Here is a 43,267-nt window from a genome sequence, read left to right as displayed (position 1 = left end):
ACAGTGGCTCCACACCTACAATCACCACCGCGGACACACCGCGCTCAAGGGCCAACCACCCGCCAGCCGTGTCCCCAACCTCACGGGTCAGTACAACTAGGTACCGCTCGCCAGCCCGCCCGCGTCCTGATCACCCGCATCCAGCACACCAGCCGAAACCCCGCACTCAACCGCCGAGCCGAAGCCGCACGCCTCCGCTCGACGCTCGTTTCCACGCACAGCACACACCAGCCCCAAGCGCCAAGGCCCACCAGGGCATTTGCGCCCCTCACCGATCAACACCGCCAGCAGCGCTGACAGCTGGAAGGGAAAGGTCTGGCCCTGCCTCGGCTGCTACTGCTCGTAGGCCCACGCCTGGCCGGTCTGGCGGTACTCCTCCACAGGGATGGGAGCGACGCCCGTCCGCATCTGTGCGGTGTAGAGCAGGCCGTCGAGGTGGTCGATCTCGTGGTGGACCAACCGGGCGAGCCCTCGTTCGTAAGTGGTGGTCACCAGACGGCCCTCCAGCGTGGTGGTCTCCACGGTGATCCACAGCGGCCGAGGGACCATGCCGCGGACGTCGAAGAACGACAGGCAGCCCTCGTACTGCTCGTCTTCCTCGCTGGAACGGTCGGTGATTCGAGGATTCAGCAGGACGATCGCCGGAGCTTCGGGTGCGTGGGGCTGGACAACGGCGGCGGCGCGGCCGATGCCGATCTGGGGTGCCGCGATGCCCATGCCCTTGGCGAAGGGGTGAACTTGCCCGATCCGCTCCATCGAAGCGAACAGCCGCTCGATGGCCTGCTCGGCCGCCTCGCGCTCAGTCGGCAAGTCGAAGACGCGCGCCCGCTCAGCAAGAACGGGGGCCCCGCGCTGCACGACGCCGAGGTCCCGCATCTGGTCACTGGGTCGCATCTGGATCACCTGAACTCCCCGTTATCCGCTTCATGTTCGGGACTGGCCCGGAACCGCCACTCCAAACGGTATCGGGCGTGGAGCGCGGGTGCGGAAGTGCTCCAAGCGAAGACGCGCACTCCTCCCTCCTCGCGCTGGACCGGCGCCGTTCGCAGCGGCGCCGCTTCGGCGGTCATGGAGGTCTCGGTGCCCCACACAGCAGGGTCGAGTTCAGCAGGAAAGGCGAGTTCAACCACCAGATGCTCGGTAGGCAGGCGGACGGCGCGCTGGAACCAACGGCCCCACTTCTCCTCGCCCACCGAGTAGGCGTACTCGATCCACACCGATTCACCCGGGTAGAGAGGGAAGCGACCCCGCTTGTTCTCGAACAGCAGCCACACCTCTTTGAAGGCGTCACGATCGTGCTTGGCCTGCCAGCGCATCGCCTCCCCTCGACAGGTCGCGGTCAGCGAGAGCTCGTCCCAGGTCAGCGGATGCTCGCGATAGTGGGCGTTGGACTGTTCAGGCTCGCCGGGGTAGCGGTCGACGCTGATGCGGATCAGGTAACGGGTGATCGGCTCGCTTCCGGTGTTCCGCAGCAGCCGGCGCATCGTGAGCCTGTAGAGGCGCCCGTCGTAGTCGAGGCGGGCCGCGTCGTGCTCGACGACGATCGCCGAGCCGGTCGCGTATGGCTGCTCGGTCCGGCGGGGGACGGGTACGACCGTCGCCGGTGCCACGGGAGCCTTGGCCGTCTCGTAGTCCAGCCAGCGCTTCCAGATGGCCTTGCCGGCGTTCAGGGCCTCCTCCGCACGGCGGGCGAAGTCCCCCGTCGGCTTGTGCCGGCCCGACTCGACGTGGCTTACGTAAGACGGGTCGAAACCCATCCTTCTGGCCAACTCCCGCTTGGCCAGGCCCCGCACCTCACGCCAGTAGGCGACCTCCGCCGCGAACGCCTCGGCGGTTTGCTCAACCGTCAAGGCATCGTTCCGCGCATCCATCAAAGCCCCCGCCCCGGCCATCGGATGAGATGAATGAACCGTGAGTGATCTCGATTCACCATTCTGTCACGGCCCCGTCCGCCAGTTTGCTTCCTCTACCGGCCCAGGTCGACCCCCGGGCCCCAACGAGGAGGGTCTCAGCGATGCGCGTGCTGTATCTGCTCAACGTCTCCAACGCCAGTCAGCTGTCCGCTGATTCCGGCTACACCTTCGCCGACATGCTCGCCCCGGCCCTGACCGACGCCGGGGCAGAGGTGACCGTGGCCTCGCCCGTCCCGGTCGGCGACGCCCGCGTGCACTTCGCGCTCACCGCCTCGCCGTCCACCAAGTACCGGGCCCGCTTCGATCCCGGCATGGACGCCTTGGTCGCCCTGATCCGCGACCGGCGACCCGAGGTCGTGGTGGCCAATCAGATCGAGGCCGCTCCCGCGATCCGGGCCGCGCTCCTGGAAGCAGGGGTGGACGCACTGATCGCGGGCTACTGCCACTACCTGCCCTTCTCCTTCACCGACACCGGCGTCCTGGAGCTGGACCCCGCGATGAACGACCGGGGCCTGGGCCGCAGCGTGCTGCTGGCCTTCGCCGCTGGCCTCGGGGCCTGCGACCGCGTCCTCGTCCACTCCTCCACCGCAGCCTCCTGGACCGCCGCAGCCGCCGCCTGTACCGGCGTCGAACTCGGCGACAAGCTGTACATCGTCCCCGCCCCCAGGGACGTACGGCTGGTGCGCGACCCGGCCGACATCACCCCGCCCGCAGGCAGGGCCACCGGCATCTACAACCACCGCCTGTACAGGCACTACGGCATCGCCCGCTTCACCCAGCTCGCCCGCCGTCTCGTCGCCGACGCCCCGGTGCGGCTCACCGTGATGGACCTGTTCGGCACCCGCAGCCCTGAGCGCATCCGCCTCGACCCCAGCCCCGAACGGCACCTGGAGGAGTTGGCGACCACGGACGGCGTCACCATCGCCTCCGACCGCGGCGACCGCATCCGTTACCGCGACCTGCTGGCCGGCGCCCACTTCGGCATCGCCCCCTTCCGCCCGGGCTGCCCCTGGTCCATGTCCGTGATCGACTGCCAGGCGATGGGCCTGCCGGTGATCGGCCCACGCACCGGCTGGCTGGCCGAGCACATCGACAACGAGCTGCTGTTCGAAACCGACGAGCAGGCAGTCCGGATCGCCGAGCGGCTCGCCACGGATGCCGAGTTCTACCTGGTGCACGCCAAGCGCGCGCATGCCTCCACCGCCGACCTCACGCCCGCCGTGGTGGCAGCCCGTTACCTGGAGGCGATCAAGTGACCGGATTCGAGGCAGTGCAGCTCTCGTACGACGAGCCACTGGCCGGCTCTCTGCACACCCGCCTCACCCGGGTGCTGGGCGGCACCGTCAAGCGCCTGCACGGAGTGCGCGGGATGCGACGCGCCTACCGACTCACCGCTGAGCTGGTAGACACCGAACAGTTCTTCCTCGCGGATGGTGACTTCGCCATCGACCCCGAGTTCCCCACCGCAGCGGTCCAGCCTCTGGCCGACGGTGTGGCGATGCGGGTCTGGCAGGCGGTCAACCCGGTCAACGGCCTGACCTACGGCTACGGCGGCCTCAAGCTGATCCGTCGCTCGGCGCTCAGGGAGATGGGCCAAGCCGTCGACGTGCTGGCCGCACTGCCCGGCCGCATCGAGTTCTGCCGCCGGACCGCCGGGGTCACGCGGTTCAATCAGAGCCCCTTCCACGCGTGGAAGGCAGGCTTCCGAGAGTGCGCGATGCTGGCGCGCGGCAGCGAGTACGGCATGACTGACGCCTCCGCCCAGGAACGCGTTGCTGCCTGGACGGCCAGCCGCGACGGCGAATTCGCCGTCTATGCGGCGGCCGGCGCCCGTGACGGAATCGGCTTCGCCAAGGCCGCTGCCCGAGATACTGAGCGCTTCGAGGCTCTCAACGACCCGCCCTGGCTGCACCAGCACTTCACCACGCTGTACGGCGAACAGGCGGTCACCGGATGAGCACCGCTCCCGGGCCGCTGGTGCTGATCGAGCCGTACGCCCACCGGGGCGGCGGACATCACCAGCGCACGCTGGCGGCGCTCGCCCCCGAACGGCCGGGCAGCCTCGTCATCGCCCCCGGCGGCCTGAGCGAGGACCTGGCCCCGCTGGTTCGGTCGGGCGTCCGAGTCGCTGCCGGTCCGGCCGGGCCGGCAGCGAGGATCCTTATGGCCGTCGCACGGGCGGCAGCCCGCGTCGCTGCAGCCGGTCAGCGGGTATTCGCCACCCGGAGCTGGCCGCAGACGATCCGCAGGTCCCCGCACCAGGTCACCCTTCTCGCCAGGTGCCTGACCGAGGCCGCCTGTCTTCGTACCGCACGCCGTCTCGCCCCGCGAGCCTCGTCCGTGGTGATCCTCAGCGCGAGCGAGGCCCTGCACGGTGCCACCGCACTGCTCGGCGGGGCCCCGCACCTGCGGTTCGTCCACGAGGCGGTCACCACCGAAGATCGTCCCGTCCGGTGGCTGGGCCGGCTCGCCCGCAAAGGCGAGAAGCAGGTGATCGCGCTGTACCCGACCGCCGCCGTCCGTGAACAGGTCGGACCGCGCTTCCCTCACCTTCCCGGCGTGGTGAGGGCATTCGCGGTTGATGACGGATGCCCGCTGACCGACGCCGAACGCAACGGGGCTCGTAGCGCCTTCACGATCCCCGCCGACGCAACGGCGGTATGTGTGATCGGCGGCTGGTGGCCCTACAAGGACATCCCCACCATCGATGCCGCCCTCGCCCGCCTCACCGCCCCGCTTCACGTCCTGGTGTGCGGCACGCCACTGGACGACGCCGTCCTCACCCGCTGGCACCAACTACCCAACGTCCACCTGCACACCGTGCCCGGCCCGGTCGGTGATCAGGTGCTGCGGCTCGTGTACGCGGCAGCTGACGCGGCTCTCGTCGCCCGGAAGTCCGGCGTTGGCAAGGAATCCGGGCTGGTCATGGACGCCGTCCGCCTCGGCGTACCGCTGATCGTCTCCGCGCACGACCCCGAGCTGACCGCCCGCCTCGCCGGGGAGCCGTGGACCAGGCTCTTTCCCTCCCGTGATGCGGACACCCTCGCCAAGGCGCTGGACCAGCTCGCGGCAGACGTTCCCGCCCGCCCGGGTCCGTCAGCGTGCGGGGCTCTGGACATGAACTCGGCGGCCGACCAGGCCGCCTTCCTCACCGACACCTACACCCGCCTGATCAAGGAATGCCGATGAAAACACCCGTCTCTCCCGCCCTGGTCGCGGTGGTCGGCCCGGTCGAACCGGCCCTGCTGGCCGCCTGGACCGCCCACTACCGCCGGCTCGGCGTCGAGCGGTTCCACCTCGCTTTCCACTTCCCCGACCACATCCACGACGCCTGGCGGCACCAGCTCGTCGCAGCCAGCCACGACCTCGGCATTGTCCCTGCCCGGATCAGCACCGGCCCCTGGCACGAGCACACCAACACCCGGCTCCGCGACTTCCTGCGCGAGCAGGCAGGCCCCGACTGGCACCTGATCGCCGACTCCGACGAGTTCCAGACCTACCCCGCCCCGCTCACCGAGATGATCGCCTGGGCCGAGGCCGCCAAGCACAAGGTGATCGGTGGGCTGATGCTCGACCGCGCCACGAACGACGGCCGCTTGGCGCTGTGGCGCCCGGAAATCGGACTGGACCGGTCCTTCCCGCTCGGCGGGCACCTCACCCACCGGCTGCTCAAGGGCGATCCCCGCAAGATCGTCCTCGCCCACTCCTCGGTGGTTCTTGCGTCCGGCAACCACCGGGCACCGGGCCACAAGCCCGACCCGGACACGCTCGCATGCGTGCACCACTTCAAGTGGCGCTCGGGCGTCCTGGACGACCTGCGCCGAAGGGTCGACCGGTTCACGTCCGGCGAGTGGGCCGAGCACACCCCGGCCGTCCGCAGCGAGGCGTCCCGCCTGTTGCAGCACATCGACCGCCACAATGGCCGAATCGATGTCGCCGACCCGCGTCTGGTCTTCCGGCACGTCACGCTTGATCGGCTGCCGAGCGGCTGGGCCACCGAAGCCGCCAAGATCACAGCCATCTGGCGCCCGCACACGGCTCAGAGCCAGCCCGGCTCCACGATCTCCTCGCCCTCGTCCTGAGGCTCCTCGAAGCGGGCAAAGAAGTCGTCCAGCGCCTCCGGAGTCACGACCAGCGCGTTGGCGTCTTCCCGCTCATTGCGCTCCGCCAGCCTGCGCAGCAGCTCCTCGCGCTCCACCGGGAAGTACAGCAGCCGCCACCGGCCGCCGGCCGCCTCCACCAGCTCCTTCATCGCATCGCGGTCCTTACGCGGCCACAGCCCGTGGTCCCACACCACGTCCCGGCCCTCGGCGACCAACTCGGCGAGCCGCTCGTGCAGCTCGGCGACGACCGGAGCCTCCTTCTCGAAGTAGGTGTTCTCCGGGTAGTCGACGCCGTACCGACCGTGCCGTTCATGGACGACCTCGTCCACCGACAGCCGCACAGCGCCCTCCGGTTCCAACCTCCGCTGGGCATAGGTGGTCTTCCCCGAGCCGGTGAGCCCCACCAGCAGGAACACCACCGGAGTGCGCTCGGCCACCGCCACTCCCTTCAACACCACCAACGTCCCCTGGCCAGTCTGTCACCGTCGGCCGGCCCAGAGCCCCGTTCCACCTGACCACCACCCGAAGGAACCGCCCGTGTCCGCCTCCGCACTCGCCCGCGTGCTGCGGGCCTACGTCCGCTACGCCCCCGGAACTTTGGGCAAGGCCCGGCTCGTCGGTCGCTTCCTCGACGAGCACCTGCGAACCCACCCCGTCCACGCCACCGTAGGGCTGCGGTCCGGCGACAAGATCGGCGTGACCACCAGCGACGTCATCCAGCGCTACCAGTACCTGTTCGGCGAGTGGGAGCCCAACTTGAGCGCCTTCCTTCGTGACCGGCTTCGCCCTGGAGACACCTTCATCGACGTCGGAGCCCACCGAGGCGCTTTCAGCCTCCTCGCCTCCCACGTAGTCGGCCCCCACGGCCACGTCATCGCCGTAGAGCCCTCCCCGCGGTTCCACGACGACCTGACCGCCGCGATCTCTGCCAACCGCCGCACCAACATCCAGTCGATCCGATCGGCAGTCTCCGACACTCACGGCAGGCAGACCCTGTACCTGGAGGACCCCACCAACCTCGGCCACACCACCGCCGTGCGGCCCCGCCACGCCCACATGACCTTCGACGTACAGACCGCGCCCCTGGCCGGCCTCATCAGCAGCGCCCAGTTCGCTACCACTCGGGTCATCAAGATCGACGTCGAAGGCGCCGAAGCAGCAGCCGTCCGCGGACTCCTACCGGCGCTCACGCACTTGCCGGACGACGCGGAACTTGTCATGGAGATCACCCCTCGGCTCTTGGCCAAGCAGGGCGAGAGCGCCGCTGGGATCATCGACATCCTGAGCGAGAACGGCTTCCACGCGTACAACCTCGCCAACGACTATGACCCGGCCACCTATCCCAGGACCATGCGCCACCCGCAGCCGCCCGTTCGATGCACCACGGTCCCCGAGGAGATGACCGACCTGGTGTTCTCGCGCACCGATGCGGACCACCTCGCATGAGGGAGCCGGCACCCCCTGATGCCGGCATGACCCCGAAGAATCCGAAGTACATCGACAAGGAGCGGACCCGGTGAGCAGCAACAGTGTGATGAACAGTCGCAATGCGGTCTGCGTGATCGTCCACGACAAGAACACTGACACGGTCGCATCCCTGCTCTACGGGGCCCGTAGCTGGTCCCCGAAACCGGTCTGGACCCTTCCCGGCGGCAAGGCCGAACCCGGCGAACCCCTCGACGAGGCCGCCGCCCGCGAACTCAAGGAGGAGACGGGCCTTCTCGTCGACCCGGCCAACCTCTCACTCGTCCACGTCGTTCACGTCGAGCAGGGCTGGGACCGGGCTGGGCAGTTCGTGCTCTTCGCCTTCGCCACCGACACGTGGACCGGTGAACTGACCAACGCCGAACCGGACAAGCACCTGGCGGTTCAGTGGCTCGCGTCCGAATGCCTTCCCGAGCCCGCGTTCCCGACCGCCGCGCAAGCCCTCGCTGCGTACAGGGACGGCGGCCCGTCCTTCTCCCGCTACGGATGGCCGGCCACCGTCACGAGGTGAATCTTCTCGCTGTTCTGGGCTGCCCGGCGGCCACACGGCACCCCGGGGCCTGAACAGTGGGGACTCGCCTACGTCGAGCCGAGACCAGGACGCGCTCGACGTAGGCTCACCGGCATGAGCCTGCGCCTGAGCACCGTGATCCTTCCTGTCGACCGCTGGCACGAGGGTGGCCGCGCCAAGTGGCAGCGCGCCGAGGAACTCGGCTTCCACGCCGCGTACACCTACGACCACCTCTCCTGGCGCAGCTTCCGCGACGGCCCGTGGTTCGGCGCGCTGCCCACCCTCACCGCAGCCGCCACGGCTACGGACCGCTTGCGCCTGGGCACCTTGGTTACGTCGCCAAACTTCAGGCACCCAGTGACGCTCGCCAAGGAACTGATCTCGCTCGACGACATCTCCGGCGGACGCGTCACCCTCGGCATCGGCGCTGGCGGCAACGGCTTCGACGCCACCGCACTCGGCCAGGATCCGTGGACGCCCAAGGAGCGGGCGGACCGGTTCGGCGAGTTCGTGCCACTGCTCGACCGCCTGCTCACCGAGGGCGCCGTCTCACAGAAGGGCGATTTCTACACGGCCGAGGAGGCCCGCAACCTCCCCGGCTGCGTACAGCGGCCCCGCCTGCCGTTCGCGGTGGCTGCGACCGGCCCACGCGGCCTGAAGCTCGCAGCGAAGTACGGGCAGGCGTGGGTGACGACCGGTGACCCGAAGCTGTACGAGGAGGGGACCCCGGATCAGTCGGTGGAGGCCCTGCGCGGACAGATCGCGAGGCTCGGCAAGGCGTGCGTCGAGGCCGACCGTGACGTGGCCGACCTCGACAAGATCCTGCTCCACGGCTTCACCCCCGACCGGAACAGGCCGCTGGAGTCCGTAGACGCCTTCGTCGACTTCGCTGGCCGCCACCAAAAGCTCGGCTTCAACGAGCTGGTAATCCACTGGCCGATCCCCGACTCTGACTTCGCTGCAGACGAGGCCGTGTTCAAGCGAATCGCCACGGAGGCTGTCGGGCAGCTCGGGTGACCGGGAAGGACCACTAGTGGCGGGAAACGATCAGAGCAATTAGAGCAAGACAGATAAGGCCGACACGCAGCGCCCGTATGGCACGGTTAGCCCATACGTACTTTCTATTCGCAACGAGCGAATTCGCGTGCACTTGTAGCGCAATGTGGTTTGTGATCTCTTCAGCGTTTCCAGTAAGCGCAGATAGCACCTGAGCATATGTCGGTGCATCGTGCTCGTATTGACGCTTTACATCGCCGTAGAAAAGAAGGTTAGTTGGGCTGCGCTCGGCGTCAGCCTGCGCCGGCGCGCTTTCACCTTCGTCATCAGGATCACTGCGCCCAGCCCACATGGCACGCACCTTTGCGCGTAGTTCACCAGGCAAAGGAGGTTTCAGCTGAGGCGCAAGGGCCGCCATGGCAAACAGACCAGCTATAAAGATCATGAGACAGCCGACGACTGCAACGACGTCAAGGACTACACCTGGGTTACTCCGGCCCTTCAGCAAGTTGTAGGCGACCCCGCCAGCCACACCAGCAGCGGCCAGGGTTGCGACGCTCTTCGTCTCGGCATGCTTCACCCAATCGTTTACAAGATTCAGCGCCTTCCACGCATGCTCCGGCTGAAGATTGTTTTCGCTCGGGATCCCTTCTCCGCCTTCCCTATCGGCCGAGGGGTCATGCTGCGGCATCATGAGAACAGCCCAGTACGTCGCGCACGCAACGATTGGCGTTCCTGCTGCGCCTTCACCCAGATCGCCTCACGCATTTGGGCCGACGCTGCCGCCCGTTTAAGATGCTCGACGTCGTGACGCTTCCTTTCGCCGCGTAGAACGGCCGCACAGTATTCCTCCCCGTGGGTGGAACACCAAGTGGAGGACAATACTCGCCCTTGCGCCTCTGGGTCTCCGTCAGGGAGCCGATCGATGGCGTGGTCTTCCCATAGGGTGTCAGACGGCCCCTCGCCGCATGGACAGGTGTAAGCCAGGTAGTCATTCTTCTCGACCCGGTCCCATACGCTGCCAGTCACAGCCATGCGGTGTCGATCGACGGACTGTGCTGCCTTAGCCGCGTAGTTGACAGCCTTGCCCGCCCAAACTGGCTCCTGCTGGTTGAGGTTGCGGGGCGTACCGACCCGCTTGACGAGAAGGCGACTGGAGGCGACACCGACCTTGTACCCGGTGCTGGGAAGTTGGGGGTCGTTCGGCCACCGGGCCTCAAGACGCTCCACCAAGTCGACGCTGAACGTCTTGACGGTGATCCCGGCGGCCAGCGCACGCTCGTATCGGAGGCCCCCCCAGAACAGCGCAAACGCGCCGTCCCCCTGAATCGCCAGGAAGTTGGCCTCGAACTCGTCGAAGATGCTCACGACTCCGCCGGTGCTGGCCTCGTAGATGCTGGCCGTACTCGCAGCCCACTTCGCAGTGCCCAACTTGGTCGAGCCCTTCAAGTCCGCCACCACAGCGACCGCCTCGGTAACCTTGTGCCACTTCCTCGCCGTGATCGGCAGCGCCGACACATCAAGGTTGTGGCCTCTATCAACCACATCTGGGGTGGACGCGAACTCGTCCTTCGCCTTCTGGTCGAGGGCCTTTAGCAAGTCCTCAAGTCTTACCTCAGTCACGGACACCCCTCCCACTCGCCGGTGCTGTTCACACGGTACGGGAGGGGTATGACAGCACTGGGCGAGCGCAGGACGGCAGCCGACAGTTGCCGGCGGAGGCGGCAGCGGACTTGGCGATGCTCGACATGGCATCCGGCCCTCACACGAGCGAACCACATAGCTGCTCCGAAGCAAGGTCTCCGCAACCTGGCCGGGGATATAACAGACGCACTAGACCCGCACGTTCGCAAGTCGGACCGCCCTCTGGGAACATCGACCCAACCGGACCCAGAACACGGAGGTGCCCGTGTGAGTGCCGATTCACAAGCGGCTGGTGACCCTGTCCGGCCACCTGCGTACAGGCACGACCCGATGCACGACGACTGGCCCACCAGCACTTACCTGGGCCTCCTGCCCAAGCGCGCACGACAGGCTCTCCTGCGGGCTGGCAGAGGGATGGACTTCCAGCCCGGCTCGCCGATCATCAGGCAGGGAGAGCATGCGTCCCACCTATTCCTGATCGAGGAGGGGCTTGTCAAAGTCTCGTCTGCGACTGCGGAAGGACATGTCAGTCTGCTCGCTATCCGCGCCGCAGGCGACGTGGTCGGAGAACTGGCCGCGATCGACGGGGCGCCCCGTTCTGCCACGGTGACCGCCGTTGGGACGGTGCGGGCCCGTGCCATCCACCATGACGAGTTCGTACGGTTGTTCCGCGAGCAGCCGGAGGTTGCTCTTGGCCTGGTGACGGCCGTAGCTGGCAAGTTGAGAGCAGCCAACAGAGCGCGGGAAGACACCAGCGGGTACCCACTCCATGTTCGGCTGGCCAGAACCCTCGTGGAGCTTGCGGAGACCTACGGAGAGCCCACAGAGCATGGCACCACCATTGCCGTCCCGCTGAGCCAGGAAGACCTGGCTGCGCTCAACTCCGCTTCCATGGCGGGATTGACGCGCTCGCTCCGCCACCTCAGGGAGCTCGGCCTCATTGGCACCAGCTACAGGCGCCTGACAGTGCTCGACCTGGACGGCCTGAGTGATCTTGCTGCGCTGCCCCACTCGGACGACCACTGACCACCGGTCCCCCGATGGTGTCGTAGCCGTTCTACGCAGGATTAGCGACAAGCGGATGGACATACGTAGGCGAGAGCTGCGGGCTACCACCCCCGCGACTCTCCCTACGTCCTCACTGCGGCAGGCTCGGCAAGAGCATCCGGCTACAGCCTGACCAGGGTAAACACTGACTCCGTATCAAGACCTGCTCAAATGAGAGAGTCTCGTGATCCCTCCACCCCTCTCACCTCCCTCCGAGAGAACCCTAGAGATCAAAGCCTTGGGCTCGTAGCGTGGTTCTCGCCGACGGTTCGCATGGGCGGGCGTCCCCTACCAGGGCGCTCAGGACTCGCCGGCGATGGGCTCGGCAATCAACCTCTCCCAGGGAGACAGCATTGAACACTGACATTTGGATCGCAGCGGTCAGCGCGGCCGTCGCGCTGACCGCTCTTGGGCTTGCGGCCTTCGCCATCGCCAGGATGAGCAGGGCCGCTCCTGTCAAGGTGGCGGTGGTGATCGCTGCTCTGACCGGATTCATCACCGCAGTTCCGTTGCTCATCACGGCGTTCGACTCGTTCCGAGTCTAGAAGTGTCCGGTCAGGGGAGCCCTTCACTCAGAAGCGGCGACGATTGGAGCCGTCGAGAGCGGACGGCCCCATTCCGGAATGCCGGCAACGATCTGAAGAGGGCTTCCCTGATGCCGGAACGGTTGTGCACCAAGCAGTTCCGCCTCCTGCGAGAGTTGGGCCTGCCATCCGACGATCTGCTGATCGCTGGCAGCGCGCCCTTGTACGTCAGAGGGCTGCGGGACCAGATGAGCGACCTTGATGTCGTTGCGCGGGGGGAGGCACTTCGACGGGCGCTTCTGCTCGGCGAAGCCCAACCGGCCCCATTCGACGGTGCCCTCTCCATCCGTTTGATGGGAGGACAACTGGAGATCACCAATGCCTGGTTCGTAAGCATCTTCGGTGGCGTGGAGGAACTGTTCGCCCGGATGGAAAGAATCGGAGATCTTCAGTTCCTGACCCTCTCCGACACGGAAACGTGGAAGCGACGGCTCAGTCGACCGAAGGACCGGATTGACCTCCTGAGGATTGCCGATTCGGCCAGGGAAGATAGGGCAGCTCGGGGTGGGATTGCAGGCGGTATGCAACCCGCACCCCATACGTCAGGTTGGGAGTCTCGACGCCAGACACGGATTGCCCCCACACCCGCCGCTCGCCAAAAGCCTCAGCCGTGATTAGCGTACGAGGCTTGACCATTCGCTGGTCGGTGCCTGATGGGTAAACGAGGCTTGACTGACGTGACGAGGGTGCCCAGGCGGATACGTTCCGTCACGCTTGCGGCAGCCGTCAGGGTCGGGACCGCACCGAACCAAGGCCCGTCGCGGAACGGTACGCGCCAGGACAGGTGGTCGTACGTGTACGCCGTGTGGAAGCCGAGTTCCTCGGCGCGTACCCAGGCGTCCCGGGAGCCCTCGTGCCAACGGCGGTAGGGCAGGATCACGGTGCTCAGGCGCAGACTCATGCCTCCGAGCCTACGGTGACGTTCAGCGGGTTCGGACGGTGCCGGTGTTCAGAGGCGGTTTCACCCTCATGGCCGGAGGCGGGCACGAACCTGGCTGGACGCCTCGTCACGGTCATGGCCCGTGACGAGGCGCGGTCACATCTCCAAGCGGCACGACCGCCCGCACATCAGCATCGGCGGTTCGTGGCCTGAGGACGACTTCGCGCTCCAGCTCAGTGGCGAAGGCGACGCGTTACTACTCCGCTGTGACCACGGAAGCGGCGAGGGACGCCCGGCTTCCGCCGGCCTCGACCTGGTCGAGGTACTGCGTGCACTCGCCGTCCACATAGAGCCCGACGGGCGAGGTGCTGTTGTTGACTATCGAGCGTGCCGCGATCGTGGAGCGGCACCCTGGCGTCGCGACGAAGTCCAGGATCTGCGCGGTTCCCTGGTAGTTGGCTTGCGGATAGAAGCAGACGGCGCCCTTCGGGCAGGTGTCCGCCGCCGGGGCCGCGCCTGCCTGCGCGGCCGTGAGGGGGAACAACACGGCGATCAGCGGAATGACAAAGCCGACGGGAACTACCACGCGTCTACGAACTCCGGACATGTATGGCTCCTTGGGGCATGGTGGGTGGAAGGGCGGCAGGCGGTGGGCGCTGCCGGCCGGGTCACGGGCTCGCTTCGGGCCCTGCCCAGTGACCGATGCCGATGCTCGTGTCGAACTGCCGCATGCGGCGCGGTACGAGATCGGGTGTGGGGGCGGCCAGTCCGTCGACGACCCGGCCGTCGACGACCCGGCCGTCGGAGAGGAAGACCACGCGGTCGCAGTGGCCGGCCGCGAGCGGATCGTGGGTGACCACGACGATGGTCCTGCCCGGTTCGTGCATGCACCGGCGCAGGAGGCCGAGGATGAACGCGGCCGCGCGCGAGTCCGGACTTCCGGTGGGCTCGTCGGCGAAGAGGATCTCCGGGCCACCTGCCAGGGCGCGCGCGCAGGCGACCCGCTGTTGCCCTCCGGACCTCCGGACAGCTGAGCAGGGCGGTGTCCGAGCCGGTTTCCGAGGCCGAGCGTGTCGATGGCCCGACGCAGCCACCGCTGGTCCGGCCGACGTCCGGCGACGGTCAGCGGCAGAACGATGTTCCCCAGCACGGTCAGCGCCCGGATCAGATGGAACGCCTGGAAAGACGAAGCCGATCCGGTCCCTGCGCAACCGAGTCAGGGCGCGGTGGCCCAAGCGGGACAGTTCCACGTTACCGAGCCACGCCTCCCCCGAAGTACCGGAGTCGAATCCGGCCAGGCAGTGCATGAGCGTGGACTCGCCCGAGCCCGACGGCCCCATGATTGCAGCGAATTCGCCGCGGCGGAAGGAGACGTTGACCCGGTCGAGGGCGGCGACCCGATCATTCGGGCACCCGTACACCTTCGGCAGGGACACCGCGGTGGCCACCGCTTCGGGATCGACGAGTGGCGTGTGGTGGCCCTTATGGGGCGATTGCTTCGACGTCAGTCATGTCCGGCCTCCACGGCGCTCCATGCTGGTTCGGCTGCGTCCCCGGCGGGGGCGCGGTGTATGGCGAAGGCTCGTGTCACGGCCAGGGCGAAGATCGTTGCGGCGGCGGGCGCCTCGTGGCGAGGACGAAGGCGTGAGCCGCGAACCCGGCACGAGCGGGACCGAAGGGTACGACGGCCTGGGCGAGGAACCCGATCCCGCTGTGTGCCCGGCCCTGAAGTAAGGGCGGGGCCGGCTTCGCCGGGGCGACGGTGGCGTCAGCCGGCCAGCCGTAGGAATTGCGGGGGTACGGCGGCAGCGAGCCAGACCCCGTTGGCGCTCACGTAGAAGACGTGTCCTGCCCGGTGCATGGAGCCCGCGTCCACGGACAGGACGACGGGTCGGCCCCGCCGGGCCCCGACGCGGGTCGCCGTCTCGCGGTCGGGTGAGAGGTGGACATGCGTACGGTCCATCGGGCGCAGTCCTTCGTCCCGGATCGCGTCCAGGGACCTGGCGACCGTGCCGTGATAGAGGTACGCGGGCGGGTCGGCGGGGGGCAGGGCCAGATCCACGTCGACGGTGTGCCCCTGGCTTGCGCGGATGCGGTCGCCCTCGATGGCGAAGCGCTGCTTGTCGTTGGACGCGACGACATGGTCGAGCTCGGCGCGGGTGAGCGGAAAGCGGTGGTGGTCGAGAGCCCGCAGCAGCTCGTCGATCGTCACCCAGCCGTTGGCGTCCAGCGTGAGACCGATCCGACCGGGCTGATGCCGGAGGTGTTTCGAGAGATATTTGGACACCTTTACGGTGCGTCTTTCGTCCATCACGACAGCGTGCCCGCGACCTCCTCTCCGGCGCATCCGGATATGGCTGCCGATTTCCAGCGGCAAATTCTGTGCCCACAGGTTTGATCCACAGCCAACTCGCGTTATCCACAGGTTATTTGAGGATTCTGTGGACAAGTGACCTGCATTTTAAGGCCTTTGATCAAGTATGGGTGCTTTGAGGCGAGATGGGGCAAGTGCTTCCAATGTTCGGCCATGTACCTCTCGTTCGGTCGCCGCTGTGATGAACAATGCGATGTTCTCTCGTCCAACCAGACGCTCCACAGCCCCGATTGTCGTCGCTGGAAGCGCGACGGATGTCGGTGGCGGTAGTGCTGAATGTCCGGTGAAGGGACCATCTGCGGCAAGGTGATGTTCCAGATGCCGTGTGGCGAACGTCCGCATGGCCCGGGCCAGTTCGGCGTCCACTGTCTGCTGGGCCAGTGGGCGCAGTCGGCGGACCATCGAAGCCGCTTCGGCCGCGTCGGCATCCGTCGGCGGGCGGTGGCCGAGATACCGGGCGAAGACGTGCTCCGTCGTGAACTCCAGGAAACGGGAAGCTATCTGCTCCACCTGGCCCCGAAGCTCCCGCAGATGACCGGAGATTGCGCTCAGAGGTACGCCAGCTGCGTGCAACTCCACGGCAACCGCGAGCTCTTGCGGGCTGGGGACAAGGAACTCGTCGTCGCAGCCCGGGATTGGTTCGAGCACCCCCAGTTCCACCGCTTCCGAGACCGCCCCGTCGTCCGGCGGTCCGCCGAACTTCGCTTCCAGTTCCGCACGGGTGACGCGGTCGGCCCGCTCGTCCGTCCACGGCCCGTGCACCTCGGCAACGAGCCCGAGCACGCCGCCGAGTCCGCGTCCTGTGTCCCAGGCCTCCAGCAACTCCTTGATGCTGGCCAGGGTGTAGCCGCGGTCCAACAGGTCGGCGATCTGTCGGAGCCGGGCGAGATGGGTGTCCCGGTAGACATTGGCCCGGCCCCGCCGCTCCGGTGTCGGCAGCAGTCCGCGGTCCTGATAGGCGCGGATGGTGCGGACCGTGGCGCCACTGGCGTGGGCGAGGTCCTCGATCCGGTATTCGGCAGCTGTGCGGCCGGCCGCCTGCGGCCCGGTCGTGCTCACAGCGGCGGCTTGAGCCGGGCGATCCCGCGCAGCACTCCCGGACTGAGCCGGGACACGAACCGGGCGGCATGGGACTCCGGCGTCACCGGGACGACGGCCTGATTGCGCGCGACCGCTCTGAGGACCGCTTCGGCGACCTTCTCCGGTGGATAGTTGCGCTTCCCGTACAACTTGCTCGTCCGTGTGCGCAGCCGCTTCTCCTCCGCCGCGTCCGTCCCGGCGAAGCGCGTGGTCGCGGTGATGTTCGTGTTGACGATGCCGGGACAGATCGCGCTGACACCGATCGACTTCTCGGCCAACTCGGCGCGCAGGCATTCGCTGAGCATGAGCACGGCGGCCTTCGACGTGCTGTACGCGGGCAGCGCCCGGGAGGGCTGATACGCGGCGGCGGAAGCGGTGTTGACGATATGGCCGCCCTGTCCCCGATCGGCCATCTGCTTGCCGAAGAGCCGACAGCCGTGGATGACACCCCACAGATTCACGTCGAGGACGCTCTTCCACTCCGCGGAGGTCGTGTCCAGGAACGAACCGGAGAGCCCGATGCCGGCGTTGTTGACCAGGATGTCGACGATGCCGTACTCCTCCGCGACCTTGTCGGCCAGCTTCTCCATGGCTTGCTCGTCACTGACATCGACGGTCTCGGCCCAGGCGGCCGGAGCGCCGATCAGTTGGGCCAGCTCCGCCGTCCGGCTCGCTCCCTCCGCATCTCGGTCCACGGCCACCACACGGGCGCCGGCCTCGGCGAACGCGAAGGCCGTAGCCCGCCCGATCCCGCCTGCCGCGCCCGTCACCAGGACGAGCTGCCCGCCGAACCGCTCCGCGTACGCCCCCTTGGGCGCGACGTCCCGCACCGGCACACCGCCTTGAGCGGTCGTCTCGTTGGCGGTGGCGAAATCACCGATCCAGGAAGCCAGCTGGTCCGGCCTGGTGCGTGGTACCCAGTGCTTGGCCGGCAGCGACCTGCGCGTCAGCTTCGGCACCCAGGTGTCGAGGTCGGCATAGAGCTGTTCCGAAAGGAATATGTCCCCGGTCGGGGTGATCAGCTGGACCGGTACATGCGCGAACGCGTCGGCTCGCGGTCTGCGGAGCCGGGATCGGACGTTGTCGCGGTAGAGCCAGGCCCCGTGTGCCGCGTCATCGGGCAGGGAGGGGGTCGGATAGTCGCCCTGCGGAACCTTCTCCAGCCGCTCCAGGATGCGCGGCCACCGCTTGCCGAGCGGGCCGCGCCAGGCGAGTTCCGGAAGGACGGGCGTATGCAGCATGTACACGTACCAGGACTTGGCGCCCTGGCCCAGCAACTGGCCGATCCGGCGCGGGGTGGGCCGGGACATCCGCTGCTTGATCCAGTGCCCGAAGTGGTCCAGTGACGGGCCGGACATCGAGGTGAAGGAGGCGATCCGGCCCTCGGTACGGCCGACCGTGGCGAACTCCCACGCCTGCACCGAACCCCAGTCGTGCCCGACCAGGTGGACCGGCCGGTCCGGGCTCACCGCGTCGACGACCGCCAGGAAGTCATCGGTCAGTTTCTCCAGCGTGAAGCCGCCGCGAAGCGGCACCGGCGCCGTGGATCTGCCGTGACCGCGCACGTCGTACAGCACGACATGCCACTGCTCGGCGAGCTGCCGGGCAACCTGGGCCCAGACCTCCTTGCTGTCCGGATAGCCGTGTACCAGCACGATCGTCGGGTGTGCCGCGTCGCCCAGCTCCACCACGCACAGTTCGATGCCGCCCGTGGACACCCGGCGCTCGCGCGCCTCCGGCAGACTCACGCCGCCATCCTTTCCTCGGCCCAGCGCCGCACATGCGGCAGATCGTCGTCCAGCCAGAAGGCACTCTGTTCGGGATCCCGTGAGTCGGTGACGACCAGGATCTCCTCGAACTTCGCTCCGGTGCCCCGGAATCCGAGATGGGGCTCGACCGCCCACAGGCCCGGCTGCGGAGGATGGTCCGAGAAGCGGTACGGACTCCAGAGCGGCGACCAGCCCTCGCGGTGACCGTGCACCGCATCGCTCAAGAGCCCCTTGAGCGACTGCGTTCCGAAGCCGAACACCTGGGGCGACCAACGCCGTTCGGTAACCCGGTCGACCTTGTGGGCGATGACTCCGAAGGGGTACGCGCGATGCCGGTTGGCATAACCCTGCTGGATCATCAGGCGCTCGACGTCCTCGTAGATCTCGCGCAGCGGACGCCGTTCGCGTACTTCGCGCAGGATCAGCTCGCGGTGCCCTTGGAGATCGTCGAGCAGCCGGTCGTGCAGGGGGTTCAGCCCGAGGCAGCCTGCGTATCCGATATCAGCGGTGAATCCCTTGTACACCGGGGCCATATCGAGGATGAACGGCATCCCGGGCTCCAGGCGGCGGTTGGTCGGGAAGAACTGCAATGGCACCTTGAAGCCGGTGAACGCCGTGCGGTCCCCGAACCAGGCGAACGGGAGGTGGAACCAGTCGCGCACCCCGCGCTCGCTCAGCCAACTCCGCTGCATCCGCGCAGCTTCGCGCTCCGTCACCCCCGGCTTCAGACGGGCGGCGACCGCTTCCGCGCAGGCGTACGCGAGACGTTGCACTTCCCTGAACCCCTGAAGATCCGGGCTCCGTTCGTCCTTGACGCGCGAGACCATGCCACCGTCCGTTTCCTGCCGTGTGCGGTACGTGCCCGTAACGTGACACTGATGAATGTGACAATGTTCGGCGGCTGCGTCAAGGGGCGTGCGTAGCCTGTGGACAACCGCAGGGTCCGCGGGGTCGAACGCCTTCGTGCCGCCGGGTCGAACGCCAAGGCTCCGCCCGCCCGGACGCCCTGTTCCCGCCCGTGGGAGGCCAAGGCTCCGCCCGGTTGGACGCCGTGCTCCCGGCCGGGTCCGGGGTGTCGGCACCGCGCGTCGGAAGTACCGGTTCCGCCCGTCGGAAGTGCCGGCCCCGCGCGTCGGAAGTACCGGCTCCGCCCGTAGGGCACACCGGCTCGCCCCGTCCGGCGCGCCCGGACCACCCCGCGGTCCTTCTTCATGGGGTCCCCCTACGGGTCCGTACATCTGGAGTCTGACGGGAATCCAGCCGCCAGGTCTGACGACCGGTGTGGCCCGCGCCACTACCGTCGATGACGTGACTGTGATTGCGACCGAAAGCCTGAGCATGCGGTTCCCCCGGGTGACCGCGCTTGACCGGCTCTCGTTGGACATCGGCCCCGGTGTGACCGGGCTGGTGGGTGCCAACGGAGCCGGCAAGTCCACGTTGATCAAGATCCTGCTGGGTCTGTCCCCCGCGACCGAGGGCCGGGCCGCAGTGCTCGGGCTCGATGTCGCGACCGACGGCGCCGCGATCCGGGAACGGGTCGGCTACATGCCGGAGCACGACTGTCTGCCGCCCGACGTGTCGGCCACCGAGTTCGTCGTCCACATGGCGCGGATGTCCGGTCTCCCGCCGACGGCGGCCCGGGAGCGCACCGCGGACACGCTGCGGCACGTCGGCCTGTACGAGGAGCGCTACCGGCCCATCGGCGGCTACTCGACCGGCATGAAGCAGCGGGTGAAGCTGGCCCAGGCGCTGGTCCACGACCCGCAGCTGGTCCTCCTCGACGAACCGACCAACGGACTTGACCCGGTCGGCCGGGACGAGATGCTGGGCCTGATCCGGCGTATCCACACCGACTTCGGCATCTCCGTCCTCGTCACCTCGCACCTTCTGGGTGAGCTGGAACGGACCTGCGACCACGTCGTCGTCATCGACGGCGGAACGCTCCTGCGGTCGAGCTCCACCAGCGACTTCACCCAGACCACCACCACGCTCGCGGTCGAGGTCACCGACAGCGACACCCACCCCGACGGGACCGACGCCCTGCGCCAGGTCCTCACCGGTGCCGGGATCAAGCTGATGGGCCTGGACGGACTGGACGCGGAGGGGCTGCCCGGGGCGGGCCACATCCTGCTGATCGAAGCGACAGGCGAGGAGACGTACGACCTCGTCCGCGACAGTGTCGCCGGGCTCGGGCTCGGCCTCGTCCGGATGGAACAGCGCCGTCACCACATCGCCGAGGTCTTCCGTACCGAAGAGGCGCCGGCAGCACGACCCGAGGCGCGGACCGCGTCCGTGGCCACCGGGGCCGTACAGCAGAAGGGGAGCGGTCGTGATGAGCACTGAGACCGGCGCCGTGACCGGGAGCGAGACCTCCCGGATCCACAACATCGGCTACCGCGCGTATGACGGCCCACGCCTCGGCCGCGCCTACGCGCGCCGCTCGCTCTACTCGCAGTCCCTGCGCGGTTCCTTCGGACTCGGCCGCTCGGCCAAGTCCAAGGTGCTCCCCATGCTGCTGTTCGGCGTGATGTGCCTGGTCGCCGCGATCATCGTGGCGGTCGCCGTCGCGACACCGGACTCGACGAAGCTGCCCGTCAAGTACACCTCGTTCGCGATCTACCTGCAGGCCGTCATCGGCCTCTTCCTCGCCGCGCAGGCACCGCAGTCGGTCTCCAGAGATCTCCGGTTCAAGAGCGTTCCGCTGTACTTCTCGCGGCCGATCGAGAGGTCCGACTACGTCCTCGCGAAGTTCGCGGCCATGGTCTCGGCCCTCTTCGTCCTCACCGGTGTGCCGCTCGTGATCCTTTACGCGGGCGCGCTGCTGGGCAAGTTCGACTTCGCCGACCAGACCAAGTGGTTCGCGCAGGGAATGGTGTCGGTGGCGCTGCTGTCCGTCCTCTTCGCCGGTCTCGGCCTTGTGATGGCCGCCCTCACACCGCGGCGCGGCTTCGGTGTCGCGGCGGTGATCGCCGTGCTGACCATCACCTACGGCGCGGTCAGCACCATCCAGGGCATCGCCTGGTCCACCGGATCCACCGGGGCCGTGCCGTGGCTCGGACTCTTCTCCCCGATCACCCTCATCGACGGAGTGCAGACCGCGTTCCTCGGGGCGACCTCCGCCTTCCCCGGAGGGGAAGGACCGGGGGCCGGTGCCGGTGTGGTCTATCTGATCGTTGTTCTCGCGCTCGTCGCCGGCTCGTACGCCGTACTGATGCGCCGCTACCGGAGGGTCGGGCTGTGACCACCATCGAGATCGACCACACGTCCCGCTGGTTCGGCAATGTGGTCGCCGTCAACGACGTGAGCATGACTGTGGGCCCGGGAGTCACCGGTCTGCTCGGGCCGAACGGCGCCGGCAAGTCCACGCTGATCAACATGATGGCCGGATTTCTCGCCCCGTCGACGGGCACGGTCATGCTTGACGGCAAGGCGATCTGGCGCAATGAAGCCGTTTACCGCCAGATCGGCATTGTGCCCGAGCGGGAGGGAATGTATGACTTCCTGACCGGTCGCGAGTTCGTCGTGGCCAACGCCGAACTGCACGGTCTCGGCGACACCGAGGCGGCGGCCGCGCTGGCCACGGTCCAGATGGAGTATGCGCAGGACCGCAGGATCTCCACGTACAGCAAGGGCATGCGCCAGCGCGTGAAGATGGCTTCCGCGCTGGTCCACGACCCGTCCGTGCTGCTGCTCGACGAGCCGTTCAACGGGATGGACCCGCGCCAGCGCATGCAGCTGATGGAGCTGCTGCGACGGATGGGTGCCGAGGGCCGCACGGTTCTCTTCTCCTCCCACATCCTCGAAGAGGTCGAACAACTCGCCTCGCACATCGAGGTGATCGTGGCCGGAAGGCACGCGGCATCCGGGGACTTCCGGAAGATCCGCCGCCTGATGACGGACCGCCCGCACCGCTATCTCGTACGGTCCAGCGACGACCGCGCCCTTGCCGCCGCGCTCATCGCCGACCCGTCGACGGCCGGGATCGAGGTCGACCTCGGTGAGAACGCCCTGCGTATCCAGGCAGTCGATTTCGGACGCTTCACCACGCTGCTGCCGAAGGTGGCGCGTGATCAGGGCATTCGTCTTCTGACCGTTTCGCCGTCCGACGAGTCCCTCGAATCGGTCTTTTCCTATCTCGTAGCGGCCTGAGTAGTGGCCTGAAAGGAGCTGTGACGTCATGTACGACCCCACAGTCGCCCGGCTCACCTACCGGGCCCTGCTCGGCCGACGCCGGGCCGCCATCCTGTTCGTCCTGCCCGCCCTTCTGATCGTCATCGCGGTGGTGGTACGGATGTTCGCGGGGGCCGACGACCAGGTGGCCTCGGACGTGCTGGGCGGATTCGCCATCGCCACCATGGTGCCGCTGATCGGTGTGATCGCCGGGACCGGAGCCATCGGACCCGAGATCGACGACGGATCCATCGTCTATCTGCTGTCCAAGCCGGTGCCACGGCCGACGATCATCTTCACCAAGCTGATCGTGGCGATCGCGGTGACGATGGTCTTCTCGGCCGTGCCGACGCTGATCGCCGGCCTGATCCTCAACGGCAACGGCCAGCAGATCGCGGTGGCGTACACGATCGCGGCGCTGGTCGCGTCGATCGCCTACAGCGCGTTGTTCCTGCTGCTGGGTACGGTCAGCCGGCACGCGGTGGTCCTCGGACTCGTCTACGCGCTGGTGTGGGAGGCCCTGTTCGGCAGCCTGGTGCCCGGGGCGCGCACCCTCAGTGTGCAGCAGTGGTCCCTGGCGCTGGCGGAGAAGACCGGAGGCGGCGGCACGATCACCTCCGACGTCGGCCTGACGGCCGCGACGGTGCTGCTGGCGGCGGTCACCGTGGTGGCGACCTGGTACGCGGGCCAGAAGCTGCGGACGCTGAAGCTCGCCGGCGAGGAGTGAGCACGACCGTTCACGACATGCGGCGACCCCTGTCCCGAGGACAGGGGTCGCCGCATGTCGGACATGTGCATGCGTGACTGTCCGTTTATCGGTTCGTTGTTCAGAGTGCGTGGAGGCAACTGGAATCCGTGGCGTCGTAGCTTTCGTGAAATTCGGGAGAGCCGAAGCGGTGAGGCAACTCCCACCGGTCGGTCATTGAGTGAGTGTCAACCGTGAGCGTCCTCCGCCCCTGAAGCCCGGGGAGAGGGCTGCTGTCCGCTGTCTCTCACGACCGGAAGGCCGCCCATCCCATGCCCACGGAAGTCGCCCTGCTTGAATCCCGCGCGTTGCGCATCGAACAGATGGGGCGCGTCGACGCCCTGGACAAAGTGAAGAGCCTTGTCATGCTCCCCGACGGAGTTCACGTTCGCACCGAGGACGTGGCACGTTACTTCGAAGTATCCACAGGCGCGGTCCGAAGGCTGACCGACCGCCATCAGGAGGAGCTCACACAGAACGGGATGCGCGTGCTCCGAGGCTCTGAACTGCGAGCCTTCCATAGCGACATGCTGTCGCTATGGGGTGGCGAGGGAGCGGAAAGTTATCCACAGGCGGCGACTCGGCTCCGCCTCCACACCCGCAGGACCGTCCTCAACGTCGCCATGCTTCTTCGCGACAGCGACATCGCGCGATGCGTTCGTACGTATCTCCTCGACGTCGAGCAGGACCTGCGCGCGGCGTACGCCTCGCTCGAACACCGAGTCACCCGGGTCGAAAGCTGCCTCGCCGGTGTCGGCACCGCCCTCCAGGAGCTCGGGCCGGTCCTCAACCGGATGTCGCACCGGCTGGACAGCCTCGACCGAAGGCTGGACGTCATGCAGCAGGTGCTCGGTGCCACGAGCGTGCGGCTGGGCGGGGTGCCGGAGGACATCGGCCGGATCGACGGACGCATGGACGATCTCGCGCGCAGCCTCAAGGACCTGAGCCGCCGCAACAGGAGCCACTGAGAGAGCCCGTGGGCCGGTGCCGCCCGTAAATGAATGGCGCCGGCCCACGGAGAAACGGCACAGTGGTCAGTACGGCACAGCGGTCAGTACGCCACTGCGGCCAGTACGGCACACGCCGCGAACGGCGCAACGAACGGCGCAACGAACGGCGCAACGAACGGCGCAACGAACGGCGCAACGAACGGCGCCACGAACCGCACCACGAACCGGGAGAGGAGCGCGGCGATGACCGAGAGTCCGAGTCCGTCGAGCTCCCAGCAGGGCGTGCTCAAGCCGGCACCGGAGTAGTCAGCGACTGCTCTGCCGCGCCGCTCCGAGCAGTACGCCCAGGGCGGCCGTCTCGCGCCACCGCGCGCGGTCGCCCTTCCCGGAGGATTGGCCGAGTGGGAAGGCAGCGGCTTGCTAAGCCGTCGTCGGGGCACGAAACCCCGCGCGCGTTCGATCCGCGCATCCTCCGCTGTGCACGGCCCGGAAACCCCGGCGCCGTACGCGATGACGTCTCGTTGCGCCTTGGGGCACGCGCCTCGCAGCGGACGCTCCTTTAAAGCAGCTGCTCCAGAACCACCGCGATGCCGTCGTCCTCGTTCGACGAGGTGACCTCCTGGGCGACGGCCTTCAGGTCCTCGTGCGCGTTGGCCATGGCCACTCCGTGCCGGGCCCAGGCGAACATCGGGATGTCGTTCGGCATGTCACCGAAGGCGATCGTGTCCGCCGCTTTGACGCCCAGGCGGCGTGCGGCCAGTGAAAGGCCGGTGGCCTTGCTGAGCCCCAGCGGCAGGATCTCGACCACGCCGGGACCCGCCATGACCACGTCCACCAGGTTGCCGACAGCTGCCCGTGCGGCCTTCGCCAGCGCGTCGTCGTCCAGCTCGGGATGCTGTATGTAGACCTTGTTCAGTGGGGCGGACCACATCTCGGCCGGGTCCTCCACGAGGACGGCCGGAAGTGGCCCCTCCTGTACGCGGTAGCCGGGGCCGACCAGTACCGCGCCGTCGAGACCGTCCCGGCTCGCGGCCAGCGCCAGCGGACCGACCTCGGCCTCGACCTTGGAGAGCGCGAGGCCGGCCAGCTGCCGGTCCAGCGTCAGAGAGGTCAGGAGCTTGCGCTCGCCCGCGTGGTAGACCTGCGCACCCTGGCCGCAGACCGCGAGGCCCTCGTAGCCCAGGTCGTCCAGGATGTGCCGGGTCCACGGGACTGCGCGGCCGGTGACGATGATGTGTGCCGCACCGGCCGCGGTGACCGCGGCCAGTGCGTCGCGCGTGCGCCCCGAGACCGTGTCGTCGTCACGCAGCAGCGTGCCGTCGAGGTCGGTGGCGACGAGCTTGTAAGGGAAGGTCACTTGGCGACCGGCTCCAGCAGCTCACGCCCGCCCAGGTACGGACGGAGCACCTCGGGCACCCTCACCGAGCCGTCGGCCAGCTGGTGGTTCTCCAGGATCGCCACGATGGTCCTCGGTACGGCGCAGAGCGTGCCGTTCAGCGTGGCCAGCGGCTTCAGGACCTTCTTGCCGTCGCGGTTGTCCCGCATCCGGACGGACAGCCGGCGCGCCTGGAACCCGTCGCAGTTGGAAGCGGAGGTCAGCTCGCGGTACTTGCCCTGGGTCGGGATCCACGCCTCGCAGTCGAACTTCCTGGAGGCCGAGGCGCCCAGGTCGCCCGTGGCGACGTCGATCACCTGGAAGGGGAGCCCGAGCGCGGAGAGCCACTGCTTCTCCCAGTCCAGGAGGCGCTGGTGCTCGGCCTCGGCGTCCGCCGGGTCGACGTACGAGAACATCTCGACCTTGTCGAACTGGTGCACCCGGAAGATGCCGCGGGTGTCCTTGCCGTACGTCCCCGCCTCGCGGCGGAAGCACGGGGAGAAGCCCGCGTACCGCAGGGGCAGCTTCTCCGCGTCGATGATCTCGTCCATGTGGTACGCGGCGAGCGGTACCTCGGAGGTGCCGACCAGGTAGTAGTCGTCCCTCTCCAGGTGGTACACGTTCTCTGCGGCCTGGCCGAGGAATCCGGTGCCCTCCATGGCGCGCGGACGGACCAGCGCGGGGGTGAGCATCGGGATGAAGCCGGCCTCGGTGGCCTGGGCGATCGCCGCGTTGACGAGGGCGAGCTCCAGCAGCGCGCCGACACCCGTCAGGTAGTAGAAGCGCGAACCGGACACCTTGGCGCCGCGCTCCATGTCGATCGCGCCGAGCGCCTCGCCGAGTTCCAGGTGGTCCTTGGGCTCGAAGCCCTCGGCGCCGAAGTCGCGGATGGTGCCGTGCGTCTCCAGGACGACGAAGTCCTCTTCGCCGCCGACCGGCACGTCCGTGTGGACGATGTTGCCGAGCCGCAGCAGTAGACGCTTGGTCTCCTCGTCGGCCTCGTCCTGCGCCGCGTCGGCCGCCCTGACGTCTGCCTTGAGCTGCTCGGCCTTCCTCAGGAGCTCGGCGCGCTCCTCCGGGGAGGCCTTGGGGATGAGCTTGCCGAGCGACTTCTGCTCGGAGCGGAGTTCGTCGAACCGGACCCCGGACGACCTGCGCCGCTCGTCGGCGGAGAGCAGGGCGTCGACGAGGGCGACGTCCTCTCCACGGGCGCGCTGGGAGGCGCGAACACGGTCGGGGTCCTCACGAAGCAGGCGAAGGTCAATCACCCCTCCAGGCTACCGGTGTCGGCTTCGGTAGTCCGAACCGATATTGCCAAGCGTGTCACTTTGCCCGAATTGCCGGTATTGGTAATGCTGGGGATGGATTCCGTTGCGGGCGTGGAGGTGGCGGCGTCAGGAAAAAGGCCCTATTCCCCTAAATGGGGCAGAAGGGTTATTCGTCTTGACGCATCGGCCTTGCGTGGCTGGGGAGTTGGGTGCCGCTTGTCCACAGGGGAGGGTGGTTGGGCGAAGTTATCCACAGGCTGTGGGGAAGGTCTGTGGGTACAGAGAAGATCATTCCCAAAGCCTCGTGCGGGCTCATGGATTCACGGTTCAAGCCGCCTTCACACGCTCGTTCGGGTGGGAATTCCTCGCCCTAAAGAGTTGATCAATGGAATTGAGCTGACAACGGGTGGCCCATTGGCCTGTGGACTGATCTGAGCGAGGTGGGCTGATTTGTCGACCATGTCGCGTTGTGGTGTCGACTTGTCCCCAGCCCACGGCTCGTGCCTGTGGATAACTTTTCCGCTCGTGGACCATCTGTTGATCGCACCAGCCGTGGGGCCATCCCTACGGCCCCTGACAGGCGTCGGCCAGTCCTGCGGTCGCCGAGCCGACGGGCCGGCCGCGCAGGGGCGGTCGGCCGGGGGACCGGTCAGGCGGGACGGTCGGCCGGACCGGTCAGGCGGGACGGTGGGCCGGTCAGGCGCGGCCGTCCAGGTTCCGGGCCAGCCAGTCGGAGGCCTCGGTGAACTCCGCGTCCGATGTTCCCGCCCGCAAGGGCCGCACGTCAGCCGGAGTCACGCCGGCCCGTGGATAGGAGCCCAGGAACCGCACCTTCGGGCAGATCCGCTTCAGCCCCATCAGCGCCTCGCCGACCCGGCGGTCGGCGATATGGCCTTCGGCGTCCAGCGCGAAGCAGTAGTTGCCGATTCCCGCGCCTGTCGGCCGGGACTGGATCAGCATCAGGTTCACTCCGCGCACCGCGAACTCCTGGAGCAGTTCGAGCAGCGCACCGGGGTGGTCGTCCCCGAGCCAGATGACCACGGAGGTCTTGTCCGCGCCGGTCGGCGCCGCGGGCCGGGCAGGGCGGCCCACCAGGACGAAGCGGGTCTGGGCGTTCTCCGCGTCGTGGATCTCGGTCACCAGCGGTTCGAGTCCGTAGGTCGCCGCCGCGAACTCTCCGGCGAAAGCGGCGTCGTACCGCCCCTCCTGCACGAGCCGGGCACCGTCGGCGTTGGACGCCGCCGACTCCCATACGGCCTGGGGGAGATGGGCTGCCATCCAGTTGCGGACCTGCGGCTGCGCGGCGGGATGCGCGGTGACCGTCTTGACGTCGGAGAGCTTGGTGCCGGGACGCACGAGCAGCGCGAAGGTGATGGAGAGCAGCACTTCGCGGTAGATCATCAGCGGTTCGCCGGTGGTCAGCTGGTCGAGCGTGGTGGTGATGCCGCCCTCGACGGAGTTCTCGATCGGTACGAGCGCGGCGGCGGCCGTACCGCTCCGTACCGCGTCCAGCGCCGCCGGTACGGAGACCATCGGGACGAGTTCGCGGGTGGCGGCTTCCGGGAGCGTACGGAGGGCGACCTCGGTGAAGGTGCCTTCAGGGCCGAGATATGCGTAGCGCGTGGCGGACATGCCGTCACCCTAATGCGCGGTGACGGCTCAGAAGTCCATGTCCGCCGAGCGGTGCCGGCTCATGCCTCCAGCAGCCGCTGCCCCACGTACTCCCCTTGTGCCGCACCGCCCGGCACCGCGAACAGTCCGCTCGACTCGTGGCGGAGGAACGGCGACAGCGCGTCGCCCCGGTCGAGCTTGCGCTGCACGGTGACGAAGGCGCGCAGCGGATCCGCCTGCCAGCAGATGAACAGCAGACCGGCGTCCGGAGTGCCGTCCGAGGAGGTGCCGTCGTGGTACGAGAACGGGCGCCGCAGCATGGCCGCGCCGCTGTTGCGCTCGGGGGAGGAGATCCGGGCGTGGGCGTTGTCGGGGATCAGCAGCTTCCCGTCGGGCCCCGCCTTGTCGAGGTCCATCTCGGTGGTCTCGGTACCGCCGCTGAGCGGGGCACCGTCCGACTTGCGTCGGCCGATGACCCGTTCCTGACGTTCCACCGGGAGCTTCTCCCAGTCGTCGAGCAGCATCCTGATACGCCGGACGACCGCGTACGAACCGCCGGCCAGCCAGTCGTACGCGGAGTTGCCGCCCGCCGGGACGAAGATCCGCCGGTCGAAGTCGCTGTCGGCCGGCTTCGGGTTGTTGGTGCCGTCGATCTGGCCCATGAGGTTGCGGGCGGTCATCGGCTTCGCGGTGGCGCCCGGTGTGCGGTTGAAGCCGTCCATCTGCCAGCGCACGGTGGCCGTCGGAGCGGCCTCCTTCTGTACGGCCCGCAGTGCGTGGAAGGCGACGAGTGCGTCGTCGGCGCCGATCTGCACCCACAGGTCGCCGTTGGACCGTTTGGTGTCGATGCGGTCGGCGGAGAACGGCGGCAGGGGGTCGAGCCCCGGCGGACGGTGGCCCGTCAGACCCGTCCGTTCGAAGAAGGTGGCGCCGAAGCCGAAGGTGACGGTCAGCGAGGACGGCCCCGCGTCCAGCGCGATGCCGGTGTCGTGCCCCGTGCCACCGGTGGTGGGCGCACCGGCCATCAGCCGCTCGGCCGCGGCCGACCAGCGGCGCATCAGGGCCGCCGCCTCCTTGCGCCCGGCGCCGGGGGCCAGGTCGAAGGCGATGAGGTGGCCGCGGGCCTGAAGCGGAGTGGTGATCCCCGGTTGATGTTTCCCGTGAAACATCACCTCGGTGGAGCCCACCGAGGTCAGTGCGGCCGGCGCCTCGTCCTGGGTCGCGGCGTAGCCGGTCGCTCCGCCGGCCGCCCCGAGGACCAGGCCGGTGGCACCGGCTGCCCCTGCGGTACCGAGCAGTCGCCGCCGGGAGATCGCTCCGGCCGCCGGAGCGGTGGCGTCGCCGCCGGCGCGCCGCTTCCGGCCGGCTGCGCTGTTCGACGTGTCTGTGCTGTCCGTACTGCCTGTGCTGTCTGTCTGGTGTCCGCTCACGGTCCTGCTCAGCCGATCTTCACGTTCTTGTCGACCGTGATCTGGTCGATGTCCGAGGTCCGCACGGTGACCGCGACGCTCCAGTTGCCCGCGATCGGGATCTGGACTCCGGAGGAGGTCCAGTGGCCCTCCGTCAGCCGGACGGGGACGGCGGGCAGGGGCCCGATGTCCTTGGACTTCAAGGTGAAGGCCAGCTTCACCTCGGGGACGTCCATGGCCTTCCCGTTGATGTCGTCGATCCAGAGGTGCACCGCGTTGGATCCGGTGCGCCCGGGGTCCAGGTCCATGCGGACCGTTCCCTTGCCGTTCTTGCCGCCGGTGTCGAAGGGCAGCGTGAGGTTGACGGGGCCGCTCGCCACCGGGGCGGCGGCCGGTGCCGAGGTGCGCGCCGCCTCCTCCTCGGTACGGCCGGGTTCGGTCGAGGTGAGGATGGTGGTCACCGCCAGCAGAGCCACCGCGACCCCGACTTCGGCAAGCACCGAGTGGCGCAGGCCGGACCGGTCCGGGTCGGCGTCACGTATCCGCTTCTTCTCCGCGGTTGCCACGGCGGCCTGCTGCCGCACGAGCTGGGCGGCTCGGGCGGGATCCTCGGGGCCGGCAGGCCGCAGTGCTTCCGCGGTGTCTGCTCCCGTCGGCGGTGCCTCCGCGGTGTCTGCTCCCGTCGGCGGTGCCTCTGCGGCGTCTGCCCCCGAACCTGACTGACCCACCGGTGAGGCCTCCGGGGCTGCGGTCGTGGGGGTTGCGGCGGGTTCGTCCTCCACGCCCCTGCCCGTAGCCAGCCGGGCGGTCCACCGGCGCGATATCCCGGCGATCCCGACGAGGACGGCAACGAGCCCCACCTTCACGAGCAGCAGCTGTCCGTACCCCGTGCCGGTCAGCGCGGACCACGAACCGACCTGGCGCCAGGACTGGTAGATCCCGGTCGCGGTGAGCACGAGCACACTGACGAACGCGATCCGGGAGAAGCGGCGCACCGCGGCGGCGGTGATGTCGGGGGTGCGGTACAGGGCCGTCAGCAGGGCGGTGAGCCCGCCCAGCCAGGCGGCGACGGCCAGCAGATGGAGTATGTCGACCGGCATGGCGATGCCCGGCTGGATGCCGGTCGACGCGTGCTCGGCCAGCGCCCAGGTCCCGGCGATCCCGGCGGCGATGACCGCACCGCCGATGGCGAGCCCGAAGGTGAGGTCCTTCTTCTCGCGTTCGTCCTCGCGCTTGGCGTACGCCCCGAACAGCACCGCGATGAACAGCGCACTGGCGCCCAGCAGCAGCAGTCGCGAGACCAGCGCCGCGCCGGGCTTGGTGTCCAGGACCGCCTTCAGGCCGTCGAGGTCGAAGGCGTCGCCGAGCTTCCCGGAACCGGTGTACGGGCTGCGCAGCAGCAGCATCGCGAGCGTGGCCACGGTGAGGGTCATCCAGCCGCGGACGACGAGCCGCTGCAACGGGCGGGCACCCGCCCCGCGCTGCCAGCAGGCCAGCACGAACGCGGCGCCGCCCACGAGCACGATGAACCCGGCGTACGCGGCGTAGCGGGCGATGCCGTAGAGCGTGCCGACGAGGCCGCCGCCCGCCTCGTTGTCCGGGAGGGCGACAGTGGTCTCGGAGGGAGCGCCGATGGAGAAGGTGAAGGCTCCGGAGACCGGATGGCTGTCGGCGGAGACAGCCTGCCAGGCGACTGTGTACGTACCGTCCGGCAGCCCGGAGTGCAGGGAGACGCCGTACTTCACGGTGGAGCCGCTGTGCATGTCGCGCGGGGCGTCCTCGGTGTCGGCGCGCTTGCCGTCGGGGTCCAGGACCCGGATGGAGCCCTCTCCCATGGCGACCTGCTCGGAGAAGGTGAGGGTGACTGCCTGGGGCGCGGTGCCGACCACCGCCCCGTCCTGTGGATCACTCCCGGTGAGCGCGGCATGGGCCGACGCGGGACCCGCGACGGCCAGCAGCAGGCCGAACACCAGGCCGGTCAGAGCGGCGAGGAGTCCGGCGGCGGCGAGCGGCCGGCGCCGGGCGGATGCGGACGGGGAAGGTCCGAAGGGCGGGGCGGTGGCTGTCATGGTCTGTCAGTCCCTCACTGCTTCTTCGGGTTGTGGGTGGTCTCCTTCACGGGAAGATCGACCTTGATGGGGCCGGCCTTCTCGAAGTGCAGTTCCACGGACACCTTCTCGCCCTGCTTGGGCTGCTGCTTGAGCTTGGCGAACATGATGTGGTTTCCACCGCGTTCCAGGTCCAGCTCACCGCCCGCGGGCACGTCGAAGGACGTCACCATGCGCATGGTCCGGTTCTTCGTCTCGTGGATGGTGACCTCGTCCGAGAGCGGACTGGTGACCGAGGTGAGCCGGTCCGAACTGCCGCCGTTGTTCTGCACGACGAGGAAGCCGGCTGCCATGTCGCTGACGGGCTGCGGCATGAACGCGCCGATGACCTTCAGTTCCGGTCCGCCGGCCGAGGAGGAGCACCCCGCCAGCGTCAGACCCGTGGAGAGGGCCAGGACGCCGGCGAGGGTGGTGCGGCGGTTCACGGGTTCTCCCCCTTGACGAGCTTGGGGAGGTCCTTGGTGTAGTCGTCGGGCGTGGTGTCCTCGCTGTACAGCACGTAGCCCTGGTCGGTCTTCGGTGAGAAGGCGATGACCTGGGAGCCGTGCATCGAGACGATGGTGCCGTCCTTCTCCTTCTTCGGTGCGTCGATACCGATGCCGATCTGCCGGGCGCCCGCCTGGATGGCCGGGAAGTCGCCGGTGAGGCCGGTGAAGGAGGGGTCCTGGGACTTGAGCCAGGTGCCCAGCGAAGCCGGGGTGTCCCGCTCCGGGTCGGTGGTGATGAAGACGACCTGGAGCTTTTCCTGGTCGGCCTCGGGGAGGGACTTCTTGGCGATCGCGATGTTGCTCATGATGAGCGGGCAGACGTCGGGGCAGTTGGTGTAGCCGAAGTAGATGAGCGTCGGCTTGCCCTTGGTCCGCTCGCGCAGGTCGTACTTCTTGCCGTGGGTGTCGGTCAGGACGAGGTCCGGCTTGGTGAACGGCTGGTCGAGCACCGTCGCGGCCTGGGTCTTCGCCTCCACCGACACGTCGGCGATGGGCTTCTTGCTGTCGTTGTCACTGCCGCCGCAGGCGGACAGGGTGAGCGAGGCCGCGGCGACGAGCGCCGCAGCCAGTACAGACTTCTTAACCATGGAGCACTGATTCCTGATGGGTCGGTGTACGGGTGGGGCCGGGGCGTGTTCCGAAAGTAGCGCCGTCCGTCCGGAGGCCGGGCAGGCGGGACTTCCGGAACACGCCCGTGGGCTGGGTCAGGCGTTGCGCCGACGGCCGGCCAAGGCGCCGAAGGCGACGCCCGCGACGCCGATGACGATGCCGACGATGCCGAGGACACGGGCCGTGGTGTCACTGGAGGAGGGCGCCGCAGCCGTCGTCCGCTCGTCCTTCGTGTGATCGGCCGTGGCGTTCTTGTCGGCGGAGTCCGAGCCGGAGGCGGCGGTGGCACCGTGCGCGTCGTCGGAGGCCGCGGTCAGCTTGAGGACCGGGGCGGGGCTCTCGGGCTCCTCCGCTCCGTCTTTCCGCTCCTCGATCCAGCGCACGATCTCCTTGTTGTCGTACGTCTGGACGGCCTTGAACACCAGCTGGTCGGCGTCCTCCGGGAGCTGGCCCACCGAGAGCGGGAACTGCTGGAAACGGCCGGGCTCGATCTTGCCGCCGTCCGCGGTCCAGGTGACCTTGGAGACGGCTTCGTTGATCTTCTTGCCGTGCATGTCGAGCGGCTTGTCCAGCTTGCTCGTGGTCACCTCGATGTCCCAGCCGGGCACCGGCTGCGGCATGACGGACGACAACGGGTGATCGGCCGGGAAGCTGACTTCGAGCTTGGTCGTCGCCGCGTCGTCGCGTTCGTTGGGGACCTTGAAGTTGATGACGGCGTAACCGCCCTTGGCGGCCTCGCCCTGCGGCTGGACGCTGACGTGGGCCGAGGCCGTACCGGCGAGGATCAGCACGGTGGACGCGGCAACGCCGCCGGCGAGGGCGATGCGGGAAACGTTCATGGCAGGGATCACTCCACAGATGCACGAAGGAAGGGTGCTCCGGAGCGCGGGTGCGCGCCGGTTTCGCGACACCGCTTCCTCACGAGCGGCGTGCGCGCGGCGACCCGTACCGGCACCGCAGGGGTGCGTGGTGGGGGCCGCGCGGGCATCGCGTGGAGGGTGTCGCGTCAGGCTGCGAGGGTGAGTACGGAGGGCGGCCCGCGCCTGATCACCATGTGCTGCAAGTGATCCCCGGTGGCCGGGGGCGGTGCGTCCACGGCGGTACGGGGGATACGCGGCCCCCTCGTCGGTCCGCCGGGAAGACCGGCGCGCAGCGCGGCCACGAGGACGAGCGCGGCGCGCAACGCCCGGAGCCGGGCTCCGGCCGCCACCTGCTGGGCGCCGTGGAGCGACAGCCGGGCGAGGCGGAACAGGGCGATCTCGCCGCGTCGCAGCAGCCAGCCGGCGGCCAGCGCGGCCAGCAGATGGGCGAGCACCATGGGCAGGTCCGGCAGCATCCCGGCAGTGCCACCGGAGGCAGCGGTTGTCAGGTGCTGATGGGTCCGCTCGGTCACCGAGGCCGGGTCGATGCCCGCGGTGGTGACGATGCGGTGGGCGTCGGCGGCGTTCAGCCGGTCGGGACCGGCGCCGCAGACGAGGCTCGCCGCGAACCGGATCAGCGCGTCCTCACCGGACGGAACCCGGGGCGAGGCAGCGTGCGTACCCACGCCGAAGAGCGTGTGCAGGACGAGCTGTCCGCCGGCCAGAGCCGCGGCGATGGACGCAAGCGAGCGTTCGCGTCCGGCGAGGGGGGCCGTCACCGCGAGGATCCCGAGGAATCCGGCGAGCAGCGTCCACCAGGGAACGGTCGCGCAGGCGGCCACCGCGTGGCCGGCCGCGGACAACGCGACGCAGACCGCGGCGAACACCGCGGCCCTCAGCAGCCGCATACCGGCTCCGGCGCGTCCCACAGACGTAGTCATGGCCCAGACATCATCCCATCGTGCCCCCGGCCCCCGTACGGCAGGTCCGGAAGGTCGTCTTCCGCCCGAATGTGTGGGAGGCGGGCCGTTCGGACCGGTTGAGGACGGGGCAGACGGGTTCTGTGGGCCGGGGATGCACAGGTGTGGCAGGCCCGGGTATCCGCCGAATGAGCGGTCTCACATCCCGTCCGTGCTTACGAACGGCCTCGGGCGGCAATACGTATCGGTATGTCGAGCCGCAGCCAGGAGGGCTGGAGCATGAGCATCTGGTGGTCACTCCATTTGCGGCGCGAAGCTGCGAGCGTTCCGCTCGCCCGTCGGTTCCTCCTCGGCACGATGGAATCCGCGGGCGTGGACCCGGACATCTCCTTCGACCTGTCGCTAGCCCTGAGCGAAGCCTGTGCCAACGCCGTCGAGCACGGTGGGGCCCATGGCGGCGCGGGCGATGCCGCGGAGGACTGGGATGCCTGGGAGGAGCCGTCCGGTACTGCCCCTGGGCAGTACCGGGTCACCGCGTATCTGGACGGCGAGAAATGCCGCATCGAAGTCGCCGATTCCGGACCGGGCTTCCCCGCCAGGCGCGTACTTCGCACCGCCGCACAGCAGCACGAGGCGCAACAGCGGCAAGAACCGCATCAGCAGTACGGGCCGACGCCACCGCACGACGACACGCGTCAGCCGTACGGGACGCGGTACGCCGAACACCCACCGCTCACCGCGGAGGACGGGCGGGGTCTCTGCCTGATCGAGCAGCTCGCCGATCACGTCCACTTCGGCAACAGGCCTGGGCACGGCGGCGCCGTGGTGAGCTTCGACAAGGTCCTGAAATGGCGGGAGGGCGCCCTGCTCATGGTGTCCTGAGCAAGGGCGCCCTCCGGCGGGTGCGACGGGCGGACGGTCAGCCCTTGAGCCGGGCCATCCACGCCTCGACCTCGTCGGCCTGCCGGGGCAGCTTGTCCGAGAGGTTCCGGTTGCCGTCCTCGGTGACGAGGATGTCGTCCTCGATCCGGACGCCGATGCCGCGGTACTCCTCGGGAACCGTCAGATCGTCGGCCTGGAAGTAGAGACCGGGCTCCACGGTGAGGCAGACGCCGGGCTCCAGCGTCCCGTCGACGTACGCCTCGGTCCGCGCGGCCGCGCAGTCGTGGACATCCATGCCGAGCATGTGACCGGTGCCGTGGAGCGTCCAGCGGCGCTGGAGGCCCAGCTCCAGGACCTTGTCCACGGACAGGTCGCCGAGCAGACCCCACTCGACGAGCTTCTCGGTGAGCACGCGCTGCGCGGCGTCGTGGAAGTCGCGGTAGCCGGCGCCGGGCTTCACGGCGGCGATGCCGGCCTCCTGCGCCTCGTACACCGCGTCGTAGATCTTCCGCTGCAGCGGCGTGAACGTGCCGTTGATGGGAAGCGTGCGGGTCACGTCGGCGGTGTAGAGGTCGTTGGTCTCCACTCCGGCGTCGAGCAGCAGCAGTTCGCCGGAGCGCACCGCACCGTCGTTGCGCACCCAGTGCAGGGTGGTGGCGTGCGGACCGGCGGCGCAGATCGAGCCGTAACCGATGTCGTTGCCCTCGATGCGGGCACGGAGGAAGAAGGTTCCCTCGATGTAGCGCTCGCTCGTCGCCTCGGCCTTGTCGAGAACCTTCACGACGTCCTCGAAGCCACGCGCGGTGATGTCGCAGGCCTTCTCCAGCTCGGCGATCTCGAAGGCGTCCTTGACCAGGCGCGCCTCGGAGAGGAAGACCCGCAGCTCCTCGTCGCGCTCCGCGGTGGCCTTGTCGGTCAGCGCGGCCTCGATGCCGGCGTCGTGACCGCGGACGTTACGGACCGGGCCGGTGGCCTCGGCCAGTGCGGCGGTCAGCTCGCGGACGTCCTTCGCCGGGATGCCCAGCAGCTGCTCGGCCTCGGTCAGGGAGTGCCGGCGGCCGACCCACAGCTCGCCCTGGCCGTCGAGCCAGAACTCGCCGTTCTCCCGGTCGGAGCGGGGCAGGAGGTAGACGGTCGCCTCGTGGCCGCCCTGCTTCGGCTCCAGGACGAGGACGCCGTCCTGGGTCTGGTCGCCGGTGAGGTACGCGTACTCGGTGGAGGCGCGGAAGGCGTACTCGGTGTCATTGGACCGGGTCTTCAGCCGGCCGGCCGCGATGACCAGCCGCTCACCGGGGAAGCGCGCCGACAGTGCGGCGCGGCGGTCGGCCGTGTGTCCGGCCTGGGCGATCGGCTCCAGGCCGTGCAGCTCGGTGTCGGCCCATCCGGACTTCATGCTCGCGGCGAGCTCATCGGAGACGCCCGGGTACAGGCCGTTCTTCCGCTGCTTGACCGGTTCGGTCTCTTCGGTCTCCGGGTTCTCCGGGGTGAGCTCCTCAGACACGACTTGTCTCTCCTTGATACGACACTGGACCCCCTCCATCGTACGGGCGTACGGAAGGGGGCCCAGGGCCGGAAGGCCTCTTACACCGGGTGGCCCGCCGGTACCGGCGGGTGGCGGTACGGCTCAGTCGAAGCGGGCGGCGAGCAGGACCACGTCCTCGGTGTCGTCACCCTGGTCGATTCCGTCGGGCAGCACGGTGCGCACCACATGGTCGGCGACCGATCCGGCGTCGTGCCGCAACGCCTTCGGCACGCTCGCCGCCGCCGAGTGGAGCCGTGCGAACGCCCGGTCCATCGAGTCACCGGCGCGGCGCAGCAGGCCATCGGTGTACAGCAGAACCGTCTCGCCCGGCGCCGGCACGATCTCCACGCTCGGCGCCTCCCAGCAGGACAGCATGCCCAGCGGGGCGGAGAGCGTCGTCTCGACGTACTCGGTGCGCCGGTCGCCGACGATCAGCGGCGGGGTGTGCCCGGCACCGGCCAGCAGTACCTTGCGGCGGGCGGGCTCGCAGTAGGCGAAGAGCGCGGTGGCGGAACGGGACGGCTCGGTCAGCCGCAGCAGGAGTTCGAGATCGGAGAGTACGGCGACCGGGTCCTCGCCCTCCATCACCGCGTACGCCCGCAGGCCCGCGCGCAGCCTGCCCATGGCGGCCAGGGCGCTGGGACCGGAACCGCCGACCGAGCCCACGGCCAGGCCGAGCGCACCCTCGGGCAGGGCCAGCGCGTCGTAGAAGTCGCTGCCGCACTGCGATGCGGCGTGATGGCGTACGGCCAGCTGCACACCCGGCACGCGGGGCAGCCGGCTGGGCAGGAGTTCCTCGGTGATGGTGGCGGCGTCGGTCCTGGCCCGCTCCAGTTCCAGCAGTCGGGCCAGATGCTCGGCGGCGTACCCGGCGTACAGCCCGACGAGATGGCGCTGACGCTCCAGTGGCTCGGCGGGTTCGTCGTAGAGCCAGACCGCGGCGGCGAGCCGTCCGGTGTGCTCGGTGGCAATCGGCAGCGCGTAGCTGGCGGCGTAGCCGAGGCGGGCGGCGACCTCACGCCTGTGGGGGTCCAGGCTGGTGTCGCCGAGCAGATCGGGTGTGGTCAGCGGGCCGTCGGCGCCGGGCAGACCTTCCAGGATGCGGCCGTAGGAGGTGGCGCTCCGAGGAACCGTCTCGATCTGGCCGAGCTCCGCGTGAGCCAGCCCGAGACCGATGGTGCTGACGGGGCCGCGGCGGTCGGACGGTTCGAAGGCGATCAGCCCGCGACGGGCTCCGACCAGGGCGGCCCCGGCGTCCAGCAGCTCGTGCAGGGCGTCGTCGAGGGTGCTGGTTCTGGACAGCCGCTCGGTGAGCTCGTGCAGTGTCGTGAGGTCGGAGACCCAGCCCGCGAGACGGTCCTGGATGAAGGCACCGGGCGCGGCCGGAACCTCGGAGAGAGGCCCGGCTGTCTGTGCCGAAACCGGAACTGTGGGATCGATTCCAGCCACTTTCGGCAGGTGCGGGGCGCTCATGGTTGCCGGCTTTCCGACTGGGTTGTTTCGTCGAATAGCATCGCAAACCCCCATGTCATTCTGCGCCACTATCAGTGCATCCACATGTACACGTACAAGTAAGGCGATGTCCAGTATTGTCCCCACGGGATTTATGGTGTCCAAGGGGTAAGCAACTTGGCCAAAAAGCGCACCATGCGGCGGTCATTTGCGGTCGACTGGGTCTGCTCGACCGGGGGTTGCATCCGGGTGAAGTCCCCGGGGCAGCGTCATTCCGGGTGTGCTGGGTACGTAAATCGGTAGATGACCAGGGGTGGTCCCGGCCGCCCCCGGAACCTCACAGCGGGCCCGGGCGTCCTCACATGTGACGGCCACGCCCCCTCTTGCAGTGGTGAGGCCGCACGACGGACGGCAGGCGCGCAAGCGCCCTGCACCTCGCCATGATTTCGACTGGAACCGGCTCGATTCGGCTCAGCACAGCTCACGCTCGGTACCGAAGACCAACCTGTACCGCAGGCTCGACGAGCATGTACACACAGTGAAGATCCGCACACGCGGTGTGACGCGCGCGTGGTGTGATGTGGACCCTCGGCGTTCAACGGAAAGGAACGAGCGCTCATGCGCGAGATCCTCGGAAGGCGACGCAGGACGCGGTTCGGGCGCAAGGGCGGGGCCGCGCGTCTCGACGCGGCCCTGACCTGCGCCACCGCATGGCAGTGGCCCGTGCTCCCAGGGGTGGGTCTCCAGCCGGGCGGCAGTCGTGATGAGCGTGGCCGCGGCTGCGCCTGTCCCGATCCCGAGTGCGCCGTGCCCGGTGCGCACCCCTTCGATCCTGGTCTGCTCGCTGCCACCACCGATGCCCGGATGGTGCGCTGGTGGTGGACGAACAGGCCCACCGCGCCGGTTCTGCTGGCCACGGGGGGGCGTGCGCCGTGCGCGTTGAGCCTGCCTGCGGTGGCCGGAGCCCGCGCACTGGCCGAGCTGGACCGGATGGGTATGCGGCTGGGCCCCGTGGTGGCGACGCCGACCCGGTGGTCGCTGCTGGTCGCGCCGTACACCCTCGAACGGCTCGGCGAACTGCTGCACGCGCAGGACTGGGTGCCCAGTTCGCTGCGGTTCCACGGGGACGGCGGCTATCTCGTTCTCCCGCCGTCCGAGATCGGTACGGGACAGGTGCGCTGGGAGCGGGCGCCGGAGCGGATTTCCCGGGCGGAGCGGGATACCCGGGCGGCAGGGGACTCCCGTGCGGCGGACCGGGGTTCCCGGCCGGGCCCCGCTGGTGGATTGCCGGTCCGGTCGGCCGCGGCGCCCTGGCTGCCGGATGTGGGGGCGGTTCTGGACGCGCTGGTCGAGGCGAGCAACAGCGCCCCGGACGGCGGAAGCCGGCTCGCGTACTGACCGGGGCGGCGGAGCCGGGCTTGTGTACTGGCCGGCGGGCCGAGACGGGGGCGGCGGCAGGTGCCGCGCTTTCGGCGTGCGGTCAGAAATTTCGCCCGATCGGCAGACAGAAGCCTGCTTCGCGAATGCTGGGTCGGTCGTACGCGTCCGCGATGAAGGGCGTTCGCCAGGCCGATGCCGATGTCTATGTCTATGCGGTTGCGGATTCCGCTCTTTGGCCGTAGCCGTTCTTCTCGCTCCGCCCTCATTGCGGAGTGCTCTCGGATCCTTGGCGCTTCCCTTCCGGACGCGTCGATGGATGCGGGAGTTCCGGTCAATCAGTGAGGGTGTTTCGGTCATGCAAAGTCTGCCGATGCAAAGTCCGCCGACGGCCGGCTTTCTGATGTTCCTTCCGGAATCCGTTCGAACCATCTTCGAAGATCTCTTCGGAGCTGTTCCGCAGTGCATTCCGGAGAGGGAATCGGCCCGCGGCTTCTGTCCGATACCGAGCGGTCGGGCGGCCGGGTGGCGCCGCTGCCGGCACCGGTCCAACCGGGCTTCCCTGACTGCTGGTTGACGTCGTGCCACGACTGAGGCCGTCGCAGGGACGCGTGAGGAGCAGCAGGGGCGGCGTGGCCGGGCGTGAGGCCGAGGGAGGGGGCTTGTCCAGGAACCCTGCGCAGGGCCTGCACGCGGTTCGTGTGCCGCGTGGGGCGCCGTACGCGCCGGCCGGGACATGAGGATGCCCGATCGCTGGCGACGGGGGATGCACCAGCGACCGGGCTTCTAGAACGGTAACAAGAGATCTGCCGTTCGCAAATTCGATCTCGGGTATTCGGACAGCGATTTACCTGTCAGTACGGTGAGTTGTGACGGGTGTCACCGTGCGGTCCGGATGATGGTCACTGTCAGCTGAGGGTCACTTGGCGGTTGGTGAGCCCGCCGCGGGCCCGCCGCTCCTCGGCTGTGAGCGGCGCGTCCGAAGCGAGCGCCGTCGCGAGCCGCTCGGCGAACGCGGCGGCGGGCTTCTCGCACTCCTCGGCACCCATCGCGCTCGGCAGGTCCCAGACCGGGACCATCAGGCCGTGCGCGCGGAAGGAACCGACCAGCCGGGTCCCCTCCCCGAGCGACGAGGCGCCGGCGGCGTGCAGCCGGGCGAGCGCGTCGAGGAGCTGCTCCTCGGGGTGCGGCATGACCCAGCGCAGGTGGTTCTTCTCCGGTGTCTCGCACCAGTAGGCGGCATCCACCCCGGAGAGGAGGACGGTCGGGATCGCCGCGTCGTTGGCGCGCTCCAGGGAAGCGGAAACCTCGGCCGTGGCGTTCTCCGCGTCAGGCACCCAGAACTCGAAGCCCGGGTGCACGACCGGCGTGAACGGCGCCTCGGCGTCCAGGAGGTCCTGGAGTCGCGGCCCTTCGGCCGGTACACGCCTGGCGGCGACGGGCGAGCCGGGCTCGGCCTCCAGCGCTCGCTGAAGGGTGTCGGCGAGGTCGCGGCTGAGGTCGCCGGAGGAGGTGTCGTTCTGAAGAGCGAGCAGGACCGAACCGTCGTCGCGGCGCAGGGCGGGCCACGCCATCGGGAGGACGGTCGCGAGCGTCACCGACGGCACGCCCTCGGGCAGGCCGCCCTTCAGCGTCAGTCCGACGGTGGCGGCGGGCACCAGCTCGCGCAGCGCGACCCAGTCGCATTCGCCGGCCAGTCCCTCGAAGGGGCGCTGGACGAGCTCGGCCACGGCCTGGGCTGCGGCACGGCCGTGACAGGCCTTGTACCGGCGGCCAGAACCGCACGGGCAGGGCTCACGAGCCCCGACCACCGGGATCTCGCCGTCGTTGAGCTGCTGCTTCCCGGCCTTGGTCTGAGGGCGCTTCTTCGCCATGGTGGGCTTTCTCCCGATTGCGACAGTGCGGTCTGGGCCGCGAGCCTAACCGCCCGTGCGTCGTCCGGGGGGCGTCCGGGGTCGTCCTGGGGGTATCCAGGGGCGCGGACGGCCCGGGACCGGCGGACATGACACCGCCGCGGAGCTCCGCCGCACCGGCTGTCCGCCGGAACGGGTGCGGGGCTCGGGGCACCGGGGCGCGGCCTGGACGCCGCGCCTGCCCGGGCCTGCGCTCAGGCCGGAGGGCAGGCCAGGGACGGGTCCTCGGAACACCCGGCGTACCCGGGCGGGCGGTGCGACGGCCCGTCGTCAGCCCGCGTCATCGGACCTGCGGTCCCGGCCTCGGCCCGCGTCGTCCAAGGCGCTGGCCCGGCGCCGGCGCATGTCATCGAACGCGTGGGAGGCCCGGCGTCACCCCGCGTCGTCGAACGCACCGGCGAAATCCAGCCCGTCGAGGCCCGCCGCTCCGGTCACTTCCGAGCTGCTGTCCGGCAGCCCGGTCACATGCGAGGCCCGTCCGCCGCCCCGAGCGCCCGGCCGTTCGTCCGGGCGGCGGTGACCCTCGTTGACCAGCACCCAGACCGTGACCTCGCCGGACGAGTCATCGCGCACGCCCCATTCCTCGGAGAGGGCGCTGATGATGTTGAGCCCCCGGCCGCCGCGAGCGGTCACGGACGGAGTGGCCGGAACCGGCCGGGTCGGACCGCCGCCGTCCGTCACCTCGACGGTCAGCCCGCCCGTTCTGTCGACGCGCCAAGCGGCGCGCACGTCGCCGTCTCCCACGTCGGTGTGCCGGCCCAGCGGCCTGCCGTGGCGACAGGCGTTGCTGAGCAGTTCGGAAAGAATCAATACAGCATCGTCGACGACCGAATCCGACACCCCGTGGCTGCGCAGCTGTTCACGCATCCGGTGCCGTGCCTGACCCACGCCCGCAGGGCCATGGGGAACGGCCATGCTCGACGACGTGGGCACTTCTTGTGCCACCACCAACGCCACCCCCGAGACCTCCTTTGCCCCACGCCACGGTGTGGATGCCCCCCTGGGCTGGACCGGAAACCGGACAGTGGCCTGCGAATGACGCACTCGTGACGATCCGGTACGCGCTGAATGCGCCGGTGCACTCCCCGTGATCGACGGCGCGGGGCACGGTCCCTCGTCGTGGCAGCCCCTAGGAGTTGTCGTCAAAGTGTCACGCCCACATCAGCAGCGAGGCGAGGGTGACGGCTGCCTGGTAGGACTCGGCGGTCTTGTCGTAGCGGGT

42 protein-coding genes, 1 tRNA gene and 3 pseudogenes are annotated in these 43,267 nt (G+C 68.8%); 18 read left to right on the top strand and 28 right to left on the bottom strand.

Annotated elements, in window-relative coordinates:
• Positions 1–96: 96 nt before the first annotated feature.
• Positions 97–297 (top strand): annotated as a pseudogene (locus tag ACZ4LX_RS33575) (mobilization protein); the annotation flags it as partial.
• A gap of 36 nt (positions 298–333) precedes the next feature.
• Here ACZ4LX_RS33575 and ACZ4LX_RS33570 read toward each other — a convergent pair.
• Together ACZ4LX_RS33570 and ACZ4LX_RS33565 are read right to left on the bottom strand one after the other, a co-directional pair.
• Positions 334–894 (bottom strand): peptide deformylase, encoded by a 561-nt coding sequence (locus tag ACZ4LX_RS33570; protein WP_402578110.1) that lies wholly within the window; start codon positions 892–894, stop codon positions 334–336.
• A gap of 5 nt (positions 895–899) precedes the next feature.
• Positions 900–1,850 carry a helix-turn-helix domain-containing protein gene (locus ACZ4LX_RS33565; protein ID WP_467650752.1) on the bottom strand — a complete coding sequence of 317 codons (951 nt, stop codon included), beginning with the start codon at positions 1,848–1,850 and terminating at the stop codon, positions 900–902.
• 164 nt (positions 1,851–2,014) lie between these two features.
• Between ACZ4LX_RS33565 and ACZ4LX_RS33560 the strand changes: the two genes are divergently transcribed.
• Genes ACZ4LX_RS33560 through ACZ4LX_RS33545 form a run of 4 tightly spaced genes read left to right on the top strand, consistent with a single transcriptional unit; the run spans position 2,015 to position 5,995 of the window.
• The gene (locus ACZ4LX_RS33560; protein ID WP_467650753.1) at positions 2,015–3,169 is read left to right on the top strand and encodes a glycosyltransferase family protein; all 1,155 of its coding nucleotides are present in this window, start codon (positions 2,015–2,017) and stop codon (positions 3,167–3,169) included.
• Positions 3,166–3,870 carry a hypothetical protein gene (locus tag ACZ4LX_RS33555; RefSeq protein ID WP_467650754.1) on the top strand — a complete coding sequence of 235 codons (705 nt, stop codon included), beginning with the start codon at positions 3,166–3,168 and terminating at the stop codon, positions 3,868–3,870. Before ACZ4LX_RS33560 ends, ACZ4LX_RS33555 begins: the two co-directional genes overlap by 4 nt.
• A complete protein-coding gene (locus ACZ4LX_RS33550) occupies positions 3,867–5,102 on the top strand; it encodes a hypothetical protein (protein WP_467650755.1) in 1,236 nt (411 codons plus the stop codon). The genes ACZ4LX_RS33555 and ACZ4LX_RS33550 overlap by 4 nt, the downstream gene beginning before the upstream one ends.
• Positions 5,099–5,995: a glycosyltransferase family 2 protein gene (locus ACZ4LX_RS33545; protein ID WP_467650756.1), complete on the top strand. Its 897-nt coding sequence runs from the start codon at positions 5,099–5,101 to the stop codon at positions 5,993–5,995. The genes ACZ4LX_RS33550 and ACZ4LX_RS33545 overlap by 4 nt, the downstream gene beginning before the upstream one ends.
• On the opposite strand, the gene ACZ4LX_RS33540 is transcribed toward ACZ4LX_RS33545, so the two are convergent.
• The gene (locus tag ACZ4LX_RS33540) at positions 5,953–6,453 is read right to left on the bottom strand and encodes a P-loop nucleotide/nucleoside kinase family protein (protein WP_218087530.1); all 501 of its coding nucleotides are present in this window, start codon (positions 6,451–6,453) and stop codon (positions 5,953–5,955) included. The genes ACZ4LX_RS33545 and ACZ4LX_RS33540 overlap by 43 nt on opposite strands.
• 100 nt (positions 6,454–6,553) lie before the next feature.
• On the opposite strand from ACZ4LX_RS33540, the gene ACZ4LX_RS33535 reads away from it, so the two are divergent.
• From ACZ4LX_RS33535 to ACZ4LX_RS33525, 3 genes are all read left to right on the top strand, one after another.
• The gene (locus ACZ4LX_RS33535; RefSeq protein WP_467650757.1) at positions 6,554–7,462 is read left to right on the top strand and encodes an FkbM family methyltransferase; all 909 of its coding nucleotides are present in this window, start codon (positions 6,554–6,556) and stop codon (positions 7,460–7,462) included.
• Positions 7,463–7,532: 70 nt separating this feature from the next.
• Positions 7,533–8,012, top strand: a complete 480-nt coding sequence (locus tag ACZ4LX_RS33530) for an NUDIX domain-containing protein (RefSeq protein ID WP_093760825.1) — start codon at positions 7,533–7,535, stop codon at positions 8,010–8,012.
• Positions 8,013–8,126: 114 nt separating this feature from the next.
• Positions 8,127–9,029 carry an LLM class flavin-dependent oxidoreductase gene (locus ACZ4LX_RS33525; protein ID WP_093760823.1) on the top strand — a complete coding sequence of 301 codons (903 nt, stop codon included), beginning with the start codon at positions 8,127–8,129 and terminating at the stop codon, positions 9,027–9,029.
• A gap of 13 nt (positions 9,030–9,042) precedes the next feature.
• On the opposite strand, the gene ACZ4LX_RS33520 is transcribed toward ACZ4LX_RS33525, so the two are convergent.
• Together ACZ4LX_RS33520 and ACZ4LX_RS33515 are read right to left on the bottom strand one after the other, a co-directional pair.
• A complete protein-coding gene (locus tag ACZ4LX_RS33520; RefSeq protein ID WP_161196766.1) occupies positions 9,043–9,702 on the bottom strand; it encodes a Pycsar system effector family protein in 660 nt (219 codons plus the stop codon).
• Positions 9,699–10,631, bottom strand: coding sequence for a hypothetical protein (locus ACZ4LX_RS33515; protein ID WP_467650759.1), 933 nt, complete (start codon positions 10,629–10,631; stop codon positions 9,699–9,701). The genes ACZ4LX_RS33520 and ACZ4LX_RS33515 overlap by 4 nt, the downstream gene beginning before the upstream one ends.
• Positions 10,632–10,982: 351 nt before the next feature.
• Here ACZ4LX_RS33515 and ACZ4LX_RS33510 point away from each other — a divergent pair, with 351 nt between their 5' ends.
• Together ACZ4LX_RS33510 and ACZ4LX_RS33505 are read left to right on the top strand one after the other, a co-directional pair.
• Positions 10,983–11,678: a Crp/Fnr family transcriptional regulator gene (locus ACZ4LX_RS33510; protein ID WP_161196768.1), complete on the top strand. Its 696-nt coding sequence runs from the start codon at positions 10,983–10,985 to the stop codon at positions 11,676–11,678.
• Positions 11,679–12,052: 374 nt separating this feature from the next.
• Positions 12,053–12,244 carry a hypothetical protein gene (locus ACZ4LX_RS33505; RefSeq protein WP_093760817.1) on the top strand — a complete coding sequence of 64 codons (192 nt, stop codon included), beginning with the start codon at positions 12,053–12,055 and terminating at the stop codon, positions 12,242–12,244.
• Positions 12,245–12,267: 23 nt separating this feature from the next.
• Here the strand turns inward: ACZ4LX_RS33505 and ACZ4LX_RS33500 are convergent, their stop codons facing one another.
• The 9 genes and pseudogenes from ACZ4LX_RS33500 to ACZ4LX_RS33460 all read right to left on the bottom strand — a co-directional run bounded on the left by ACZ4LX_RS33500 (position 12,268) and on the right by ACZ4LX_RS33460 (position 19,213).
• Complete coding sequence (locus tag ACZ4LX_RS33500; protein WP_467650760.1) at positions 12,268–12,810, bottom strand: hypothetical protein; 543 nt, start codon at positions 12,808–12,810, stop codon at positions 12,268–12,270.
• A 125-nt stretch (positions 12,811–12,935) separates the two neighbouring features.
• A pseudogene (locus tag ACZ4LX_RS33495) lies at positions 12,936–13,184 on the bottom strand (LLM class flavin-dependent oxidoreductase); the annotation flags it as partial.
• A gap of 235 nt (positions 13,185–13,419) precedes the next feature.
• On the bottom strand, positions 13,420–13,770 hold the full coding sequence (locus ACZ4LX_RS33490; RefSeq protein ID WP_467650761.1) for a peptidase inhibitor family I36 protein: 351 nt from the start codon (positions 13,768–13,770) through the stop codon (positions 13,420–13,422).
• Positions 13,771–13,831: 61 nt separating this feature from the next.
• Positions 13,832–14,023 carry a hypothetical protein gene (locus ACZ4LX_RS33485; RefSeq protein WP_467721348.1) on the bottom strand — a complete coding sequence of 64 codons (192 nt, stop codon included), beginning with the start codon at positions 14,021–14,023 and terminating at the stop codon, positions 13,832–13,834.
• A gap of 93 nt (positions 14,024–14,116) precedes the next feature.
• Positions 14,117–14,584, bottom strand: a pseudogene (locus ACZ4LX_RS33480) (ATP-binding cassette domain-containing protein); the annotation flags it as partial.
• Positions 14,585–14,931: 347 nt separating this feature from the next.
• On the bottom strand, positions 14,932–15,474 hold the full coding sequence (locus tag ACZ4LX_RS33475) for an RNA 2'-phosphotransferase (protein ID WP_467650762.1): 543 nt from the start codon (positions 15,472–15,474) through the stop codon (positions 14,932–14,934).
• A gap of 150 nt (positions 15,475–15,624) precedes the next feature.
• On the bottom strand, positions 15,625–16,596 hold the full coding sequence (locus tag ACZ4LX_RS33470; RefSeq protein WP_467650763.1) for a MerR family transcriptional regulator: 972 nt from the start codon (positions 16,594–16,596) through the stop codon (positions 15,625–15,627).
• Positions 16,593–18,365, bottom strand: coding sequence for an SDR family oxidoreductase (locus tag ACZ4LX_RS33465; protein ID WP_467650764.1), 1,773 nt, complete (start codon positions 18,363–18,365; stop codon positions 16,593–16,595). Before ACZ4LX_RS33465 ends, ACZ4LX_RS33470 begins: the two co-directional genes overlap by 4 nt.
• Entirely contained in the window at positions 18,362–19,213 is an 852-nt protein-coding gene (locus tag ACZ4LX_RS33460) for a M24 family metallopeptidase (protein WP_467650765.1), read from the bottom strand. The genes ACZ4LX_RS33465 and ACZ4LX_RS33460 overlap by 4 nt, the downstream gene beginning before the upstream one ends.
• A gap of 511 nt (positions 19,214–19,724) precedes the next feature.
• On the opposite strand from ACZ4LX_RS33460, the gene ACZ4LX_RS33455 reads away from it, so the two are divergent.
• The 5 genes from ACZ4LX_RS33455 to ACZ4LX_RS33435 all read left to right on the top strand — a co-directional run bounded on the left by ACZ4LX_RS33455 (position 19,725) and on the right by ACZ4LX_RS33435 (position 24,269).
• Positions 19,725–20,729: an ABC transporter ATP-binding protein gene (locus ACZ4LX_RS33455; RefSeq protein ID WP_467650785.1), complete on the top strand. Its 1,005-nt coding sequence runs from the start codon at positions 19,725–19,727 to the stop codon at positions 20,727–20,729.
• Positions 20,719–21,627: an ABC transporter permease gene (locus ACZ4LX_RS33450; protein WP_467650766.1), complete on the top strand. Its 909-nt coding sequence runs from the start codon at positions 20,719–20,721 to the stop codon at positions 21,625–21,627. The genes ACZ4LX_RS33455 and ACZ4LX_RS33450 overlap by 11 nt, the downstream gene beginning before the upstream one ends.
• On the top strand, positions 21,624–22,535 hold the full coding sequence (locus ACZ4LX_RS33445; protein WP_467650767.1) for an ABC transporter ATP-binding protein: 912 nt from the start codon (positions 21,624–21,626) through the stop codon (positions 22,533–22,535). Before ACZ4LX_RS33450 ends, ACZ4LX_RS33445 begins: the two co-directional genes overlap by 4 nt.
• Before the next feature lie 28 nt (positions 22,536–22,563).
• Positions 22,564–23,283 carry an ABC transporter permease gene (locus tag ACZ4LX_RS33440; protein WP_467650768.1) on the top strand — a complete coding sequence of 240 codons (720 nt, stop codon included), beginning with the start codon at positions 22,564–22,566 and terminating at the stop codon, positions 23,281–23,283.
• Between the two features lie 290 nt (positions 23,284–23,573).
• Positions 23,574–24,269, top strand: a complete 696-nt coding sequence (locus ACZ4LX_RS33435) for a hypothetical protein (protein ID WP_467650769.1) — start codon at positions 23,574–23,576, stop codon at positions 24,267–24,269.
• A gap of 83 nt (positions 24,270–24,352) precedes the next feature.
• Here the strand turns inward: ACZ4LX_RS33435 and ACZ4LX_RS33430 are convergent, their stop codons facing one another.
• On the bottom strand, positions 24,353–24,541 hold the full coding sequence (locus ACZ4LX_RS33430; protein ID WP_467650770.1) for a hypothetical protein: 189 nt from the start codon (positions 24,539–24,541) through the stop codon (positions 24,353–24,355).
• A 97-nt stretch (positions 24,542–24,638) separates the two neighbouring features.
• Between ACZ4LX_RS33430 and ACZ4LX_RS33425 the strand changes: the two genes are divergently transcribed.
• Positions 24,639–24,726: transfer RNA gene (locus ACZ4LX_RS33425), tRNA-Ser, on the top strand.
• Between the two features lie 84 nt (positions 24,727–24,810).
• Here ACZ4LX_RS33425 and ACZ4LX_RS33420 read toward each other — a convergent pair.
• The 9 genes from ACZ4LX_RS33420 to ACZ4LX_RS33380 all read right to left on the bottom strand — a co-directional run bounded on the left by ACZ4LX_RS33420 (position 24,811) and on the right by ACZ4LX_RS33380 (position 34,920).
• Entirely contained in the window at positions 24,811–25,608 is a 798-nt protein-coding gene (locus ACZ4LX_RS33420) for an HAD family hydrolase (RefSeq protein WP_467650771.1), read from the bottom strand.
• The gene (gene serS, locus ACZ4LX_RS33415; protein ID WP_467650772.1) at positions 25,605–26,894 is read right to left on the bottom strand and encodes a serine--tRNA ligase; all 1,290 of its coding nucleotides are present in this window, start codon (positions 26,892–26,894) and stop codon (positions 25,605–25,607) included. The genes ACZ4LX_RS33420 and serS overlap by 4 nt, the downstream gene beginning before the upstream one ends.
• Before the next feature lie 696 nt (positions 26,895–27,590).
• Positions 27,591–28,526: a prephenate dehydratase gene (gene pheA, locus ACZ4LX_RS33410; RefSeq protein ID WP_467650773.1), complete on the bottom strand. Its 936-nt coding sequence runs from the start codon at positions 28,524–28,526 to the stop codon at positions 27,591–27,593.
• 59 nt (positions 28,527–28,585) lie between these two features.
• Positions 28,586–29,818 (bottom strand): iron uptake transporter deferrochelatase/peroxidase subunit, encoded by a 1,233-nt coding sequence (gene efeB / locus ACZ4LX_RS33405; RefSeq protein ID WP_467650786.1) that lies wholly within the window; start codon positions 29,816–29,818, stop codon positions 28,586–28,588.
• 125 nt (positions 29,819–29,943) lie between these two features.
• Positions 29,944–31,983 (bottom strand): copper resistance CopC/CopD family protein, encoded by a 2,040-nt coding sequence (locus ACZ4LX_RS33400; RefSeq protein WP_467650774.1) that lies wholly within the window; start codon positions 31,981–31,983, stop codon positions 29,944–29,946.
• Positions 31,984–31,997: 14 nt separating this feature from the next.
• The gene (locus ACZ4LX_RS33395; protein ID WP_467650775.1) at positions 31,998–32,447 is read right to left on the bottom strand and encodes a copper chaperone PCu(A)C; all 450 of its coding nucleotides are present in this window, start codon (positions 32,445–32,447) and stop codon (positions 31,998–32,000) included.
• The gene (locus tag ACZ4LX_RS33390; protein ID WP_467650776.1) at positions 32,444–33,097 is read right to left on the bottom strand and encodes an SCO family protein; all 654 of its coding nucleotides are present in this window, start codon (positions 33,095–33,097) and stop codon (positions 32,444–32,446) included. The genes ACZ4LX_RS33395 and ACZ4LX_RS33390 overlap by 4 nt, the downstream gene beginning before the upstream one ends.
• Positions 33,098–33,214: 117 nt before the next feature.
• Positions 33,215–33,958: a YcnI family copper-binding membrane protein gene (locus tag ACZ4LX_RS33385; protein WP_467650777.1), complete on the bottom strand. Its 744-nt coding sequence runs from the start codon at positions 33,956–33,958 to the stop codon at positions 33,215–33,217.
• A gap of 167 nt (positions 33,959–34,125) precedes the next feature.
• Positions 34,126–34,920, bottom strand: a complete 795-nt coding sequence (locus ACZ4LX_RS33380; protein WP_467650778.1) for a hypothetical protein — start codon at positions 34,918–34,920, stop codon at positions 34,126–34,128.
• A 258-nt stretch (positions 34,921–35,178) separates the two neighbouring features.
• On the opposite strand from ACZ4LX_RS33380, the gene ACZ4LX_RS33375 reads away from it, so the two are divergent.
• The gene (locus ACZ4LX_RS33375; RefSeq protein ID WP_467650779.1) at positions 35,179–35,781 is read left to right on the top strand and encodes an ATP-binding protein; all 603 of its coding nucleotides are present in this window, start codon (positions 35,179–35,181) and stop codon (positions 35,779–35,781) included.
• 37 nt (positions 35,782–35,818) lie between these two features.
• On the opposite strand, the gene ACZ4LX_RS33370 is transcribed toward ACZ4LX_RS33375, so the two are convergent.
• Together ACZ4LX_RS33370 and ACZ4LX_RS33365 are read right to left on the bottom strand one after the other, a co-directional pair.
• The gene (locus tag ACZ4LX_RS33370; RefSeq protein WP_467650780.1) at positions 35,819–37,282 is read right to left on the bottom strand and encodes an aminopeptidase P family protein; all 1,464 of its coding nucleotides are present in this window, start codon (positions 37,280–37,282) and stop codon (positions 35,819–35,821) included.
• A 123-nt stretch (positions 37,283–37,405) separates the two neighbouring features.
• On the bottom strand, positions 37,406–38,752 hold the full coding sequence (locus ACZ4LX_RS33365; protein ID WP_467721346.1) for a PP2C family protein-serine/threonine phosphatase: 1,347 nt from the start codon (positions 38,750–38,752) through the stop codon (positions 37,406–37,408).
• Between the two features lie 621 nt (positions 38,753–39,373).
• On the opposite strand from ACZ4LX_RS33365, the gene ACZ4LX_RS33360 reads away from it, so the two are divergent.
• Complete coding sequence (locus ACZ4LX_RS33360; protein ID WP_467650782.1) at positions 39,374–40,153, top strand: bifunctional DNA primase/polymerase; 780 nt, start codon at positions 39,374–39,376, stop codon at positions 40,151–40,153.
• 887 nt (positions 40,154–41,040) lie between these two features.
• On the opposite strand, the gene ACZ4LX_RS33355 is transcribed toward ACZ4LX_RS33360, so the two are convergent.
• Entirely contained in the window at positions 41,041–42,006 is a 966-nt protein-coding gene (locus ACZ4LX_RS33355) for a DUF5926 family protein (protein ID WP_467650783.1), read from the bottom strand.
• A 411-nt stretch (positions 42,007–42,417) separates the two neighbouring features.
• Positions 42,418–43,002 (bottom strand): ATP-binding protein, encoded by a 585-nt coding sequence (locus tag ACZ4LX_RS33350; RefSeq protein ID WP_467650784.1) that lies wholly within the window; start codon positions 43,000–43,002, stop codon positions 42,418–42,420.
• Between the last annotated feature and the right edge of the window lie 265 nt (positions 43,003–43,267).

The sequence above is a fragment of the Streptomyces sp. NPDC026062 genome (assembly GCF_055568375.1).
The sequence above is the reverse complement of the archived record's forward strand: the minus strand, read 5'-3'. Positions and strand labels throughout refer to the sequence as shown.

Coding starts and splice junctions, on each gene's coding strand:
- ACZ4LX_RS33570 (WP_402578110.1), bottom strand. CDS start 894: ATGCGACCCAGTGACCAGATGCGGGACCTCGGCGTCGTGCAGCGCGGG.
- ACZ4LX_RS33560 (WP_467650753.1), top strand. CDS start 2,015: ATGCGCGTGCTGTATCTGCTCAACGTCTCCAACGCCAGTCAGCTGTCC.
- ACZ4LX_RS33550 (WP_467650755.1), top strand. CDS start 3,867: ATGAGCACCGCTCCCGGGCCGCTGGTGCTGATCGAGCCGTACGCCCAC.
- ACZ4LX_RS33545 (WP_467650756.1), top strand. CDS start 5,099: ATGAAAACACCCGTCTCTCCCGCCCTGGTCGCGGTGGTCGGCCCGGTC.
- ACZ4LX_RS33525 (WP_093760823.1), top strand. CDS start 8,127: ATGAGCCTGCGCCTGAGCACCGTGATCCTTCCTGTCGACCGCTGGCAC.
- ACZ4LX_RS33520 (WP_161196766.1), bottom strand. CDS start 9,702: ATGATGCCGCAGCATGACCCCTCGGCCGATAGGGAAGGCGGAGAAGGG.
- ACZ4LX_RS33510 (WP_161196768.1), top strand. CDS start 10,983: ATGCACGACGACTGGCCCACCAGCACTTACCTGGGCCTCCTGCCCAAG.
- ACZ4LX_RS33490 (WP_467650761.1), bottom strand. CDS start 13,770: ATGTCCGGAGTTCGTAGACGCGTGGTAGTTCCCGTCGGCTTTGTCATT.
- ACZ4LX_RS33475 (WP_467650762.1), bottom strand. CDS start 15,474: ATGGACGAAAGACGCACCGTAAAGGTGTCCAAATATCTCTCGAAACAC.
- ACZ4LX_RS33460 (WP_467650765.1), bottom strand. CDS start 19,213: ATGGTCTCGCGCGTCAAGGACGAACGGAGCCCGGATCTTCAGGGGTTC.
- ACZ4LX_RS33455 (WP_467650785.1), top strand. CDS start 19,725: ATGCGGTTCCCCCGGGTGACCGCGCTTGACCGGCTCTCGTTGGACATC.
- ACZ4LX_RS33450 (WP_467650766.1), top strand. CDS start 20,719: ATGAGCACTGAGACCGGCGCCGTGACCGGGAGCGAGACCTCCCGGATC.
- ACZ4LX_RS33440 (WP_467650768.1), top strand. CDS start 22,564: ATGTACGACCCCACAGTCGCCCGGCTCACCTACCGGGCCCTGCTCGGC.
- ACZ4LX_RS33435 (WP_467650769.1), top strand. CDS start 23,574: ATGCCCACGGAAGTCGCCCTGCTTGAATCCCGCGCGTTGCGCATCGAA.
- pheA (WP_467650773.1), bottom strand. CDS start 28,526: ATGTCCGCCACGCGCTACGCATATCTCGGCCCTGAAGGCACCTTCACC.
- ACZ4LX_RS33400 (WP_467650774.1), bottom strand. CDS start 31,983: ATGACAGCCACCGCCCCGCCCTTCGGACCTTCCCCGTCCGCATCCGCC.
- ACZ4LX_RS33390 (WP_467650776.1), bottom strand. CDS start 33,097: ATGGTTAAGAAGTCTGTACTGGCTGCGGCGCTCGTCGCCGCGGCCTCG.
- ACZ4LX_RS33385 (WP_467650777.1), bottom strand. CDS start 33,958: ATGAACGTTTCCCGCATCGCCCTCGCCGGCGGCGTTGCCGCGTCCACC.
- ACZ4LX_RS33380 (WP_467650778.1), bottom strand. CDS start 34,920: ATGACTACGTCTGTGGGACGCGCCGGAGCCGGTATGCGGCTGCTGAGG.
- ACZ4LX_RS33375 (WP_467650779.1), top strand. CDS start 35,179: ATGAGCATCTGGTGGTCACTCCATTTGCGGCGCGAAGCTGCGAGCGTT.
- ACZ4LX_RS33360 (WP_467650782.1), top strand. CDS start 39,374: ATGCGCGAGATCCTCGGAAGGCGACGCAGGACGCGGTTCGGGCGCAAG.
- ACZ4LX_RS33355 (WP_467650783.1), bottom strand. CDS start 42,006: ATGGCGAAGAAGCGCCCTCAGACCAAGGCCGGGAAGCAGCAGCTCAAC.